General features: G+C 41.5%; 64 protein-coding genes (2 of these 64 only partly in view). 12 read left to right on the top strand and 52 right to left on the bottom strand.

Annotated elements, in window-relative coordinates; genetic code table 11:
• The 4 genes from U3A58_RS14440 to U3A58_RS14425 form a co-directional block, all read right to left on the bottom strand.
• On the bottom strand, positions 1 to 311 hold the beginning of the coding sequence (locus U3A58_RS14440) for a polysaccharide deacetylase family protein (protein WP_323824446.1). Its footprint begins 316 nt before the window's first position; only the first 311 of its 627 coding nucleotides appear in the window; the start codon lies at positions 309 to 311; its stop codon lies off the left edge, out of view.
• A 1-nt stretch (position 312) separates the two neighbouring features.
• Positions 313 to 1,524 carry a PP2C family protein-serine/threonine phosphatase gene (locus tag U3A58_RS14435; RefSeq protein WP_323824444.1) on the bottom strand — a complete coding sequence of 404 codons (1,212 nt, stop codon included), beginning with the start codon at positions 1,522 to 1,524 and terminating at the stop codon, positions 313 to 315.
• A gap of 2 nt (positions 1,525 to 1,526) precedes the next feature.
• Positions 1,527 to 1,778, bottom strand: a complete 252-nt coding sequence (locus U3A58_RS14430) for a hypothetical protein (protein WP_323824442.1) — start codon at positions 1,776 to 1,778, stop codon at positions 1,527 to 1,529.
• A gap of 193 nt (positions 1,779 to 1,971) precedes the next feature.
• Positions 1,972 to 3,072 (bottom strand): glycosyltransferase, encoded by a 1,101-nt coding sequence (locus U3A58_RS14425; protein ID WP_323824440.1) that lies wholly within the window; start codon positions 3,070 to 3,072, stop codon positions 1,972 to 1,974.
• Positions 3,073 to 3,093: 21 nt separating this feature from the next.
• Between U3A58_RS14425 and ruvC the strand changes: the two genes are divergently transcribed.
• Positions 3,094 to 3,669 carry a crossover junction endodeoxyribonuclease RuvC gene (gene ruvC / locus U3A58_RS14420; RefSeq protein ID WP_323824438.1) on the top strand — a complete coding sequence of 192 codons (576 nt, stop codon included), beginning with the start codon at positions 3,094 to 3,096 and terminating at the stop codon, positions 3,667 to 3,669.
• 50 nt (positions 3,670 to 3,719) lie between these two features.
• Here the strand turns inward: ruvC and U3A58_RS14415 are convergent, their stop codons facing one another.
• A complete protein-coding gene (locus U3A58_RS14415; protein ID WP_323824436.1) occupies positions 3,720 to 4,265 on the bottom strand; it encodes a porin family protein in 546 nt (181 codons plus the stop codon).
• Between the two features lie 177 nt (positions 4,266 to 4,442).
• On the opposite strand from U3A58_RS14415, the gene U3A58_RS14410 reads away from it, so the two are divergent.
• Positions 4,443 to 5,006 carry a Crp/Fnr family transcriptional regulator gene (locus U3A58_RS14410; protein ID WP_323824434.1) on the top strand — a complete coding sequence of 188 codons (564 nt, stop codon included), beginning with the start codon at positions 4,443 to 4,445 and terminating at the stop codon, positions 5,004 to 5,006.
• An 11-nt stretch (positions 5,007 to 5,017) separates the two neighbouring features.
• On the opposite strand, the gene U3A58_RS14405 is transcribed toward U3A58_RS14410, so the two are convergent.
• The 3 genes from U3A58_RS14405 to U3A58_RS14395 form a co-directional block, all read right to left on the bottom strand.
• Positions 5,018 to 5,557, bottom strand: a complete 540-nt coding sequence (locus U3A58_RS14405) for a hypothetical protein (RefSeq protein ID WP_323824432.1) — start codon at positions 5,555 to 5,557, stop codon at positions 5,018 to 5,020.
• 243 nt (positions 5,558 to 5,800) lie between these two features.
• Positions 5,801 to 6,964: a PepSY-associated TM helix domain-containing protein gene (locus tag U3A58_RS14400; protein ID WP_323824431.1), complete on the bottom strand. Its 1,164-nt coding sequence runs from the start codon at positions 6,962 to 6,964 to the stop codon at positions 5,801 to 5,803.
• A complete protein-coding gene (locus tag U3A58_RS14395) occupies positions 6,964 to 9,342 on the bottom strand; it encodes a TonB-dependent receptor (RefSeq protein WP_323824429.1) in 2,379 nt (792 codons plus the stop codon). The genes U3A58_RS14400 and U3A58_RS14395 overlap by 1 nt, the downstream gene beginning before the upstream one ends.
• 346 nt (positions 9,343 to 9,688) lie before the next feature.
• Between U3A58_RS14395 and U3A58_RS14390 the strand changes: the two genes are divergently transcribed.
• On the top strand, positions 9,689 to 10,306 hold the full coding sequence (locus U3A58_RS14390; RefSeq protein ID WP_323824427.1) for a hypothetical protein: 618 nt from the start codon (positions 9,689 to 9,691) through the stop codon (positions 10,304 to 10,306).
• A 39-nt stretch (positions 10,307 to 10,345) separates the two neighbouring features.
• Here U3A58_RS14390 and U3A58_RS14385 read toward each other — a convergent pair whose 3' ends face one another.
• Positions 10,346 to 10,636, bottom strand: coding sequence for an STAS-like domain-containing protein (locus U3A58_RS14385; RefSeq protein WP_323824425.1), 291 nt, complete (start codon positions 10,634 to 10,636; stop codon positions 10,346 to 10,348).
• A 611-nt stretch (positions 10,637 to 11,247) separates the two neighbouring features.
• Here U3A58_RS14385 and U3A58_RS14380 point away from each other — a divergent pair.
• The 9 genes from U3A58_RS14380 (at position 11,248) to U3A58_RS14340 (ending at position 24,919) form a co-directional block, all read left to right on the top strand.
• A complete protein-coding gene (locus U3A58_RS14380) occupies positions 11,248 to 12,615 on the top strand; it encodes a purple acid phosphatase family protein (protein ID WP_323824423.1) in 1,368 nt (455 codons plus the stop codon).
• 219 nt (positions 12,616 to 12,834) lie between these two features.
• Positions 12,835 to 17,811, top strand: a complete 4,977-nt coding sequence (locus tag U3A58_RS14375) for a translocation/assembly module TamB domain-containing protein (protein WP_323824421.1) — start codon at positions 12,835 to 12,837, stop codon at positions 17,809 to 17,811.
• Positions 17,801 to 20,095 carry a translocation and assembly module lipoprotein TamL gene (gene tamL / locus U3A58_RS14370; protein ID WP_323824419.1) on the top strand — a complete coding sequence of 765 codons (2,295 nt, stop codon included), beginning with the start codon at positions 17,801 to 17,803 and terminating at the stop codon, positions 20,093 to 20,095. Before U3A58_RS14375 ends, tamL begins: the two co-directional genes overlap by 11 nt.
• Positions 20,096 to 20,249: 154 nt before the next feature.
• Positions 20,250 to 21,152 carry a J domain-containing protein gene (locus U3A58_RS14365; protein ID WP_323824417.1) on the top strand — a complete coding sequence of 301 codons (903 nt, stop codon included), beginning with the start codon at positions 20,250 to 20,252 and terminating at the stop codon, positions 21,150 to 21,152.
• A 1-nt stretch (position 21,153) separates the two neighbouring features.
• Complete coding sequence (locus tag U3A58_RS14360) at positions 21,154 to 21,456, top strand: chaperone modulator CbpM (RefSeq protein WP_323824415.1); 303 nt, start codon at positions 21,154 to 21,156, stop codon at positions 21,454 to 21,456.
• A gap of 21 nt (positions 21,457 to 21,477) precedes the next feature.
• Complete coding sequence (locus tag U3A58_RS14355; protein ID WP_323824413.1) at positions 21,478 to 21,936, top strand: DinB family protein; 459 nt, start codon at positions 21,478 to 21,480, stop codon at positions 21,934 to 21,936.
• A 17-nt stretch (positions 21,937 to 21,953) separates the two neighbouring features.
• A complete protein-coding gene (locus U3A58_RS14350; protein WP_323824411.1) occupies positions 21,954 to 22,445 on the top strand; it encodes a VOC family protein in 492 nt (163 codons plus the stop codon).
• A 50-nt stretch (positions 22,446 to 22,495) separates the two neighbouring features.
• Positions 22,496 to 23,695 (top strand): class I SAM-dependent methyltransferase, encoded by a 1,200-nt coding sequence (locus U3A58_RS14345; protein WP_323824409.1) that lies wholly within the window; start codon positions 22,496 to 22,498, stop codon positions 23,693 to 23,695.
• A gap of 117 nt (positions 23,696 to 23,812) precedes the next feature.
• Complete coding sequence (locus U3A58_RS14340; protein WP_323824407.1) at positions 23,813 to 24,919, top strand: acyltransferase family protein; 1,107 nt, start codon at positions 23,813 to 23,815, stop codon at positions 24,917 to 24,919.
• Between the two features lie 69 nt (positions 24,920 to 24,988).
• On the opposite strand, the gene U3A58_RS14335 is transcribed toward U3A58_RS14340, so the two are convergent.
• From U3A58_RS14335 to rpoB, 43 genes are all read right to left on the bottom strand, one after another.
• Positions 24,989 to 25,525 (bottom strand): pyridoxamine 5'-phosphate oxidase family protein, encoded by a 537-nt coding sequence (locus U3A58_RS14335; protein ID WP_323824405.1) that lies wholly within the window; start codon positions 25,523 to 25,525, stop codon positions 24,989 to 24,991.
• Between the two features lie 279 nt (positions 25,526 to 25,804).
• Positions 25,805 to 26,680, bottom strand: coding sequence for a cysteine synthase CysM (cysM, locus tag U3A58_RS14330; protein ID WP_323824403.1), 876 nt, complete (start codon positions 26,678 to 26,680; stop codon positions 25,805 to 25,807).
• Positions 26,667 to 27,512 carry a serine O-acetyltransferase gene (locus U3A58_RS14325; protein WP_323824401.1) on the bottom strand — a complete coding sequence of 282 codons (846 nt, stop codon included), beginning with the start codon at positions 27,510 to 27,512 and terminating at the stop codon, positions 26,667 to 26,669. The genes cysM and U3A58_RS14325 overlap by 14 nt, the downstream gene beginning before the upstream one ends.
• A gap of 19 nt (positions 27,513 to 27,531) precedes the next feature.
• Positions 27,532 to 28,080 (bottom strand): hypothetical protein, encoded by a 549-nt coding sequence (locus U3A58_RS14320; RefSeq protein ID WP_323824399.1) that lies wholly within the window; start codon positions 28,078 to 28,080, stop codon positions 27,532 to 27,534.
• Complete coding sequence (locus tag U3A58_RS14315; RefSeq protein WP_323824397.1) at positions 28,061 to 28,348, bottom strand: FtsB family cell division protein; 288 nt, start codon at positions 28,346 to 28,348, stop codon at positions 28,061 to 28,063. Before U3A58_RS14315 ends, U3A58_RS14320 begins: the two co-directional genes overlap by 20 nt.
• A 103-nt stretch (positions 28,349 to 28,451) precedes the next feature.
• A complete protein-coding gene (gene eno, locus U3A58_RS14310) occupies positions 28,452 to 29,732 on the bottom strand; it encodes a phosphopyruvate hydratase (protein WP_323824395.1) in 1,281 nt (426 codons plus the stop codon).
• A gap of 22 nt (positions 29,733 to 29,754) precedes the next feature.
• Positions 29,755 to 30,852: a glutamine-hydrolyzing carbamoyl-phosphate synthase small subunit gene (gene carA / locus U3A58_RS14305; RefSeq protein ID WP_323824393.1), complete on the bottom strand. Its 1,098-nt coding sequence runs from the start codon at positions 30,850 to 30,852 to the stop codon at positions 29,755 to 29,757.
• A 119-nt stretch (positions 30,853 to 30,971) separates the two neighbouring features.
• Positions 30,972 to 31,520 carry a 50S ribosomal protein L17 gene (rplQ, locus tag U3A58_RS14300; protein ID WP_323824391.1) on the bottom strand — a complete coding sequence of 183 codons (549 nt, stop codon included), beginning with the start codon at positions 31,518 to 31,520 and terminating at the stop codon, positions 30,972 to 30,974.
• A gap of 6 nt (positions 31,521 to 31,526) precedes the next feature.
• Entirely contained in the window at positions 31,527 to 32,516 is a 990-nt protein-coding gene (locus tag U3A58_RS14295) for a DNA-directed RNA polymerase subunit alpha (RefSeq protein WP_323824390.1), read from the bottom strand.
• Positions 32,517 to 32,554: 38 nt separating this feature from the next.
• Positions 32,555 to 33,160 carry a 30S ribosomal protein S4 gene (gene rpsD / locus U3A58_RS14290; protein WP_323824388.1) on the bottom strand — a complete coding sequence of 202 codons (606 nt, stop codon included), beginning with the start codon at positions 33,158 to 33,160 and terminating at the stop codon, positions 32,555 to 32,557.
• 18 nt (positions 33,161 to 33,178) lie between these two features.
• Positions 33,179 to 33,577 (bottom strand): 30S ribosomal protein S11, encoded by a 399-nt coding sequence (rpsK, locus tag U3A58_RS14285; protein WP_057939435.1) that lies wholly within the window; start codon positions 33,575 to 33,577, stop codon positions 33,179 to 33,181.
• Between the two features lie 15 nt (positions 33,578 to 33,592).
• Positions 33,593 to 33,970 (bottom strand): 30S ribosomal protein S13, encoded by a 378-nt coding sequence (rpsM, locus tag U3A58_RS14280; protein WP_323824386.1) that lies wholly within the window; start codon positions 33,968 to 33,970, stop codon positions 33,593 to 33,595.
• 3 nt (positions 33,971 to 33,973) lie between these two features.
• Positions 33,974 to 34,090 carry a 50S ribosomal protein L36 gene (gene rpmJ, locus U3A58_RS14275; protein ID WP_075349342.1) on the bottom strand — a complete coding sequence of 39 codons (117 nt, stop codon included), beginning with the start codon at positions 34,088 to 34,090 and terminating at the stop codon, positions 33,974 to 33,976.
• 7 nt (positions 34,091 to 34,097) lie between these two features.
• A complete protein-coding gene (infA, locus tag U3A58_RS14270) occupies positions 34,098 to 34,316 on the bottom strand; it encodes a translation initiation factor IF-1 (protein ID WP_057939437.1) in 219 nt (72 codons plus the stop codon).
• A 1-nt stretch (position 34,317) separates the two neighbouring features.
• Positions 34,318 to 35,091: a type I methionyl aminopeptidase gene (gene map, locus U3A58_RS14265; protein ID WP_323824384.1), complete on the bottom strand. Its 774-nt coding sequence runs from the start codon at positions 35,089 to 35,091 to the stop codon at positions 34,318 to 34,320.
• A gap of 1 nt (position 35,092) precedes the next feature.
• Positions 35,093 to 36,412, bottom strand: a complete 1,320-nt coding sequence (gene secY, locus U3A58_RS14260; RefSeq protein ID WP_323824382.1) for a preprotein translocase subunit SecY — start codon at positions 36,410 to 36,412, stop codon at positions 35,093 to 35,095.
• Between the two features lie 4 nt (positions 36,413 to 36,416).
• Entirely contained in the window at positions 36,417 to 36,863 is a 447-nt protein-coding gene (gene rplO, locus U3A58_RS14255; protein ID WP_323824380.1) for a 50S ribosomal protein L15, read from the bottom strand.
• Positions 36,864 to 36,865: 2 nt separating this feature from the next.
• Positions 36,866 to 37,045, bottom strand: a complete 180-nt coding sequence (rpmD, locus tag U3A58_RS14250) for a 50S ribosomal protein L30 (protein ID WP_057939441.1) — start codon at positions 37,043 to 37,045, stop codon at positions 36,866 to 36,868.
• A 5-nt stretch (positions 37,046 to 37,050) separates the two neighbouring features.
• Positions 37,051 to 37,569, bottom strand: a complete 519-nt coding sequence (gene rpsE, locus U3A58_RS14245) for a 30S ribosomal protein S5 (protein ID WP_323824378.1) — start codon at positions 37,567 to 37,569, stop codon at positions 37,051 to 37,053.
• A 6-nt stretch (positions 37,570 to 37,575) separates the two neighbouring features.
• Positions 37,576 to 37,926: a 50S ribosomal protein L18 gene (gene rplR, locus U3A58_RS14240; protein WP_323824376.1), complete on the bottom strand. Its 351-nt coding sequence runs from the start codon at positions 37,924 to 37,926 to the stop codon at positions 37,576 to 37,578.
• Positions 37,927 to 37,932: 6 nt separating this feature from the next.
• Positions 37,933 to 38,490: a 50S ribosomal protein L6 gene (gene rplF, locus U3A58_RS14235; protein ID WP_323824374.1), complete on the bottom strand. Its 558-nt coding sequence runs from the start codon at positions 38,488 to 38,490 to the stop codon at positions 37,933 to 37,935.
• Positions 38,491 to 38,499: 9 nt separating this feature from the next.
• On the bottom strand, positions 38,500 to 38,895 hold the full coding sequence (rpsH, locus tag U3A58_RS14230) for a 30S ribosomal protein S8 (protein ID WP_057939445.1): 396 nt from the start codon (positions 38,893 to 38,895) through the stop codon (positions 38,500 to 38,502).
• 82 nt (positions 38,896 to 38,977) lie between these two features.
• Positions 38,978 to 39,247: a 30S ribosomal protein S14 gene (gene rpsN, locus U3A58_RS14225; RefSeq protein ID WP_086539683.1), complete on the bottom strand. Its 270-nt coding sequence runs from the start codon at positions 39,245 to 39,247 to the stop codon at positions 38,978 to 38,980.
• Between the two features lie 2 nt (positions 39,248 to 39,249).
• On the bottom strand, positions 39,250 to 39,810 hold the full coding sequence (rplE, locus tag U3A58_RS14220; RefSeq protein WP_323824372.1) for a 50S ribosomal protein L5: 561 nt from the start codon (positions 39,808 to 39,810) through the stop codon (positions 39,250 to 39,252).
• Positions 39,803 to 40,147, bottom strand: coding sequence for a 50S ribosomal protein L24 (rplX, locus tag U3A58_RS14215; protein WP_323824370.1), 345 nt, complete (start codon positions 40,145 to 40,147; stop codon positions 39,803 to 39,805). Before rplX ends, rplE begins: the two co-directional genes overlap by 8 nt.
• A 2-nt stretch (positions 40,148 to 40,149) precedes the next feature.
• A complete protein-coding gene (rplN, locus tag U3A58_RS14210; protein ID WP_323824368.1) occupies positions 40,150 to 40,518 on the bottom strand; it encodes a 50S ribosomal protein L14 in 369 nt (122 codons plus the stop codon).
• A gap of 2 nt (positions 40,519 to 40,520) precedes the next feature.
• Positions 40,521 to 40,784 carry a 30S ribosomal protein S17 gene (gene rpsQ, locus U3A58_RS14205; RefSeq protein WP_323824366.1) on the bottom strand — a complete coding sequence of 88 codons (264 nt, stop codon included), beginning with the start codon at positions 40,782 to 40,784 and terminating at the stop codon, positions 40,521 to 40,523.
• A gap of 18 nt (positions 40,785 to 40,802) precedes the next feature.
• Positions 40,803 to 40,985 carry a 50S ribosomal protein L29 gene (gene rpmC / locus U3A58_RS14200; RefSeq protein ID WP_086500279.1) on the bottom strand — a complete coding sequence of 61 codons (183 nt, stop codon included), beginning with the start codon at positions 40,983 to 40,985 and terminating at the stop codon, positions 40,803 to 40,805.
• Positions 40,986 to 40,990: 5 nt separating this feature from the next.
• A complete protein-coding gene (rplP, locus tag U3A58_RS14195; RefSeq protein WP_320899472.1) occupies positions 40,991 to 41,413 on the bottom strand; it encodes a 50S ribosomal protein L16 in 423 nt (140 codons plus the stop codon).
• Positions 41,414 to 41,436: 23 nt separating this feature from the next.
• A complete protein-coding gene (rpsC, locus tag U3A58_RS14190) occupies positions 41,437 to 42,168 on the bottom strand; it encodes a 30S ribosomal protein S3 (RefSeq protein WP_086500275.1) in 732 nt (243 codons plus the stop codon).
• Positions 42,169 to 42,177: 9 nt separating this feature from the next.
• The gene (gene rplV, locus U3A58_RS14185) at positions 42,178 to 42,570 is read right to left on the bottom strand and encodes a 50S ribosomal protein L22 (RefSeq protein WP_323824364.1); all 393 of its coding nucleotides are present in this window, start codon (positions 42,568 to 42,570) and stop codon (positions 42,178 to 42,180) included.
• Positions 42,571 to 42,572: 2 nt separating this feature from the next.
• Entirely contained in the window at positions 42,573 to 42,851 is a 279-nt protein-coding gene (rpsS, locus tag U3A58_RS14180; RefSeq protein ID WP_057939455.1) for a 30S ribosomal protein S19, read from the bottom strand.
• A 2-nt stretch (positions 42,852 to 42,853) separates the two neighbouring features.
• Entirely contained in the window at positions 42,854 to 43,678 is an 825-nt protein-coding gene (gene rplB, locus U3A58_RS14175) for a 50S ribosomal protein L2 (RefSeq protein WP_323824362.1), read from the bottom strand.
• A gap of 13 nt (positions 43,679 to 43,691) precedes the next feature.
• Positions 43,692 to 43,979 carry a 50S ribosomal protein L23 gene (gene rplW / locus U3A58_RS14170; protein ID WP_111611451.1) on the bottom strand — a complete coding sequence of 96 codons (288 nt, stop codon included), beginning with the start codon at positions 43,977 to 43,979 and terminating at the stop codon, positions 43,692 to 43,694.
• Between the two features lie 4 nt (positions 43,980 to 43,983).
• Positions 43,984 to 44,613, bottom strand: a complete 630-nt coding sequence (gene rplD, locus U3A58_RS14165; protein WP_323824360.1) for a 50S ribosomal protein L4 — start codon at positions 44,611 to 44,613, stop codon at positions 43,984 to 43,986.
• A gap of 3 nt (positions 44,614 to 44,616) precedes the next feature.
• Entirely contained in the window at positions 44,617 to 45,249 is a 633-nt protein-coding gene (rplC, locus tag U3A58_RS14160; protein WP_323824358.1) for a 50S ribosomal protein L3, read from the bottom strand.
• Between the two features lie 237 nt (positions 45,250 to 45,486).
• Positions 45,487 to 45,792 (bottom strand): 30S ribosomal protein S10, encoded by a 306-nt coding sequence (gene rpsJ / locus U3A58_RS14155; protein WP_008203035.1) that lies wholly within the window; start codon positions 45,790 to 45,792, stop codon positions 45,487 to 45,489.
• A 12-nt stretch (positions 45,793 to 45,804) separates the two neighbouring features.
• A complete protein-coding gene (fusA, locus tag U3A58_RS14150) occupies positions 45,805 to 47,928 on the bottom strand; it encodes an elongation factor G (protein WP_323824356.1) in 2,124 nt (707 codons plus the stop codon).
• Between the two features lie 5 nt (positions 47,929 to 47,933).
• Positions 47,934 to 48,401 carry a 30S ribosomal protein S7 gene (gene rpsG, locus U3A58_RS14145; protein WP_323824354.1) on the bottom strand — a complete coding sequence of 156 codons (468 nt, stop codon included), beginning with the start codon at positions 48,399 to 48,401 and terminating at the stop codon, positions 47,934 to 47,936.
• An 18-nt stretch (positions 48,402 to 48,419) separates the two neighbouring features.
• Positions 48,420 to 48,827, bottom strand: coding sequence for a 30S ribosomal protein S12 (gene rpsL, locus U3A58_RS14140; protein WP_092894640.1), 408 nt, complete (start codon positions 48,825 to 48,827; stop codon positions 48,420 to 48,422).
• 98 nt (positions 48,828 to 48,925) lie between these two features.
• Entirely contained in the window at positions 48,926 to 49,243 is a 318-nt protein-coding gene (locus tag U3A58_RS14135) for a DUF3467 domain-containing protein (protein WP_323824351.1), read from the bottom strand.
• A gap of 64 nt (positions 49,244 to 49,307) precedes the next feature.
• Positions 49,308 to 53,618, bottom strand: a complete 4,311-nt coding sequence (gene rpoC / locus U3A58_RS14130; RefSeq protein ID WP_323824349.1) for a DNA-directed RNA polymerase subunit beta' — start codon at positions 53,616 to 53,618, stop codon at positions 49,308 to 49,310.
• Positions 53,619 to 53,666: 48 nt separating this feature from the next.
• On the bottom strand, positions 53,667 to 56,491 hold the 3' portion of the coding sequence (rpoB, locus tag U3A58_RS14125) for a DNA-directed RNA polymerase subunit beta (RefSeq protein WP_323824347.1). 1,051 nt of this gene lie beyond the right edge of the window; the window shows 2,825 of its 3,876 coding nt (coding positions 1,052-3,876); the start codon falls outside the window, past its right edge; it ends in the stop codon at positions 53,667 to 53,669.

Raw genomic sequence — 56,491 nt, 5'->3', positions numbered from 1 at the left:
TCAATGTTATCTAGATAGATAGACTTTTCTGTTTTCCACCCATTCAAGTGATTAAACGTGTGGTTACCTACCTTGTGGCCCAAGCTGACAAGTTGCCGGGCTAGCCTTGGATATTTGCGTACATTATCTCCTACCACAAAAAAAGTGGCTTTCTGATTTCTTTTGGCCAATTCCTGCAAAACATAATCCGTAACTCCAGGTACCGGGCCATCGTCAAAAGTCAAGTAAACTGTATTCTCAGCAGCACTTTTTCCCCAAATCCTGTTTGGATAAAGCTGTTGAACAAGCTTCGGGACTGTATGCCAAATCATATCATTGGAACCTTAAACTCAGCAAAGTCAAATCATCCCGGAGGGGTACATTCTTCGAAAACTCCTTGATTTTCTTCAAGAACTTCCTGTGAAAATCATCTGGATCCAGCTTTAGATTCTTGGATACAAATTTCTCCAAACGCTCCTCACCGTACTCTTCCTCAGATGGATTCATCGCTTCTGTCAATCCATCAGTGTATAGATGCAGCGAAAAGTCTTTTAGGTCATCTCGTCTACCTATTTCCAGAAATGGCAACTCATCAAAAGCCCCCAAAATTGTGGTTCCTGCATGTAGACTCTCACATTTGCCTGTTTCTTCTCTGCACAGCAATGGGGGATTATGACCTGCATTCACGTAAGTGAGCTCACGGGTTTTGAAATTGAAGTACCCGAGAAAAAAAGTAATGAAGCGCTCTCCATGTGTGTTTTCATACAAGGTATAGTTCAGCTGCTTCACGACCATTTCCAGGTTTGCATCGCTTCGCAAAAGTGTACGTAAAGCCGCCTGGAAATTTGACATCAAGAGCGCTGCAGAAATCCCTTTGCCGGATACATCAGCAATACAGAAGTAAACCTCATCTTTGGATTTGCGGATAAGATCGTAATAATCACCACCTACCATACTATGAGGCAAGTAGGTTACTTTCGCTTTCAGCTCTTTATCTAAAGGAAGCTCGGCAGGAAAAAGCATCTGCTGCACCTGAGAGGCTATAGCCACCTCCCTATTTAAGATCTCCTGCTCCAGCTGTTTTCTGGCAAATCGCTTATTTTCCAGAGCCACCACTAGAATGTTGGTCAGTGCTTGTGTGAAATTAAGATCCAAATCCAATCTCTGATCCTTCCTTTTCAAAAAAAGAATCGCAAGCATCTTGTCCTTATGGTAAACTGGCAAATAGGTTTCCAACTCCTCAAATGAATATTCCTTCTCCAGCTCCAGCCGCAATTCACCGGTGGATTTCTCATCCAGCACCTGATTAGTAGCTATGAGCACAGGTACATTCCCTTTCACCCCATGTGAGATTTTATTTTCAAAAGCCCCTTCCTTGGCCACATAGAGTATGAGTGCTTTGATATTCAGGTGCACAAGGCAGGTGAACTTGAAAATATTAAGCAAAACTGCCTCAGACTGGTTTTCATTTATAGCCTGAGTGATCTCCAGCAGAGATTTCAGTTGCAGTTCCTTGCGTTGATATTTGTGTGTTTCTGTGGTCAATTTTATCGTGTATTATGTGCCATCAGGCCTTTTTTAGACGCCAAAAAATATAAATCCTTTCCTTCCTTACTAATATCCACCGCTCCGAATCTTTCTGTATCCGGATCATCCAGACATTTGATATATCCTTGAGAAAAAAGGCGCTGCAAAGTCGTTAACAGCACTTCCTCCTCCCAATCCAATGTTTCCAATAGATATCCGTAGGATTGGACGAAATAAAGCTCGTCCATCAAGTCAAATTCCTCGTCGTTCATGTTCTGATTTTCAGATTCAAAATTAAGTGTATCCTCCTTTCTGCCAGTAAAGAAACTAAAGTATCATAGAATTTAGTAATCATTAGAATTTAGCCCACTTCGGTCTGCTGTCTTCGGTCTTCCTGCCCGATAAGCAAAGAAATTTTGGGGACTGGCATTATTGAGGATAATCATATTCAAAATTAACACTTCTCTAGTTCCCCCTGCCTTTCCATGTGAATTTTCCGCTCAAAGCTCGAATCCCAACTCTAAATACATAGAATGGATGCACAAAGGATGTCTGAAGGATCATTCGATTACTTGGTTGGCTGTTCAGACTTTTCAAAACTTTACCCAAACTAATTTTCTCTGCAAATATTTTCATAAGCCAACCTAAGGCAAAAGCCAGTATTCCTTTGGCTCCCAAGAAAACCAAAGAAAAACTTCCAATCCATACCAACTGAACAAAAAATGCTCCAGCGGCAGACATAGCATGCGAGATGGAGGAATGTGCCTTCCACTTACTCGCCCAGCGAACACGCTGACTGATTAATGACTCCCAAGTAGGCTCTGCCTTTGTTTTGACTAAAGATTCCAAAGTTGTCAAATAATGACAAGCACCTTTGCCATAGCATAGATGGATTTTCTTCAAGAGAAACTCATCATCCCCTGAAGAAAATTCGCGATTCCCCTCGTATCCATTTACTTGAGCGAAAGCTTCTTTTCTGTAAGCCAGATTTGCCCCACTACACATCAAGGGACATTTTTTGGCAAAAGAGAAATTCGTCATCAACAGAATACTTGCCCAGTCCAGGGATTGAAATACCTCCAACAACTTGCTTTCTGCCTCTACCATCACCGCTCCTGCTACTAATTGAATCTTTTGATTCTGAAATGGCGCAATCATATTCTCAACCCAAAATTCATGAAAATCACAATCTGCATCGGTGCATAGGATAATTTCTCCTGTTGCCATTTTTACACCAAATTCCAGCGCACACTTCTTTCCCTTTTTCTGACTTCGAAGGACTTGGATGCTTGGATTTTCTTCAAAGTACTTTTCCAAAAGCTGAAAAGAGCCATCCTCAGAATGATCATCTAGTAGCAAAATGCTAAGATTTGGATACCTGAGCTTTTTTAGATGTGCACTCAAACTTGGGATATTCCTTACTTCATTTCGAAAAGGAATGATAAGTGTCACTTCTGGAGTAAATGAATGATCTATAGCCTTACCTTCATTTATTTCCCAAAATCTGCTTATCCACCAAAGCAATGTGAAGTAACTCAGAGACCAGATGAGGTAAAAACTTAGCATGTTTTGGGCTAACTTGCGCCAGTGAGCAAAGAACAAGAAAAAGCACCAAAGGAAAAAATCATTTTAGGCATAGATCCCGGCACAAACGTCATGGGTTACGGGGTGATTTTGACAGAAGGAAAAAAGTATAAACTCCTCCAATATGGCGTAATTCATCTAAAAAAGTATGAGACGCATGAGTTGAAACTCAAGAAAATTTTTGAACGGATCACGAGTATTTTAGAAGAATTTATGCCGGATAGCGTGGCTTTGGAAGCTCCATTTTTCGGCGTAAATGTGCAATCCATGCTCAAGCTCGGCCGAGCTCAAGGTGTAGCAATGGCAGCGGCACTGGCAAGAGATATTCCTATTACTGAGTATTCGCCCAAAAAAGTAAAGCAGTCAGTCACCGGAAATGGCAATGCCTCCAAAGAGCAAGTTGCCGCTATGCTTCTGACACTTTTCTCCTTGACAGAGCTCCCCAAAATGCTGGATGCAACTGATGCTTTGGCGGTAGCATTATGCCATCACTTCCATGAAGGAAGAATCCAGACTAAAGGCAGAAATGCTGGTTGGAAATCTTTCATAGAAGAAAATCCAGATAGGCTGAAAAAATGAAAACCCGGCTATCACCGAGCTTTCGAATGCTATTTGATGCTGAAGATCAGTTAGAAATCTATCCCAACAGATAATTTCAATACGTTGTTTTTCACATCTTGATTGAAGTAGTTCAAACTTTGAATACCAAAATCATAGCTTACCTGAGCATTCAAATTCAACGGCAGTTTCACTCCCACACCTACTATGCCTGCAATATCATAAGCCTTGATAGCTTCTGTGCTGGTTTCAGTGTTTCCCCCTGCTTCATATTTTCTTGAAACCAACAAAGACCCCTGTGGACCGACAAAAACGTTGAGAATAGGTAAGAAATTAACCCGGAGGAGTAAAGGCAAATCTACATAATTCAGACGTTCCTTGGTTTCTCCGGCTGTAGTTTGATCTATCCTATATCCTTTTTGTGAATATTGAATTCCTGGTTCTATGGAAATAAAGCCCAACTCTTTTCGATAATAGACGCCTGCATGAATCCCGCCAGTAGCATCAGATTCAAAATTGGAGAAATTAGCCAAACTATAACCAGCTTGAACGCCAAATTGCGCATTGGCCGTACTGAAGAGTCCTAAGGCAAAGCATAAAATCAAAAGCTTTTTCATAAAATATTGATTAGTTTATAAAGTATAAGTGTAGTATTTAATGGATTCAAGGCTAAAATTTGAGATATTTTCAATAAAAAACGCGTGTTGATGTGCTTCTTTTTAAATTAACTGAATCAAACCTAGGGAAAATCTAAACTATACCCTTTGCCATCATCACTTTTTAGTAACTAACCTATGGAAAATTTCTCAACCCTATTTAGCAAATTTCCTACCACAAGTGACGAAGCAAAAGCAGCTTTTGCGAGCCACCTGGAAGAATTTGAGGTTGAAAAAGGCTTCTTATTAGAAAAAGAAGGGCAAGTCAGCAAGTACCTCTATTTTGTGGCGGAAGGATCTGCTCGAAGTTATTACTTTCGAGAGAACCGAGACATTACAGTTTCATTTACGCTAGACGAGGAATTTGTCACCGCTATGCATTCCTTTATCACTCGGAAACCCTCCTACGAAAACATCGAAACGATGGAGAAAAGTAGGGTTTTCAAAATCTCCTATGAAAACCTGCAAACATGCTTTCTCGAATTTCCAGAATTGGAGCACGCCTATAGGTTGATTTTGGAGCAGTATTATATAGTGCTGGAGGAGCAACAGATCTTCACCAAATTCAAAACAGCTAGGGAAAGATACCTCGAACTGATGCAATACCGACCAAAAGTGATTCAAAAGGCATCTGTAGGTCAAATCGCCTCTTTTCTAGATATGACCATTGAGACGCTCAGTAGGATAAGAGCCAGAATCTGACCCAACTCCTTTTAAGACCCACTTCCCTTAAACTGATCTTCCTTGTAAGCATAAAGCACGTTGAAAGTAGTCAATGAACCGTATGCTCTGGTGATATACTGCTGCAACCCAACTCGATCTTCGTCGTCCAACTTTGGATGATTGTTGATGTTTTGCTCCAAAACCCGAAGCTTTTCACGCACCATCACAATCTTATGAAAAAAGGTCGCCATCGGAATCTCCTTGCTTTGCAGTGCCGAATCATTGGGCTCAAACACTACATTCCCTCCCATCCACTTTCCCCCTAATGTAACAATCGGAGCTCTCTCCGAAGTCTGGATTAGTGCTTCTCGAATCGCCCTTTCCACATCCTTCATCGTGAGCATAGGGAAATCAGCCACCTTGGCTTCCTCCACAGTGAAGCCATCATAATCTCGGGCAAGTGTCTTTACCTCCTCGGTATTATAAAAGTAAATCTTGTAATAGGTATCATCCAGAGACAGTATCATTCCTGTTCCGAATTTTGGGTGAGATAGTTTGCTTCCCGGTGCTAGTTCACTTGCTGATGCCATTGTAAATAAGGTTTAGGCATCCAAAATAAGGAATTTTGACAAATTCATACCCGGTAAAAATATAACAGAAGCAGTATTTATGATATCTCACCAATTGCAAAACTTCATGCACTATTGTGATGCTATTTCAGGATGAGATAGTCCGATACAACTCCGGTTGCCGCAATAACTTCTGGATTAAAATGAAGAAAGGCTTCAAAACCTTATAACCTTTCCACCTTTAACCTTTAACCTTTAAAGAGTTTACGCCTTAGTCAGCTCCCTCTTTTCCTTGATCTGATTAACTGACTTCTTCTCCTTATTTCTTCTCCCCCACCAGATCAAAAATCCGGTAATTGGCAATGACGCAATAATTGCACTTAGGCAAAAAGCCAAAATCTTACCCGGTAAGCCGGCGATCGCTCCCACGTGAACATCGTAATTCATCCGCATGATTTTCTGGGCTACAGTAGCTTCCTCAAATCGGTTATAAAAATGCTCCACAGGGAGTTCTTCCAGTGTATTCTGATCAAAATAGCGATAGTCAGCTTTCCAATAAGTCGATGCATCGGGATTCGCATTGGCCGCAATAGCAGCTCCTTCGAAGTCGGGGGTATGAACTTCTATCCAATCAGCATTGGGATATTCCGCATTCATTTTCATCCAGACTGCATCCAATGCAGAGATTTCCCCATGGTAAGTTTGTGTAGAATCTGAAACTGGGTTGTAGTACTCTACAAATTTATCACCTCCCGAAGCTACAAAATACACTCCATCTCTAAACCACAAAAAGCCCCAAACCAAGCCGGTCACTGCGAAAACCAAGGCAAAAGTCATCACATAAAACCCTAGCACCTGGTGTAGGTCATAGTTCTTTCTTCTCCATCTCGAAGACCATTTGATCTTCAGACTCTGATTTAGATTCTTCTTTTTCTTTGGCCACCAAAGGATCATACCAGAGATCACCATAAAAAGGAAAACCAAGGTAAATGAAGCTACCACAGGCTGACCAATCTCAGGAGGAAGCCAGAGATAAAAATGTCCGTCCAAAACGATTCGGAAAAAATCCGCGTATTCATCCTTGAGCTGGAGTAATTCCCCACTGTAGGGATTAATATAGGCGATTTGGTAGTGATCATTTCCTTCGCCATAGCTGAAAAATATGGCTTGGGCGGATTTCTCTCTGGTGGGATAAAGTATCGCATGAAGATGCCCTTCCGGAAAAGCTTCTTGGGCAATTTTACTGATTTTGCTCGGAGCCAAAACAGCCCTTTCCTGCGGCTCAACAGATAAGAAAGGATAGGTCAACTCTTTGATTTCTGCCTGAAACGCATAGATACAACCTGTGACAGCCACTATAAGCACCACTAGCCCGGACGAAAGTCCAAGCCAGAGGTGAATTTTTCCAATCGATTTTCTTAAACTCATCAGAATCTATAATTGAGACTTAAAGAAGCGTTTCTTAAATTCTGAGGTGTCACGGTGGACCACCCAGAGTAATACTTTTGATCCGTCAGGTTGTTTACTTTTAGAGCCAAGAAATACTTCGAGCCGGTGTAAGTAAGTGAAGCATTAAACACCTGATAAGCAGGAAGTGCAAATGCCCCAATATTTGCTCTATTCATAGTTAAATATTCGCTTGCAGTATTGCCGCCAAACCCTAGCCCGAGGCCTTTCAAACCACCTGCTGAGAAGGAATAACTTGCCCAGAAATTAAACAAGTTCTCTGGTCCCGCTTCCTCAGGGCGAAGGCCTAGGTAGCCACTTTCAGGGTAATCTTCAGTCACTTCAGCGTCATTTTTACTAAAGCCCGCCACTAAATTCAATCCTACAATCGGCTCGGCGATCAGGCTGAATTCAAACCCTTTACTCACTACTTCACCACCTTGGATGGAGTGGTTGATATTAGTTGGATCAGTCATCAAACGATTAGACACGGTGATAGTATAGTAGCTGGCCGTTGCCGATATTTTGTCTTTATACAGGTTGGTCTTCACACCGAACTCATATTGGTTAGCTTTCTCTGGATCAAAAGTTTTTAATCTAGTATTAGTCCCATCAGCATCACTTACATTGGCTGGAGCGATATTCACAAAGCCATTCATATAGTTACCGAAGATGGAAACTTTGTCTTTTACGGGCTGATAAACGAGCCCGAATTTCGGCGATACAGCTGTTTGTGTATTTGCTTCAGAGTCCGATCCCCAGGCTTCATTCTTGAAATTATCAATTCTCACACTTGCCATAGCAGAAAGCTTCGGTAGCAATTCGATCACATCAGACACATAAGCACTCACGATTCGCGTATTCCCTGTAGTATTTCCTTCAAAAGTACCTTTCAACAGCTCATCTACTCCAGCCTGAGTCAATATACCCGTGTCAGCGCCATCAGAGAGCGTCACTACTCCATTCCCGACCCAGCCAGAGCTGCTATTCAACATATCTGCATCATAATAATCCAATCCCACGATCATCTTGTTTCGCATGGAACCCAACTTGAAGTCACCGATGAAGTTTTGCTGAATATCAGTGGTCAAGGTCTGCGCGTTGCGATCTGAAATATATCGGTAGAATGAGTCTCCGTCACTGCCATCAAATAGGTAGTGGTAATATCCGTCAGATTTAGTGGAACTTCTGGATACAACTGTCTGGGATGTCCAGCTATTCGAAAGCTTGTAGAAAGCCTGCGCCTGAAGTGCATAAGAAGTATTATTGATACTCAACTCACTTCCTGTAAATGATTTCTCATAGTTTTGCTCAAAAAGATCAATAGATGAGAAAGTCAGCGGATTGTTTCTATTCAAGAAAATCATCGGTGCATTTACAGAATTTGAATTCAAAAATTCCGTATTGATCAAAAAGGTCAGGCGCTCACTTGCTTCAAATTTAAAAGATGGGGCGATGAAAAAGGAATTTCTCCCACCAGCATCTTGGAACGTATTGTTTGACTGATAAGCAGTATTGACACGCATAGAAGCAGTTTCATTCAATGGGACATTTACATCTGCTGTCAGGCGGTTTAGGCCGTAGCTACCTGTAATGAATCCGACTTCACCTTTAAAAATATCACTTGGGCGCTTGGTAGTGATATTGATCAGACCTCCATAAGAAATCACAGAGCTACCATATAGTGTCCCTGAAGGCCCTTTGATCACGTCCACACTTTCCACATTTGCAGGATCAAGACCGCCGTTATTCAGGCTTGGCATGCCGTTTACCATGGTTGGTTGCACCGCAAAACCCCGCATAGAATAATATTCTGCCCCGTCGCCTCCACGTCCGGTCGATTCCCAACGTCGTGTGACACCAGTCGCATTTTTAAGAGCGTCATTCATAGTGGTCACAACTTGCTCTTTTAGCAGTTTCTGCGAAATAGAATTGTAAACCTGGGGATTCTGTAGGTCCGTAAGTGGCAGTTTAGCTATTGTGAAATTGCTGTCTGAATAAAATCTGTTTGCAGCCTGATCTGTTACGATGACTTCCGACAGATCCGTGGAGCTTTCTGCCAAAATAAAGTTTACAGAAAGCGTCTCGCCAGCATTGAGCTGTATGTTCTTTTCCTGCTTTTCGATTCCTACAAAAGATGCATACACTGTATAGTAGCCCGGTGTGACATTTTTGATTTCAAAGAAGCCATTTCTATCGGTCGCATTTCCTTTAGCGAGGCCTTTGATTCCGACATGAACAAACTCCATCGGCTGCTCATCCGAGGTAGTTACAAATCCTTTGATGCTGGCAGACTGTGCAAAAGCTGCAAAAATACAAAGGCAAAATAGGGAGGTTAGGAGTAAAATTCTACGATTCATCTTGGTTTGGTTTTCAAATATTTCTCAAACCTATTAATTAGATTAATTCTAAACAAGCCTTATTTAGAATTAATCTAATATTAAAGTAAAAAAATATATTCAGCTTAATTCTACGTTCTGCTAAGCTGCCAGTAAGCCTCACTTCCTAACACAATTCCGCCAGATTTGCTGTGGCAATGGGAGAATGTAACCGAAGAAATGAATAAATTTAAACGCTATAGAAATCACATGAAATCGAGCATGACTCAAGCGTCACACACTGGGATGATTATCTACCATGCGAGATTCCATCCCGTTTCCTTCGTCACGGGACAGGTTATGGCCGTTAAAAGGCAATTATAATCATATGAAAAACCTGTCTCGCTATTTCCTACTAGCTATTTCTGTCTTTTTAGGATTTACCTTTTGGGGTTCAGGTATGGCCAAATTGTTCTTTGAACATAGATTCTTTGGATGGATTGGTCCGGTTTGGCTGATCGAAAGACTGGAACCTTATGGGCTGGGGCTCTATGGGAAATTCATCGCCTTCAGTCAAATCACCATTGGATACCTGCTGCTGACCCTGCGCTACAAACTTATAGGCAGCATTATGATGCTTCCCCTGATTGGGAATATTCTGATGGTGACCATTTCTTTGCAATGGCAAGGAACACCTTATGTTTTGGCATTTCTGCTTCTCTTGGATCTGATTATACTTTGGCAGTACCGGGACTTTTTCAGGCCACTGATCGACGAGGGGAAAAGCTGTTATACTATCAAACCGCGCAATATCCGCACTAGGAATGGACACCTTGTGTGGCTCTCAGGTCTCGGGCTACAGTTCTTTTCCATTCAGGTTTCGTATTGGAATTGGATGACAGCCTGTGTGATAGTGGTGATTGGCCTAGTACTTTCTGGGTTAAGTTTTAATCTGGAAAAAAATGTGATCAAAAAGACCTGGAAAAATCAAAAAAATCCCCATTAGTACATTACCTTTTTTTACAAGTCTGAAAAACAAATTACCCTAAGCTTTGGCTCCTGAGCGAAAGCCCTGAATATAATGCTTAAGCATACTTGCCTGTGTATGTGTAACCTCAGCAGGTTTAACTAGAGAAAGAAAATCATCCAAACCCATTTCATCAATCAGAGAACCAAATGAAGAATTTAGAAAGGATGTGGAAGGAGGAGACGCGCCAAGAAATGACAACTGAATTACCTCTCCATCTTTCAACTTATTCTTGAGCACCAAATAAAGGGAGTACCCAGCTGCATTAGAATAGGTGTCTGAGACTATGTCTGTTAGGAGAATTTTCATGGGATGCAAAATTAGATTATTTGATTACCAATCCAAAAAATCTACGGTTTCAATGTGACTTAAGTTATCAACTTTGATGGAGATCTCTATCACTGTTCCCACAAAATTTTGAATAGGATTAATGAAAAATTGATTGCCAGAAACCCCACTTTGCATTTTGACTTCTCCTTAGAATAATTTCCATTGTCCTTTGTTTGCAGTAACAAAGGATGAAATAGTATCCAGTCCCTTACCTGCATTGTAGGGTTTGGATTGAGTGGTCTTATTAATTTTTAGAGCCCATTCCACAGCGTCAATTTGTGAAAGCTTACTTAGACAATGATCTGTCAAATACTTATTGACTGTAAAAGGAATACCAAAGCCTAAATCAGCTACAACTAGTATAATGATTCTATGACGAGGATAATACTGACAAAAAACATAAGCATCAATAGAAGATTTGGCCTAAAAAAGAATTTTCAAAAACCTTATTTAAGCAGAAAATAAGACATTTAACAGTATTTATTGCTAACTATACTCAGGATTATTTAAAGATTCCTTAATAGAATAATTCAAAAAAATGAGCTTTTAACGACTACATTACTGGTACATTTCCACAAAACTTCCATAGGATGAACACTGCATTTAAAATAACTTTTGCCACGCTATTTTTACTTTCACTTACCGCCAATCTCTTTGCCCAAAAATTCCTTCCAACGGAATTCCCTGACCGGGTCGTGCTTACTTGGTCGGATGATCCTATGACTACCCAAACTGTGACCTGGAGAACTTCCGCTGACGTGAAGGATTCAAAGGCACAGTTTATCCTAGCTCCTAATACACCAATTTATCTCGACAGCGTAAAGACTTTTGAAGCTAAAACAGAGTTTCTGGATGTGGACAGTGTGCAGGCAAATTATCATTCGGTGACTTTCCCTAATCTGCTGTCAGCTACCACTTATGCCTATAGAGTGGGCAATGAAGGGACTTGGTCAGAATGGTTTCAGTTTACCACTGCTCCTGAAAAAGGCACTCCCTTTTCTTTTATCTATTTTGGTGATGCGCAGAACAACCTCAAGTCTCAGTGGTCTAGAATTATCAGACAGGCCTATTCCAATTTGCCAAAAGCTGCATTCATGCTACATGCAGGTGATTTGATCAACAGTACCCAATCCGATTCAGAATGGGGAGAATGGAATTATGCTGGTTCATTTATTAATGCAATGATCCCGAGTATCGCCACTCCTGGCAACCATGAATATGATAGCGAAGAAGATGGTGCTTTAGTGCTGGATTACCACTGGCAGAAACAATTTACGCTTCCTGAAAATGGCCCTGAGGAATTCTCAGAGACAGTCTATTACATAGATTACTCAGATGTAAGAATAATTTCGCTGAACTCGCAAGAGATAGTTGTGAATGAAAACGCCATGGCTACCCAAAAAACATGGCTGGAAAAAGTACTTTCAGAAAACCCCCAAAAGTGGACTATCATTACTTTTCATCATCCAATTTATTCTACGGGAACTGGACGTGACAACAAGGAATTTCGAGAAGCTTTCAAGCCTATTTTTGACAAATATAAAGTTGATCTTGTGCTTCAAGGACACGATCATTCTTATGGTAGAGGAAGGAATCTACCTTCTGGAGTAGCCAATCAAGACCCATCCGCCCAAGGACCAGTATATGTCGTCTCGGTGAGCGGGCCAAAAATGTACAATCTCACTTTTGACAAATGGATGGATCGGGCAGCCTCCAACACCCAACTATATCAATTAATCAGCATAGAAGGCAATCGACTCAGCTATGGCTCCTATACCGCCAAGGGTGATTTATACGATGGTTTTGACCTTATCAAAGCAGAAGGCAAGCCAAAGGTATTCATCGATAGAGCTGACAAAGCCATTCAAGAAGCTATTGAATTGACACCGGGATCTGACCAAAAAATGACCCCTGAAGAAATGGCTGATTACATGCGCACTTACAAAAAAGGCCAATGATCTGCGGCCGTCCAAACACATTACTTTAACAAAATACAGCGTTTCAAGTTTAAAGAGTAAACACGTAAATTGTAAACTGGCTGATTTATTGCTGAATAATTAGTTTACAGATAAGTACCTTTACTGCCAGTACACTAAACGCTCATATTCATTAAACACTTTTTTGCCAAATCTCTAAAGATTCTGGGTATTGCGATCACCATAATTTTGGTGATTGCTGTGGCTCTGATTCTATTCATACGTAGCCCTTGGGGTCAGGGGATCATTGTGAACAAAGCCACCAGCTATGTTTCTAGCAAAACAAAAACAGAAGTATCAATAAAGCGTCTTTTTATTACTTTTTCAGGCAATATTTACCTGGAAGATTTATACTTGGAAGACACAAATGGGGATACCTTAGTTTATTCTAAAAACCTCGAAGCCGGAGTGGCTTTTGCCCCACTGCTCACCACTGGGAATATCAATATAACTAAGATAGATTGGGAAGGTGTGGTGGCTCGCGTGAGTCGGAGTGCTTCCACCGAGAAATTCAACTTTGAGTTTTTGATTGAGGCATTTACTTCCCAACCTGCGGATTCTACGCAAGTTGCAATGGATACCACAACTTCAGACCCGATAACGATACATCTTTCACCAATTTCCCTTCGAGATGTTGACATCACTTACCTCGATGAGGTGATGGGGATTGATGCCTCTATCATTCTTGGAGAGTTGGACATGACGATACCAGGTTTGGGCTTGGAAAAGTATGCTTTTGATGTCAAAAAAGTAGTCCTACAAAATACTCAAATCAAGTATCGCCAAACCAAGCCCTTTCCTCCTGCTGAAGAATCTAAAGAGGAAACCCCACTTCCATTCCTGAATGTGGATGAGCTCAGGCTTTCCAATGTCTCAGCCGATTACATCAGTATTCCAGACGGTCAGGAAGCTCGTCTTCGTATAGGGAATTTACTGGTAGAACTCCCTAAAGCAGATCTGCAATCACAGACAATACTCCTCACCACTCTCTCATTAGACAAGTCATCAATTCTATTCCATGACTTCTCCACTACTCCTTCAAGTGAGTCTACCAGCACAGGCGCTGATACCCCATTCGAATGGCCAGCTTGGGACATAAAGGTTCACAAAATATCCATTGACTCCACCGATATCGAGTATAAGTCCGCAAATATTCCAATCAAGAAAGGGAGCTTTAATCCAGAGGCAATTGCCATCTCAAACTTGACTTTTGATGCCGAAGATTTATTTCTAAAAGATGAAAAAGCCGGAGCAAATCTACGGGAGTTTCATTTCCTAGAGGGTAGTGGTTTTGAGCTGAAAGAATTCCAATTCAACTTTGAAGCAGGAGACAACTCTGCCAGTTTGGAGAATCTTTTACTTGCTACTAATCGAAGCAAATTGGATGCGGCCATTGCTGTTCAATATCCTTCCATCCAAGCACTCATCGACGATTACGCAAGCCTCAAGTTTGATTTGACGGTGAACGAATCCAAATTGGACATTCGCGACAGCTATTTCTTTGACCCTACAATAGCTCAGGACACACTCTTCCGAGAGCTGGCAAAAGACCCGATTTTACTGGATTTAGTAGCAGGAGGAGATCTGAAATCAATGAATATTTCCAGTCTGAATCTTCACTGGGGTAAAAGCATTCTCAATGCTAATGGAAAGGTTCAAAACCCCCTGGATGTGGATCTGCTTGCATTTGATTTCCCGGATATGAATCTCCAGACAAATAGAGAAACGCTTGAGAAATTTGTTAAGGAAGGAGATTACGGAGTACATTTTCCAGAACAAATCAACCTAAAAGCAAGTGCGAGCGGGATGATCGATGATCTTGTGGCCAATCTGAAGCTTGATACGGATATGGGTAACATCGTTCTGGACGGGGCTTACCAAAATAACGGAAAGCTTGCCTTTGACGCAGACCTCAAAGTAATTCAACTACAGCTGGGAAATCTGCTGAAGCAACCGGAACTGGATACACTGTCCTTTCAAATCGCAGCCAAAGCTTCTGGTTCCAGTATCAATGATTTGAATGCTGAACTTTCCTCCACCTTTGAGCGACTCAGGCTTTACGGTTCAGACTATTCTGGATTGAAGCTTGAAGGCAAATTAGTCGATGGATCAGGGAATCTACAAGCAGGCTTAAACTCAGAGTTTTTGGATTTTAAGTTGCTTACCAAAGTGGATCTGGATTCAATTAATTCACAAATAGACGTCAACCTGGATCTGCAAGGGGCTGATTTTTATGCACTTGGTCTGACCGCAAAAAACTCTCGGGCGAGGCTCAAACTAGACGCACAATTCAAAGGAAATCCAGATGAGTTTGACCTCAAAGCACTGTTGCAAGATGGTATTTTATTGTATGACGAAAGAAACTACCCCATCGGTGAACTGGCAATGGATGCGAGTGTACGCGAGGATTCCACCAGCGTGGATCTTACCAGTAAAATAGTGAACGGCTATGTCCGAACTAATACCAATCCTGTTGATTTGGCGACAGCCATTTCTAGGCATTTCCGCCAATACATAGCCAAAGCTGATTCCGTTTATCCGACTGCTGAGCGAAACATAGTAATGAATATGGACTTAAAAATTTCTGACGATCCATTGCTGAGTGAGGTGTTTTTGCAAGGCTTGGAACAATTAGATTCGGCAAGAATTCGGGCAGATTATTTTCAGGAAATAGACTCACTGACAGCCGACATTGACTTCCCATACATCAATTACACAGGAACAGAAGTGGATAGTTTGGGACTAAGAATTCGCTCAAACAAAGAGGAACTGAGGATGTATGTAGGTTTTCAGGAGTTAACTTCTGGCCCCTTAGCCATCGGCAAAACATTCATGACGGGGCAACTGGCTGACTCCAGACTGTATTTTGATTTTCACTCATTCGAAGAGGAGAAGCGCACCTATCATGTCTCTTCAGATATCGGCTTGGTTGGAGATACAATTAGCTATCATGTCTCATCCATTGACCTTTTGCTCAAAGGAGAGGAATGGACGGTTCCTGAGAAAAACATGGTAAATTATTCTGGCGAAAGCCTAGAATTCAAGGATTTCAAATTCACCAAAGGCAATCAGGAAATCTCCATTGTCAATAATGTAGAAGGATTTACAGATGAAAATATAGCGCTCCTATTTAGAGACTTCAGACTATCCACGATTACTAGCTTATTAAATCCTGAGGAGATCCTAGCTGGCGGAAGGATGGATGGCCGCTTGGTGGTAGAAAATCCTTTTGGAGCGACCGGACTTATGGGGGAGCTTAAAGTGGACAGTCTGAAAATAGTGAATGTGCCACTCGGAAATCTGAATCTCCAGGCTACAGCAAAGAGTCTCGGAAATTATATTTTTACACTCGGATTAAAAGAGGGTGGATTTGATTTGGATCTTAATGGAGATTTTGTTGCGAACGATGCTGGAGGAGATTTTGACTTAAAGCTCGATCTGAATAAGATCGAAATGGAAAAAATTGCCGCACTTTCTCAAGATCAAATCCTTGATGCATCAGGATATCTCTCTGGTACAATAACTGCCAATGGCACTACAGCCAAACCTGTATACACTGGTGAACTACAGTTTCATGAAACTTCATTCGTCCCTTCCCAGCTCAATACAAAATATCTACTCTCCGATGAAACAATCAAGGTGGATAATGCTGGGGTGTATTTCGACCAATTTACCATCAGAGATGTAGCTAATAATACTTTTACCATAGATGGAATTGTAGGTACAGAAAGCTATCTCAACCCAACATTTGATTTGAACCTTACTGCCAAAAACTTCATGGCAGTGAACTCCACAGATAAAGAGAATGATTTGATTTTTGGAAAAGCGAGTATTGATGCCGATGTCTCTATCCAGGGGGATCTGGTACTTCCAGTGATCAACGCAAAACTAAGTATCAAAGACAATACAGACCTGACTGTGATAGTGCCAGAATCAGAACTTGACCTAGTGGAAAGACAAGGAGTGGTATTATTCGTGAACAAAGAAAACCCTGACGACATCCTGACCCGTCAGTCCGAAGAAACCACCTCTGCTTTTTCAGGATTTGATATTCAAGCACGGCTACAAGCAGACCCAAAGGCACTTTTCACCATCGTGATAGATCCATCCACAGGCGACAACCTTCAGATAGGAGGTAATGCAGATCTTCAGATGGATATCAACCCAAATGGTAGGATTACTTTGAGCGGGAATTATGAGATCTCAAATGGGCATTATGAAATGTCTCTTTACAATCTTGTCAGCAGGAAATTTGACATTAACCCTGGCAGTAGAATAACCTGGAATGGCGACCCAATGGATGCAAACTTGGACATTCGTGCCATCTATAAAGTCGAAACCGCCGCCTCAGAACTGATGTCGGCACAACTTACAGGGAGCAATAATGACACGCAAACCCAATATAAGCAGCAGCTTCCTTTCTTAGTTTATTTGAATGTATCAGGGGAATTGCTCAGACCGGAAATCTCTTTTACGCTGGATATGCCTGAGAATCAGCGTGGTGCTTTTGGAGGCAATGTATATTCTCGGGTGCTACAGATCAATGAACAGGAAGATGAACTGAACAAGCAAGTATTTTCCCTGCTTGTGCTCAATAGATTTTTCCCTTCTTCAGGAAGTGATGGTTCCAACGGCGGTGCCGAAGCAATCGCTAGGAACTCAGTGAGCCAGGTGCTTACTGATCAAATGAATGCCTTGTCTAGCAGACTATTTGGCGATAGCGGGTTTCAGGTGGGATTTGATGTGGATAGTTACCAGGACTACCAATCCGGAAGTGCACAAAACCGCACTGACTTAAACATCAATGCCCAAAAGACTCTTTTCAATGACCGTTTGGTAGTGCAAGTGGGTAGCCAAGTTGACTTGGAAGGCAGTACTCAAGATTCCGAGCAGGCTAATTCCATTTTGGCAAATATCAGTTTTGAATACCTGCTCACTGAGGATGGTCGATGGAGAATCAGAGCCTTCCGAAAGAATCAATTTGAAAGTATCATCGATGGACAGCTAGTCATCACTGGAGGAGGATTGATTTTCAATCGAGAGTTCAATGATTTTTCGGAATTATGGAATGGGCCTATGGCACCGGAAGATCAACAAAAGACCAATCCAACTGATGACTCAGATAATCAGGACAAAAAGAAAAAAAGCGTCAAAGAATCAGATGAAAATGAGGATTAAAGGATTCATATCAATTATTTATTTATTTCTACTTGCAGTGACACTAGGCTGCAATGTGAAAAAGTACATTCCGGAAAATGAATTTTTGTACAAAGGAGCTAAGCTGAACATCCAAACTGAAGCTGAAATCCAGGGGCTTGATCTTGCAAAGGAAGAGCTGGAAGGACTACTCCGACCAGAACCCAACTCCAAAATATTAGGAATGTACATTGGGCTTTGGGCGCATTACAAGGGCACCAAGGAGAAGCCAGGATTTATCAATCGCTTTTTGAATAAAAAAATTGGAGAACAACCCGTTTATTTTAGTCAAGTAACTCCGAACCGTACCGAAGACCTAATTTTAAACAGACTGGAAAATAGGGGATTCTTCTATAGTACGATCCACTCTGAAGTTACGCGTGGGGGGAAGTTTGCCGAGGTAGCTTATACTGCTGTGATTTCCGAACCCTACAAACTCGCCGGGATAGAGGTGGAGCGGGATAGCCTGGAAATTGACAAAGAGATCATCGCACTGATGAAAGAAACAGCCCTTGATTCAGGAAGTCGCTTTGACTTAAACAGGTTGAATTATGAAAGGGAGAGAATTGATTCTGCCCTTAAAGAAAAAGGTTATTATAATTTCAACAGTGATTACCTCATCTTCGAAGCAGACACCAATATCTCAGATAGTGCCCGCCTCTTCAAGCTTTATTTACGGCTAAAAACCAACGTACCGAAAAATGGGATCATTCCTTATACTGTGGACTCCATTAATGTATTTCCTAACTATTCTATCACTGAGAATGCCGAGAAAATCGATACGGTGTACCTAGACGGTAAGCAATACATTCAGAGCGGTGAGGTGTTCAAACCAACACTCTTAAATGAGTATATATTGATCGAAAAAGATAAGCTATACAATCCGAAATTGTCCCGCCTATCCAGTAATCGCCTCAGCTCGATTGGAAATTACAAGTTTGTCAATTTACGGTATGAAGAATTACCTTCTTCTGATTCTCTCGGTCATCTTAAGGCGGAATTCTACCTATCGCCCATGACCAAAAGGTCAGTAAGAGCAGAATTGCTGGCCGTGTCCAAATCCAACAACTTTGCTGGGCCCGCTTTGAATTTGCTTTATAGAAATCGAAACTTATTCCAAGGAGGAGAAACGTTGAATTTGACAGGAAGGGTGGGTTACGAATTCCAGGTTGCGGGCGGGGAAGCTAGAAAAGGGCTTCGATCTTTGGAGCTTGGATTAGGTGCTGATTTGATTTTTCCACGGGTAATCTTCTTTGTCCCAATCAAAGATAAATTCAGTTATTCAGTTCCGAAAACTAAAATGGGGATAAGTGCAGAATACTTGAGTCGAGGTGGTCTTTACCGCCTTAATTCACTTTCTGGCAAGTATGGGTACTTCTGGAACGCCAATCGGTTTGCCTACCACGAGATCAATCCAATCAACCTCAGTGTCGTAAATCTCAGCAAAACTTCTCCCGAATTTGACCAGATTTTGGATGACAACCCATTCCTCAAACGAAGCTTCGAACAGAATTTCATCGCCGGCATTAATTACACCTTCAATTATAATAAGCTGAATGACAGATTCCGCACCCATGGGTATTTCCTTGGCTTGGGTCTTGATTTCGCTGGGAATACACTCCACCTCCTAGACAAATTATCAGCAAAGGATGATGGTCAATTTTTAGGATTAGAATATGCCCAATATGGCAAAATGGATCTGGATCTGCGGTATCATTGGAACATAGACAAAAACCAAGCAATCGCTACGCGTTTATTTGCTGGTTTTGGGTTTCCTTTTGGCAATTCTTCCTCTCTTCCCTACATCAAGCAGTACTTTTCCGGTGGACCTAATAGTGTGAGAGCCTTCCGAATCCGATCGATAGGCCCAGGTACATATCGGCCAGCAGATTTTGATATCAACTCATACTTTGACCAATCTGGTGATGTCCGAATCGAGGGAAATATTGAATACAGGTTCCCGATTGTATCCTTACTGAAAGGAGCCTTGTTTATGGATGCAGGCAATGTCTGGCTGATGAATGAAAATGAAGCTTTGCCTGGAGGCAAATTCACCTCCTCCTGGTGGCATGAATTAGCAGTGGGTACAGGTGCAGGCTTGAGGGTAGATATTCAGTTTTTTGTGATTCGTTTTGATGTAGCCACGCCATTGCGTATTCCTTATTTGCCGGAAGAGGAGCGCTGGGGTAATAGCTTTGATATAGGTAGCAAAACCTGGAGAAAGGAAAATCTGATCTTCAATTTTGCAATCGGATATCCTTTCTAGCTTTGAGGATGAGGTGAAGGATTTGACGCTTGAGTTTGCTGAAATGACCAAATTCGTCAGGGTATCTTTTACATTCTCAGTATATTGATGGCAAGAAAAACAAATACGAATTTCTACCACTATTTTTCTACTAAAAATAATTCCACTACGGATTATGGCATTTATAGATTATTACAGCGTACTAGGCGTAGACAAGAATGCTACTGAAGCAGATATCAAAAAAGCATATCGAAAGCAAGCTAGAAAGTACCACCCTGATGTAAATCCTGACGACAAGAATGCTGCGCTAAAATTCACAGAAGTAAGTGAAGCGAATGAAGTGCTCAGCGATCCAGAAAAACGCAAAAAATACGATAAGTACGGCAAAGATTGGAAGCATGCAGATCAATTCGAGCAAGCAGGAGCGGGAAGACAACAACGAAGCCAAGGCAATCCTAATCCGGGATATAGTGGAGAAGGTTTTGGAGGAGCGGATTACTCAGACTTTTTTGAATCCATGTTTGGCGGTACAAGCGGTGGATTTCGACAAGGAGGCCGTAACTCCAAATTTAAGGGCCAGGACTTCAATGCCCAGCTAGAGCTAGACATACGCGATGCATACAAAACACACAAACAGGTGCTCACTGTCAATGGTGAACATATCCGCCTAACCATCGCATCGGGTATTGAAGATGGACAGACAATCAAAATCAAAGGCAAGGGCGCACCGGGAATGAACGGCGGGCCAAACGGTGATTTGTACATCAAGTTTGTGATCAAAAACACGACTAAATTTCAGAGGGAAGGCGATAACCTCTATTCTTCAGTAGAACTGGATCTCTATACTGCAATGCTCGGTGGAGAGGTAGTAGCGGACACTTTTGACGGAAAAGTCAAACTCAAAGTCGCTCCAGAAACTCAAAACGGAACTAAGGTAAAACTCAAAGGAAAAGGATTCCCAGTCTATAAAAAAGAAGGCGAGTTCGGGGACTTGGTTATCACCTATTCAATCAAAAACCCTGCGAGGCTGACTACAGAAGAGAAAAAGTTATTTGCAGAACTCCAAAAACTACGATAAGATGGCACAGCAAGAATTGATATTAATTGAGACGCTATGTACACATTATGAAATAGAAGTGTCATTTGTGGATTCCCTTTCCAGTTTGGGGTTGATCGAGATACAGACCATAGAGCAGACGAGGTTTATACCTGAAGCAAAAATCTCTGATTTGGAGAAAATGATCAGAATCCATCAGGATCTTGAAGTCAACCCAGAAGGCATAGACGTGATATTCAATTTGCTTCGCAAAGTAGATGACTTAACAAGTGAATTAGCAGCCACCAAAAACCGGCTGAAGCGATACGAGCTTGAACATAAATAAACAAACTACAAAAGGAAACCTATGAAAACTAACTTCCATATCTGGAAAAACAACCGCGCCATTTACTACAAGTTCCTAGAGCATAATTCGTTAGATCGACTGAATAAAATCCCTACAGGATTTAACAATAACCTGATTTGGAATATTGGACATGTCATTGTAGTACAGCAGCGCTTGGTGTATGGGCTTTCAAGTCTCTCCCTCAATCTGCCCGATGAGCTTTTTGAGAAATATAAACCCGGGACCAGGCCGGAGTCAAATGAACCTCAGGAGACAGTGGCATTATTCAAAGAGCTTTTGATATCCCCAATTGACCAAACTATCAGGGATTTTGAATCTGGGAAATTCGCCACGTACAACGAACTCACCACCTCTAAAGGCTTCCGGCTTACTAGTGCAGCAGATGCGATCACCTTCAATAATTATCATGAAGCACTGCATTTAGGCTGCATGGTAAGTCTTTTAAAATTTCTCAACTAACTTCAACCATTGCTATCATGAATCGGCTAACACTTTCCGCAGCAGCACTTTTCATGTCCTTTAGTCTGGGGTTTTCCTTAAATTCTTACATCAATTCGAAACCTACCAAGGCAAAGGCCGACATAAACCTCAGGGATATGAAATTAGGGGCATTCTCTATCAGCCTCAGTGTCAAAGATCTTGATACCTCTAAGAAATTCTATAAAAACCTCGGATTCACTCAATTTGGAGGGGCTATGGAAAGCAATTACTTAATCATGAAAAATGAAAATGCACTCATTGGATTGTTTCAAGGTATGTTTGAAGACAATATGCTGACTTTCAACCCTGGCTGGGATGAGAATGCAAATGAAATTGAAGGATTTCAGGATGTGAGAAAAATCCAGCAGCATCTCAAATCCGCTGAAATAGAAATCATCAACGCGGCGGATGAGAACAGCACTGGGCCAGCTAGCTTTTTAGTCAAAGATCCAGATGGAAATATGCTTCTTTTTGATCAACATTTATAAGCAATATTTCCCGCACAATTCATCACATTTATTCCACACCAAATACGCCTATGAATAAGTCAAGTATCGCAGAAATCCGCGAAAGATTCGATAACGATGTAGAACGATTTTCAAACCTTGATACCGGTCAAGTAGCTACCATCGACGCCAGCATCTCTTTAGAGCTTCTTACTGAAGCAGCAAAACGCCTAGTGCCTACTGCCGAGTCACTCTTGGACGTTGGCTGTGGAGCCGGGAATTATTCGCTGATGATGCTTTCCAAATTGCCAGCGCTCAACTGCTCATTGGTAGATCTGAGTGGTAAAATGCTCGAAAAAGCGATGGAACGCGTCTCTGCAGATACCACTGGGAAAGTAGCAGCATTCCAAGGTGATATTAGAGATGTTTGGCTTCCTGAGGCAAGTTTCGACATTATCTTAGCAGGAGCAGTTTTGCACCATTTACGTGAGGATGAAGATTGGGAAAGGACTTTCGAAAAGCTCTATAAGCTTCTCAAACCTGGAGGATGTCTCATGATTTCCGATTTGATTACCCAAGACACCGACTTGCTCAATGAATATACTTGGGAACGATATGGTGATTATCTAGAAGATATAGGTGGAAAAGAATACCGCGAAAAAGTCCTCGCCTATGTAGCAAAGGAAGATTCTCCAAGATCCATGAACTTCCAATTGGATCTGATGAAAAAAGTAGGCTTTTGCAAAGTGGAAATTTTACACAAAAATATGTGCTTCGGAGCTTTTGGAGGAATCAAAGAGAAAGCTGGCCAGGATATCCCGGAAGAAGATGCCGAAAACATGAAGATTATCCTTGATTTCCTACAAGAAATTGGCCTCCCAACTAAATTACAACACCTCGAAAACACCTTCCTCCCTGGTGTGAAAATCGATCAGGGAGTGCTGCTATATGATCCTGAAAAGTTATTATACCCAGGAGACTTACTTCATGAAGCTGGACACATTGCCCTGATGACTGAAGAAGAACGAAAAACTATAGTCGGAAACGTCAAAGAATATAGAGCTCCAGCCCAAGACGATGAATTGGCAGTGATGCTCTGGACCTATGCTGCATTGAAGCATTTGAACCTAAAGCCTGAAGTCGTATTTCATCCTGATGGATATAAAGGAGACTCCGAAATGCTGATTACTAGTTATGAAAATGGTGAATACAAGGGATTGCCACTTTTGGTATGGATGCATTTATGTGAGTCTTCAGAATTCCCACAAATGAAAAAATGGATTAGAGGGTAATGAAATTCATAATCGACAAACTAGCCTGACAACGTATAGTATAATTCCTGTCAACAGAGTATTTTACATTCTCATTTTTTCTACCTTAGAAAAACCACTGACTTTAAACCCAAACCAATGAGTGAGCTGAAGCTCTCTGGCCAAAACAGGCTAGTTTCCCTAGATGTATTCCGTGGATTGACAATGTTTTTACTGGTAGCAGAAGCTGCGTCGGTTTACCACACCTTACTTGAGGCTAATCCTGAGGGAACATTCCTTAATGATTTTTTTATTCAATTCACACATCATCCTTGGAATGGACTCAGGTTCTGGGACTTGATTCAGCCCTTTTTTATGTTTATAGTAGGAGTTGCCATGCCTTTTTCATTGAATAAAAGAATGTCCATCGTCGGTGATCGAGGTAAAGTAACCCGTCACATTCTGAAGCGATGTCTACTGCTTTTTCTCTTTGGCACTGGACTTCATTGTGTGTATGCGGGAGAATTGGTCTTTGAGCTTTGGAATGTCTTGACTCAATTATCTTTCACCATTTTGGTTACCTATTTCTTACTGAATAGATCGTGGAAAGTCCAATTAGGGGTTTCGGTAGGTTTGCTTGCATTGACAGAAATCATGTATAGACTCTACAACCCTGAAGTTCCTTACGAGCATGGGACTAACTTTGGGAATTATGTAGATCAGATTCTGATGGGGAAAATCAATAATGGAGGATGGGTAGCAATCAACTGTATTCCTACCGCGGCCCATACGATCTGGGGAGCAATCTGTGGGAATATACTTTTATCCTCCAAGTCTGAAAAAGAAAAGATCAAGATCTTGGTACTAGCAGGTTTAGTTGCCTTAGCCATTGGCTATGGGCTTGATCTAGCAGGGATCACTCCTATTGTCAAACGAATCAGCACAACTGCATTTGCATTTGCATCTGGAAGCTGGGCAATTCTGGCCTTGGCTTTTTCCTTCTGGCTAGTGGATGTCAAAAAGAAAAATTCATGGGTTTTCCCTTTTGTGATTGTGGGGATGAATTCCATATTCATTTATCTCTTTGCTGAGGCTCTAGGACATCGCTGGTTATATGGATTTATTGAGATTTTTAGCGGGGGAATATTACACGCTATTGGCATAGGAGAGCTCGCAGTTGCAATCATTACCTCGTTCTTGACTTTGGGAGCCATGTGGTATTTATGTTATTTCCTTTACAAGCAAAAAATCTTCTTCAGGATTTGAGAAAATAGTGAGCTAAAAAAAATGTGACCCAGTTTCCTGGATCACATAATGAACTTCAAAGTGCCCCAACTACACTTTTAAAGTTCCTTCAATGGAATCATCCATTGCTTTGCCTGATATTGCACTGATCAATACCTTAATTCCTGCGACAGTATTGCCATGTTTATTGTCCCAATAATATCCACTATCAGGAATAAACTGAATCACAGAGATCCTTGGATCATCTTTTCCCTCAGGAAACCAAGCTTTGACAGTTGGATCCCAGAGTTCCTCTATTTTTGCCTGGTCATCCGTACTGATCGCATGACCGTTCAACTCAAGGAAGTCTGAGTTGGACGAGCCTTGGAAATACAAGGTCACATCAGTATCAGCCGCGATTTCCATATTCTTCAAGCTATCCTTTGCACTTAGAAACCAGATATTGCCAGCTTCATCTGTCTTCTGCACAGACATTGGTCGTGATTTATGAGAATTGTTTAAGCTGGTGGAAGTCACAAAAAAGCAAGACCCTGACTTGTCAATCAATTCACGGATTTTCTTAACCGCTTTCTGACCTGAAAGATTTTCTCTAGTATGCTCATCTTGATTTTCAATAATCGAGTTCATAGAATAGTTGGTTTAAAATTTCACAATGAATTCCTTAAAACTGGATTCTTATGAAATGATGCAAATGGATTGCCGAAGGAGAAATAGAAGTTGAAAAATCCATTTCAGCCAAATAAAATAGTCTTAAACAGCTTGGCGGGGATATTATACGATTATATCCTTTTTGCCCAAAAAATCAATCCCCTCCTAAAGTAAGACACTTTTACCAGAATCGGGGAAATAGATTCCTAAAAATTCCAATCGAAAAATTTAGAACACAGACTTAGAAATGAGCTGGTATCAACCAAATAGGTCTGAGCTGAGGTACCTATCTCCACGGTCGCAAGTAATGCAAACAATTGTGCCGTTTTCTAAGGAGTTAGAAAGTTCTATAGCAGCATGCAATGCTCCACCACTACTCATACCCGCAAGAATACCCTCTTCTCTAGCCATTCTTCGGGTCATCTCTGTAGCCTGCTGCTCACTTACATCTATCACTTGATCTACTCTACTTGGATCAAAAATCTTAGGCAAAAATTCAGGAGACCATCTTCTGATTCCCGGAATACTGGATCCGTCGGTAGGTTGTGTACCCACAATTTGAATATCGGGGTTTCGTTCCTTCAAGTATTTAGAAACGCCCATGATCGTACCTGTCGTGCCCATAGCAGACACAAAATGTGAAATCTCACCATCTGTATCTTCCCATATTTCCGGGCCAGTGGTCTTATAATGGGCTAGGTAATTATCTGGATTGCCAAACTGATCAAGCATGAAGTAACCTTCTTTGCTCATCTGCTCAGCCAGCGTTCTCGAATATTCTATGGTCTTCGCGGCTGGAGTTAATATCACTTCTGCACCGTATGCCTCCATAGAGATCACCCGCTCTTTGGTGGAATTATCGGGCATAATTAAGGTCATTTCGAATCCGAGAACTTTAGCTACCATCGCTAAGGCAATTCCGGTGTTTCCACTTGTTGCTTCTACCAGCTTATCCCCTGATTTTATTTCACCACGATCCATGGCACTTCTTAGCATGTTATATGCTGCCCGATCTTTTACACTTCCTCCTGGGTTTTGACCTTCCAGTTTACAGAAAATCTTAACTTTTGGGTTTATCGGAATATGATCTAATTGTATCAGTGGTGTGTTTCCTATTAGTTCAAATAGCTTCATCTTGATCATTTTTGAAAACGTACATGTCTGTCACAGCAGAATCTGAGTGGTACATTTGAGTTTGGTAATAGACTTTACTTCTTGCTGCTACACTTTTAGTAAGCCACACATTTCCTCCTATTACACTGCCTTTTCCAATAACAGTGCTACCTCCCAAAATAGTGGCTCCGGAGTAAATCACCACCTCATCTTCAATAGTAGGATGCCTTTTATTATCTGCATCAGCTTTATCCACACTCAAGGCACCAAGAGTTACTCCCTGATAAATCTTCACATGATTACCTATAATGGTGGTCTCGCCGATTACTACTCCAGTGCCGTGATCTATGCAGAAATACTGGCCAATGACAGCTCCAGGATGAATGTCAATTCCTGTACGACTATGAGCAAACTCAGTGATCATTCGAGGAATCAACCTCACCCCTTGCCTATGTAAAGAATGTGCTATTCTGTAGGCTGCTATCGCGTAAAATCCGGGGTAACTTCTGAGGATCTCCGTTCTAGATTTAGCCGCTGGATCCCCTTCAAACATCGCATCAACATCTTGATGTATCCAATCAAAGACGTGCTCAAGATTAAGAAAAAAGGCATCTGCTATTTTAGAGCCCACCCCACTATGCAAGTGAGGATTGCGCTCCAGAATAGAAGACAGGTTATCCTTCAATTTTATGAGGGCAAATTCTATCTGTGATTTATCCCGTATTTTCTCAACTGTATATTCAGGAAATAGCAAGCCGAGCACATCCTCAAAAAACTGCTGAATCACTTTAGGTGAAGGACATTCTGAGCAATCTTGGTGTGCTTTGTATATTTTTGAAACAAAAGATTCCATGAATAGGTGTTAGATGTATTTATAGCACAAAACCAACACGGATCACGTATGGTTCACCATAGGGAGAACGAAGATTATCGTGCAACACATTGTAAAGAAAGGTAAAATTAACTCCGCCTCGTGAACCAAATGGAGCAAAATAACCGCCTCCTAAGAACATGGCATTTGACCAAATCCTTTTGAACTCATTAGTACCATAAATGTTGCTATCAAAATTTATGGATTCGTATTCTGCGTGGGCAAATATATTAGGAAGGATATTGTAGCGCGAAAAAATTCTACCGCCATAAGAGGTGGATTCTGCGCCATAGTAATACCTAGACTTGAAATACTGATAAGTTACTCCTACTCCTGATGAAAATTTAGGAGTAATCATCACTCCGATGATGGGCGAAATCTCAATTAAGGTAGTGGAGCCGAATTGCATCCCGAAATTGCCTCCGTAATACAATCGATCTTTTAATGCAGCTGAGTCAGAATAGATTTCCCGCTGAGCAAACGAGCGAGTTTGGAATAAAGCAAATGCTAGAAAAAATAGGAGTAAGTATTTACTTTTTAACAATGACATAGAGGTCTTCAGTATTTTTCTTCATCAAGTACTTTTCACGGGCAAACTTCTCTAAGAGTTCAGGGTTACTCATCAATTCCTCTCGTTCGGCTTTGATTTTCTCTCTTCGCTCAAGATAATAGTCCTTTTGATCTTCGAGCTGTCCAAGTTTATAACTCAATTTAATTTGGTTAACCACATTATTTGAATCAATAAAAACCATCCATGCTATAAAAAAAACAAGCCCCAGAAAATAAAAACTTTTGGTGTATTTAAGGTATTTAGTCATATGACGCAAGTGATATTGACGCTCAAGTTACAAAAATGATGCAAAAAAAGACAGCTCGTAATACCGAGCTGTCTCCTTACCTATAATTATTAGAAAGCTCCTGTTAGAACTTGCCATTGAATACTGCTGCATCTCCCAATTGCTCCTCAATTCTAAGCAACTGATTGTATTTAGCCATACGGTCAGATCTAGAAGCAGAACCTGTTTTGATCTGTCCACAATTCAATGCTACCGCCAGATCAGCGATAGTAGAATCTTCAGTTTCGCCGGATCTATGTGACATTACTGCTGTGAAGCCTGCTTTGTGAGCAAGATTAACTGCGTTGATGGTTTCTGTCAATGTTCCGATCTGGTTTACTTTGATCAAGATAGAATTCGCAGATTTCTCTTCGATTCCTCGTTGAAGGAACTTCACATTCGTCACGAAAAGGTCATCTCCTACTAATTGGATTTTATCACCGATTTTGGCTGTCAACATAGCCCAACCTTCCCAATCTTCCTCTGCACATCCGTCTTCGATAGAATCGATAGGGTATTTCTCAGTAAGTTCTGCCAAGTAAGCTACTTGCTCTGCTCTGCTTCTAGCTACTCCAGTAGAACCTTCAAATCTAGTGTAGTCGTATTTGCCATCTACAAAGAACTCAGACGCTGCGCAATCCAAAGCGATAGTTACATCATCTCCAGCTTTGTATCCAGCCTTCTTAATAGCATCCAAAATACATTCTAATGCCTCTTCAGTTCCTCCAGAGAAATTAGGTGCAAATCCACCCTCATCACCTACGGCAGTACTAAGCCCTTTGTCATGAAGGATCTTCTTAAGGTTGTGGAATATCTCAGTTCCCATTCTCATTGCTTCCGAGAAAGTAGGTGCACCTACTGGACGGATCATAAACTCTTGGAATGCGATAGGCGCATCAGAGTGCGAACCACCATTGATGATGTTCATCATCGGAACAGGAAGCGTGTTGGCATTTACTCCGCCTACATAGCGGTAAAGTGGTTGATTTGATTCCATTGCCGCAGCTTTAGCTACTGCCAAAGAAACACCCAGGATAGCATTTGCACCCAGATTGCCTTTGTTTGGAGTACCGTCAAGATCAATCATGATCTGATCAATCATGTTTTGTTCAAATACATCGAAACCAACTAGCTCAGAAGCAATAATATCGTTGACATTGGCCACTGCTTTGGTTACTCCTTTGCCCATATAGGCATCTTTGTCTCCGTCACGAAGCTCTACTGCCTCATTTATACCTGTAGAGGCACCGCTTGGTACAGCAGCACGTCCAAAAGCTCCATTTTCTGTGTAAACATCTACTTCAATAGTAGGATTTCCTCTAGAATCGAGAATTTGTCTTGCATGAATTGATTGAATCAACGTCATAGTTTTAAAAGGTTTAAGGGTATTAATTTTTATTGATTAAAGAAATAAAATCATCAAACAGGTAACGGGAATCATGGGGGCCCGGCGATGATTCAGGGTGGTATTGAACTGAAAAAGCAGGCTTGTTCTTGAGTCGGATTCCAGCGACAGTATTATCATTCAAATGCACATGAGTGATTTCAACGTCTGCATTTTGCTCTGTATCCTCTCGTGTGATGTTGAATCCATGATTTTGGGAAGTAATTTCACTTTTACCGGTCATCAGATTCTTAATCGGATGATTTAGGCCTCGGTGTCCATGATGCATTTTGTAAGTTGAAATACCACATGACTCGGCAAGTAGTTGATGCCCTAGACAGATTCCAAATACAGGCTTACCGGTTTCTAAGATATCCCGGGTAGTTTTCACTGCATATTCCATTACTGCAGGATCACCAGGTCCGTTGGATAGGAAATAGGCATTTGGAGCCCATTCTTCCATTTCAGCTAGGGAGGCTTTGGCAGGAAATACCTTACAGTATACACCACGATCAGCTAAACTTCTAAGGATATTTTTCTTAATACCAAAGTCCATGCAAGCCACTTTGATGGATGCGTTTTCATCTCCGAAGAAATAGGGTTCTTGCGTACAGACGGTAGAAGAGAGCTCAAGTCCATCCATGTCAGGCACTTTTTCCAGTTCAGCTCTCAGACCATCCAGATCATTCTCATATTCAGAGCTAATAATTGCATTCATAGCCCCTTTGGATCTAAGATGCCTTACCAATTGCCTGGTATCAATATCTGCTATCCCAGTGATACTATTCTTCACAAGGTAATCTTGTAGAGATCCTGAAGCATCAAGTCTGGAATACACGTCAGAGAATGTATTGACTACAATGCCGCCGATGGTAGGATGATCGGATTCTACTTCTTCATCGATGACACCGTAGTTGCCGATATGTGAAGTAGTAGTTACAATGATTTGTCCAGTGTAGGATGGATCTGTGTAGATTTCCTGATATCCTGTCATTCCGGTGTTGAAGCAAATCTCACCACCATTTGTACCTGGATTACCGATTAGAGAACCGTGAAAGACCGTTCCATCGGCCAAGAGTAAAGTTGCTTTTTGTTTGATCATTTTGCTAAGTAGTTGCCCAAAGTTAAATATTTATTGGGAAGGAAGATAAATGAAAAGGGTATAAAAAAAGGATTGAACAAATGTCCAATCCTTTCAATATCGTGAAGTCACTGATCAACTTATTTGTTATCAGTTTCTTCTTCTGCAGAATCTGCAGATGCATCAGGAGCCTTAGGCTCTTCAGTTGCTTCTTCTTTAGCTGGAGGGACTTCTGCTTTTGCAGTATCGTCAGAACTTGCTACTTTACCAGTACCTCTACGTGATCTTCTTGTAGTTTTCTTAGCTGGTGTAGTGTCTTTCAACATCAATTCGTTGAAGTCAACCAGTTCGATGATACACATTTCAGCATTATCACCTAATCTGAATCCAGTTTTGATAATCCTGGTATATCCACCTGGGCGGGTAGCTACTTTTTCGATCACTTCACCAAATAGTTCTATGATAGCTTCCTTATTTTTCAAATAAGCGAAAGCCATACGTCTATTGTGCGTAGTATCTTCTTTAGCTCTTGTCACTAGTGGTTCCAAGTACTTCTTCAATTCTTTTGCCTTGGCAAGCGTGGTTGAGATACGCTTGTGAAGGATCAGTGAAGTAGCCATATTAGAAAGCATTGCTTTTCTATGAGCGGCCTTCCTTCCAAGGTGGTTAAATTTCTTACCGTGTCTCATTATTATTTATTCTTCATCAAGTTTATACTTAGAAATATCCATCCCGAAGGTTAGACTTTTTTCTTGGATAAGTTGCTCTAGTTCCGCTAGGGACTTCTTACCGAAGTTTCTGAACTTCATCATATCAGAAATTTCGAGTTTAGCAAGGTCTCCTAAGGTCTTCACATCAGCAGCTTTCAGACAGTTGAATGCTCTTACCGACAGGTCAAGATCACTCAGCGAAGTCTTAAGGAGCTTTCTCATATGCAAGAATTCCTCGTCAATAGGCTCAGGCTCCGCTATTCCAGTTGAATCAAGAACCATAGTCTGGTCAGAGAACAACATAAAGTGTTGGATTAAGATTTTTGCAGATTCCTGAAGGGCTTTCTCCGGATGGATAGAACCGTCAGTAGAAACCTCCATGATCAACTTTTCGAAGTCAGTCTTCTGCTCTACACGAGTGTTTTCAACGCTGTACTTCACATTCTTAATTGGTGTAAAGATGGCATCAATTGCTATATGACCGAAAATCTGATCTTTTGGTTTGGATTCTTCAGCTGGTAGATACCCTCTTCCCTTTTCCATCGTCAATTCGATCTCAAAGTTCTTGGTTTCGTCGATGTGACAAATAACCAACTCTGGGTTCAAGATTTCGAAAGAAGAAGTGAACTTAGCTATGTCACCTGCAGTGAAAACAGATTGATTTTTAATCTCTACAGTGATTTTTCCGTCAAATGCCTCGTGGACCTTCTTGAATCTCACCTGCTTTAGGTTCAAAATAATATCTGTAACGTCTTCCACTACACCTTCGATGGTCGAAAACTCATGCACTACACCAGGAATCTTGATCGCAGTGATGGCATAACCTTCCAAGGAAGAAAGCAAAATTCTTCTCAGGGCGTTACCAATTGTAACTCCATAGCCTTTTTCGAGTGGTTTGAATGTGAATAAGCCATGAAAATCATCGGCTTTTTCCATTACCACTTTTTCGGGCATTTGAAATGCTAGTATGGACATATATTTCGTTCTTTTTAAAAGCTGAAAATATTAAAATATTACTTAGAGTAAAGTTCGACAATGAGTTGCTCCTTAATATTCTCAGGAATATCATCTCTGCCTGGAACACTGACGAATTTGCCGGTCAATGAAGTGCCATCCCACTCTAACCAGGAATATTTATTAGCACCTCTACCTGCTAAGCTATTCGTGATCGCTTCTAGAGACTTTGATCTTTCTCTCACAGAAACTACATCGCCTGGCTTAAGTGTAAACGAAGGGATATTTACTACCTCGCCGTTTACAAGCACATGCTTGTGAGAAACCAGTTGTCTGGCACCTCTTCTGGTAGGGGAGATTCCCATTCTGTATACCGTGTTGTCCAATCTAGCTTCTAGAAGCTGAAGAAGGTTCTCTCCGGTGATTCCATTTTTTCTGGAAGCAATATCAAACATTTTAGCAAACTGTCTTTCCAATACTCCGTAGATGTATTTTGCTTTTTGCTTCTCAGCAAGCTGGATTGCGTATTCAGACTGTTTTTTTCTTCTACCTCTTCCATGCATGCCGGGAGGGTAGTTTTTCTTTGCAAGTGCTTTGCTATGTCCTTCTATAGCTTCGCCAAATTTTCTGGCAATCTTTGCTTTAGGACCTGTATATCTAGCCATTGTATTACAATTATATGATTAAACTCTTCTACGCTTAGGAGGACGACAGCCATTGTGTGGCATTGGAGTCACATCGATGATCGTAGTCACATCCAATCCTACATTTTGCAATGTTCTGATCGCAGATTCCCGACCAGATCCCGGACCTTTTACAAACACTTCGATTTTTCTCAAACCTAAGTCATATGCCACCTGTCCACAGTTCTGTGCGGCCATCTGTGCTGCGTAAGGAGTATTTTTCTTAGAACCTCTGAATCCCATTTTACCGGCAGAGGCCCAAGATATTACTTGACCTGCATTGTTGGTAAGAGAGATAATGATGTTGTTGAAGGATGCTCTAATATGAGCTTGACCTACAGCTTCTACCTTTACTACTCTCTTTTTACCTTTTGCTTTATCGTTTCTTTTCTGAGCCATAATCTAAATCAGGTTTTATTTAGTCGCTTTTTTCTTGTTAGCAACTGTTTTTCTCTTACCCTTCCTTGTTCTGGCGTTGTTCTTGGTATGTTGACCACGAACTGGAAGTCCTTTTCTGTGTCTCAAACCTCTATAGCAACCAATATCTTGTAGTCGCTTGATGTTCAATTGGATCTCTGACTTTAATACACCTTCGGTTCTGAACTCTTCAGCAATAATGTTACGGATGGAGGTTGACTCATCGTCATCCCACTCACCTGCTTTTTTATCGTAAGAGATACCGGCCTTGGTCAGGATAGCTTTAGCTGCAGATCTACCTATTCCGAAGATATAGGTAAGTCCGATTACGCCTCGCTTATTGTCTGGTATGTCTACACCTGCAATTCTAGCCATAATTTAACCTTGTCTTTGTTTAAACTTAGGATTCTTCTTGTTGATGACATACAATACTCCTTTTCTACGGATTAGCTTGCAGTCAACACTTCTCTTTTTGATAGATGTTTTTACTTTCATCTCAGTCTTATTTATATCGATATACAATTCTGCCTTTACTCAAATCATAGGGAGACAGTTCCAATTTAACTCGATCACCAGGAAGGATCTTTATATAATTCATCCTCATCTTACCAGATATGTGGGCTATCAACTGATGCCCATTCTCTAGTTCCACTTTGAACATCGCATTAGACAATGCTTCCTTAATGGTACCGTCTTGCTCTATTGATGTTTGCTTGGCCATATTAGAATTTAAAATTCTCTTCTATGTATTTATGAGAGGTTAATACCTCTGTTCTGTCTTCAAATATCGCTACTGTGTGCTCATAATGTGCTGAAGGCTTTCTATCCGCAGTGCGAATAGTCCATCCATCGCGCTCTTGGACAATATTCCGTGTGCCAAGATTAATCATGGGCTCAATGGCGATCACCATTCCATCGTTCAGTAAAGGACCACTTCCTCTCTTTCCATAATTGGGAACTTCAGGTGCTTCATGTAGATTTTTGCCCACTCCATGTCCGACAAGCTCTCTTACTACAGTATAGCCTTTGGCTTCGACAAACTTCTGGATGGCGTTACCCACATCGCCAATTCTTTTCCCAAAGACAGCTTGCTCAATTCCAATGTAAAGAGAATCTTTAGTGGCTTTTAATAATGCTTTAACAGCAGGAGAGACCTCACCAATAGGGTATGTATAAGCGGAATCGCTATGAAAACCTTGGTGAAAGACTCCACAATCTACTGAGATTATATCGCCATCTTTCAATTCATATTCACTGGGAAAACCATGTACTACTACTTCATTCACAGAAATACATAGTGAAGCAGGAAATCCATTGTAGCCCTTAAAAGAAGGAACTCCATCGTGATCCCTGATAAACTCCTCAGCAATTTTGTCTAGAAAAGAGGTCTTTACCCCTTCCTTGATATGTTTTGCTACTTCCCCATGGGCTCTAGCTAGTATATCTGCACTTTCTTTTATTAACTTAACTTCATCGGAAGTCTTGTAATTGAACATCTTAGGCAACTTGGTAATTAGAAGGATTATTCTTCACATTACCACTCTTCATCATTCCCTCGTAATGTCTCATTAGTAAGTAACTTTCTATTTGTCTCAGGGTATCCATGATCACACCTACCATAATCAACAGGGAGGTACCACCATAAAACTGAGCAAACTCTCCACCCACTCCAGATATAATTGCAAGAGCTGGAAGTATAGCTACTGCAGCTAAGAGAATAGATCCCGGAAGTGTAATCTTGGAAATAATTCCGTCGATAAATTCCGAAGTAGGAGCACCTGGCTTAATACCTGGTACAAACCCCCCGTTTCTCTTCATATCTTCTGCAATTTGCTCAGGATTAACTGTGATAGCTGTGTAGAAGAATGTAAATAGAATGATCATGGCTGCAAATAACAAATTGTATTGCCAAGAGGTGAAATCACTGAACGTTGCTCCTATATAATTGGCAATGTCATTCTCAGATGCCCATATTTGAGCAATCAAAGCAGGGACAAACATCAGGGATTGAGCGAAAATAATGGGCATCACGCCTGACGCATTTACTTTGATCGGTATATACTGTCTCTGTCCACCATATACTTTACCGCCAACCACTTGCTTAGCGTATTGTACAGGAATTCTCCTAGTGGCTTCAGTCAAGGCAATCACCCCTACTACAATGAAGAACAACACTGCAGCTTCAATGATAAGAAGCAACATACCTGAAGTACCCTTCTCTAAACCTTCAGCGATTAACGCTCCAGGAAATCTCGATATGATACCGATCATAATTAGCATTGAAATACCATTACCTATTCCTTTCTCAGTGATTTTCTCGCCAAGCCACATGCAGAACATGGTACCTGCGGAAAGTAAAACCAGTGAACTGAACATAAACAAGGTAGAACTAATCATCACTGCTCCAGTAGGTATAATCGTAGCAGAAACATACCCAATACCTTGTGCAATAGTAATCAGGATAGTCAATACCCGAGTGATCTGATTGATTCTTTTCCTACCAGACTCACCCTCTTTTTGCATTTTCTGAAAATACGGTACTCCGACAGTCAATAACTGCAACACAATGGAAGCAGATATATATGGCATAATGCCCAGACCGAAGATAGATGCATTACTGAACGCTCCACCTAGGAAAGTATCGATCAATCCAAAGATTCCTTCTGGAGCTTCACCCAAAAGAGATGGGTCAACACCTGGAAGAACTATGAACGACCCCAATCTGAATATGATCAGATAACCGATCGTATTCATGATTCTTACTCTAAGGTCTTCGATAGAGAAAATGTTCTTAACTGTCGAAATAAACTTTTTCATTAAATTAAATTGTGTTTACCGTTCCACTCAATTTCTCGATAGCTGCTGCTGCAGTAGCCGAAAATTTATGAGCAGTTACGTCTAATTTGGCCTTCAATTCACCTCCACCGAGGATTTTGATTTTGTCATTCTTAGAAGCAATACCATGTGAAACCATAGTTTCCATGTTGATAACCTCAAGATTGTATTGCTCGGCAAGACCTTGCAATGTATCCAAATTTACTGGTTTGAACTCAACTCTGTTCAAGCTTTTGAAGCCAAATTTAGGAACTCTTCTCTGAAGAGGCATTTGGCCACCTTCAAAACCTAATTTAGACTTATAGCCTGATCTTGATTTAGCTCCTTTGTGACCTCTTGTAGAAGTTCCACCTCTACCTGAACCTGTACCTCTACCAATTCTCTTGCGATTTTTGGTAGATCCTTCAGCTGGTGTTAATGTATGCAGTTTCATAATTAAGCTTCTTCCACTTTTACAAGGTGATTAACTTTATTTACCATACCGGCAATCTGTGGCGTATTCTCTACGGTCACGGATTTGCTGATACGACCAAGACCTAGAGCAGTGATAGTTGCTTTTTGATCTTTTGGTCTATCGATGGTACTTTTGGTTTGCGTGATTTTGATCTTAGCCATGATGATTATCCGTTAAATACTTTAGACATTTTAACGCCTCTCTGTTGTGAAACAGCAATGGCATCTCTTAGCTGAGTCAAAGCTTCAATAGTAGCTTTTACCACGTTGTGCGGATTAGATGATCCTTTAGATTTAGCCAATACGTCTGTAACGCCAGCACTTTCCAAAACTGCACGCATTGCACCACCTGCGATAACGCCTGTACCTGGTGCTGCTGGTTTGATCAAAACAAATCCTCCACCGTATTTACCAATCTGCTCATGAGGGATAGTACCCTTCAAAATTGGCACTTTCACCAAGTTTTTCTTTGCGTCTTCGATGCCCTTTGTGATCGCATCTGTTACTTCGTTGGCTTTACCCAATCCGTAACCTACGACACCTTGGCCATCTCCCACCACCACTATTGCTGAAAAAGAGAACCTTCTACCACCTTTTACCACTTTGGCAACTCGGTTTATAGCTACTACTTTTTCCTTTAAATCTGTATCTGTTGCCCTGATAGGCTTTCTTCTTAGTTGAGACATAGCTTATTAAAATTTAAGGCCTCCTTCTCTGGCACCATCTGCCAAAGCTTTCACATTCCCATGATACAAGTAGCCATTTCTGTCAAATACTACGGAATCTACTCCGGTTGCAACAGCTCTTTCCGCAAGTTTTTTACCTACTTCTTTCGAAACTGATACATTAGCGTTAGCCTTGGCTCCCAATTCTTTGGAAGAAGCTTGTGCTACAGTCTGACCTTTAAGGTCATCGATAAGCTGAGCGTATATGCCAGTATTACTTTTGAAAACTGACAAACGAGGTCTGGAATCAGTACCAGAAATCTTTCTTCTGATACCCTGCTTGATTCTAAGTCTTCTGGAATTCTTATTAAATGCCATAACCTATTATTTTTTAGCGGCAGTTTTACCAGCCTTACGTCTAACTTGTTCACCAACGAAGCGCACACCTTTTCCTTTGTAAGGTTCCACCTTACGAAGAGATCTGATTTTTGCAGCTACTTGTCCAATCAATTCTTTATCTATCGATTCTAAGGTAATGATTGGGTTCTTACCTTTTGCAGTCTCAGCTTTAAGAGCCACCTCTTCAGGAAGCATCATAAAGATGTTGTGAGAGTAACCAAGATTCAGTTCAAGAATCTGACCTTGATTAGACGCTTTAAAACCTACACCCACAAGCTCCAAGTCTTTCTTATACCCTTCAGATACACCAATCACCATATTGTTGATTAGTGATCTGTAAAGACCATGAATAGACTTGTGCCTTTTGGAGTCGGTAGGTCTCGCAACAACGATTTCGTTGTCCTCTACTTTCACTGTAATATCAGGATTTACCTCCTGAATCAGTGTACCCTTTGGACCTTTAACAGTCACAGTTCCATGAGCTGTGACGTCTACAGTAACACCGCTGGGTATATTTATTGGTTTTTTACCTATTCTAGACATGATAGTAAATTAGTATACGTAGCAAAGAACTTCTCCACCTACACCCTCAGTACGGGCTTCTTTGTCTGTCATCACACCTTTGGAGGTGGATACGATTGCTATTCCGAGCCCATTGATTACTCTTGGAAGCTCCGTATGTTTCACATATTTTCTCAAACCTGGTGTACTAACTCTCTTGAGGCTTACAATCGCATTTTGCTTGGTGACAGGATTGAATTTCAGTGCAATTTTGATTGATCCCTGAGGACCGTTTTCTTCAAACTTGTAATTCTGAATATATCCTTTGTCGTGCAGTACTTTTGTAATCTCTTTCTTGATGTTAGAAGCAGGGATTTCTACGATTCGGTGAGATGCCTTGATGGCGTTTCTCAACCTAGTCAGATAATCAGCTATTGGATCAGTCATTGTATTTTATAGTCTAGCTACACCCGTTTTGGGCGTGCAAAGTTACGAATTGATTTTTAGAATAAAAACTACTGTCGTTATTTTACCAGCTGGACTTTGTCACTCCAGGGATCTTGCCTGCTGAGGCCATTTCTCTGAAGGTTACCCTGTTGATACCGAATTTTCTCATGTAGCCTTTTGGGCGACCAGTAAGCTTACATCTATTATGAAGTCTTACAGGAGATGCGTTCTTAGGCAATTTATCAAGAGCTTCATAATCACCGGCTGCTTTCAGCGCGGCTCTTTTGTCAGCATACTTGGCTACCAGACGCTCTCTTTTTCTCTCACGAGCTTTGATTGACTCTTTTGCCATGACTATTCTTCTTTAGTTTTTTTAACGAAAGGCATTCCGAAAGCCTTAAACAATTCTAAACTTTCTTCATCTGTTTTAGCAGAAGTCACAAAAGTGATATCCATGCCTGAGATTCTGTTGACTTTCTCTATGCTGATCTCCGGGAAGATAATTTGCTCTTGCACACCTAGTGTGTAATTGCCTCTTCCGTCAAACCCTTTATCCGAAATACCTTTGAAATCTCTTACACGTGGTAGTGCAATGGAGATCAACCGATCAAGGAATTCATACATTGTCTGACCTCTCAAAGTAACTTTAGCTCCGATAGGCATTCCTTCTCTCAACTTAAAGTTAGATACAGAAGTCTTTGCAATAGTCGAAACAGCTCTCTGGCCAGTGATCAAAGAAAGCTCTTCTACACCTTGGTCTACCAATTTCTTGTCTGCTACAGCTGCACCTATACCTTTATTGAGAACTATTTTCTCCAACTTAGGCACTTGCATCACTGATGCGTATTGAAATTTTTCTTTCAAAGCAGGGACGATTTCGTCCACATATTTTTGTTTGATTCTTGGATTAGCCATTGATCACCTCCCCAGTTTTCTTAGAGTATCTTACTAATTTACCATTTTCACCCGCTTTGCGACCTGTTCTAGTGGCTTCACCAGTTTTAGGATCTACCAGTTTTAGGTTACTAATGTGCATAGAAGCTTCTTTCTTATCGATGCCACCTTGTGGCTTAGCTGCAGTAGGTTTCACGTGCTTGGTGATCATGTTAAGACCCTCAACGATTGCTCTACTTTTTAGCCTATCTACGGAAAGCACCTTCCCTGTTTTGCCTTTATCATCCCCTGCGATCACTTTTACGGTGTCACCGGTTTTGATATGAAGCTTGGTTTGCTTGTTCATTTTTCTTTCCATGATTACAATACTTCAGGAGCCAAAGAAACGATTTTCATAAACTGCTTCTCTCTCAACTCACGAGCCACTGGGCCGAAAATACGCGTACCTCTTGGCTCGTCGTTGTTGGTCAATAACACAGCTGCGTTATCCTCAAAGCGAATATAAGAACCGTCTTTTCTTCTTATTTCTTTACGAGTACGCACGATAACCGCTCTTGACACGGTACCTTTTTTCATGCTGCTGGAAGAAAGAGCAGATTTTACTGTCACAACGACCTTATCGCCGATGGAAGCATATCGCTTTTTTGTTCCTCCCAATACGCGGATCACTAATACCTCTTTGGCACCAGAATTATCCGCTACGCTTAGTCTTGATTCTTGTTGGATCATAATTACTTAGCCCTTTCAATAATTTCAACTACTCTCCAACGCTTGTTTTTACTCAGCGGACGAGTTTCGCTTATTTTCACGAGGTCACCTGGGTTACACTCGTTGGTCTCGTCATGAGCCATAAATTTGGTTGTTTTGGCAACAAATTTACCGTAGATAGCGTGCTTTACGCGACGTTCTACCGCTACGGTGATGGACTTGTCCATCTTGTTACTTACCACCTTACCAACTCTTTCTTTTCGAAGATTTCTCTCTATCGTAGCCATATTCTTTTTGTTAGCTAGTTATTTGGCAGCCAATGCAGTCTTTAATCTTGCGATAAAGCGCTTGGTCTCGCGGATTCTGTTAGGATTCTCTATAGGAGATATCGAGTGCGCAAACCTAAGTTTGGTTAGATTCTCCTGCTCAGCGACTAGTCGCTCGGCGATTTCACTGTTTGAAAGTGAATTGATTTCAGTATTTTTCATAGTGCTTATAATTCAGCGTAATCTCTACGAACAACAAATCTGGTACTTACCGGCAGCTTCTGCTGGGCAAGTCTCAACGCCTCCCGTGCTGTCTCCAGGCTCACGCCTGTAGCTTCGAAAAGGATCGTTCCTGGCTTGATAACGGCCACCCAATACTCCGGAGCACCTTTACCTTTACCCATACGAACCTCTGCGGGCTTTTTCGTGATAGGCTTATCAGGGAAAATTCTGATCCATACCTGTCCTTCTCTTTTCATTGCTCTCGTCATTGCGATACGAGCTGCCTCGATCTGACGGGATGTGATCCATCCTGGCTCAAGGGATTTGATGCCAAAGTTGCCAAAAGAAAGCGTATGCCCTCTTTGTGCAATGCCTTTGACACGGCCCTTTTGCATTTTCCTATATTTAGTTCTTTTTGGCTGTAACATGAGTTCTCACTTATGGGTGAAAATTAGTTATTTCTTTTTCTTCGTCTTGGACCATCATTTCTCTTAGGGCCGGCATTACGAGCGCCTTTTGGCTCATTAGCAGCTCCCTGATTAGGAGATAGATCTCTTTTACCGTACACTTCACCTTTGAAGATCCAAACTTTGATGCCGATCAAACCATAAACCGTAAGGGCTTCGGAAAGTGCGTAATCAATATCTGCTCTCAAGGTGTGAAGAGGAATTCTTCCTTCTTTGTACATTTCAGAACGGGCCATTTCGGCTCCGCCTAGACGTCCAGAAAGTTTAACTTTGATTCCTTCCGCTCCCACTCTCATGGATGCTGCAATAGCTTGCTTCATTGCTCTTCTGAAAGAAATTCTTGCTTGAAGCTGTTGAGCGATTGATTCACCTACCAATTTCGCATCCAATTCAGGACGCTTGATCTCGAAGATATTAATCTGAATATCCTTGTTGGTGATATTCTTAAGTTCTTCTTTCAGCTTATCTACTTCGGCTCCACCTTTACCAATTACAACACCTGGACGGGCAGTATGTATCGTAAGAGTGATTCTCTTGAGCGTACGCTCGATAATCACTTTAGAAATACCCCCCTTAGGAATTCTGGCAAGGACGTACTTACGGATCTTTTGATCTTCGTATAGCTTTTCAGCGAAGTCTTTCCCACCATACCAGTTGGAATCCCAGCCTTTGACTACACCAAGTCTAAATCCTATTGGGTTGATCTTTTGTCCCATAGTCTGTTCTTAATTTGCCTTTTCGTTTGTTTCTACTACATCAGCGGTAACTGTCTGATCGTTGAATGAATCAACTACTAGGGTTACATGATTTGATCTCTTGCGTATTCTGTGACCTCTACCTTGAGGAGCTGGTCTTAATCTCTTAAGCATTCTTCCTTCATCCACCATGACAGTTTTGATGAATAGGTCAGCCTCTTCCAGTTTGGCATCAGGATTTTTCGCTTGCCAGTTGGCTACAGCGGAAAGCAACAACTTCTCAAGTCGAATTGCTCCATGGTTAGGAGTGAATTTCAATATGCTAAGTGCCAATCCTACTCTCTTGCCTCTGACAAGGTCAGCCACAAGACGCATCTTACGCGGAGATGTAGGGACATTATTTAATTTTGCTAATGCTTCCATGATTATCTCTTTCCTTTATCTTTTTTGGCAATGTGGCCTCTGAAATTTCTAGTAGGAGCAAATTCACCTAGCTTATGACCTACCATATTGTCTGTTACAAATACCGGAATGAATTTATTCCCATTATGCACAGCGAAGGTATGTCCTACGAAATCTGGAGAAATCATTGATTTTCTTGACCAAGTCTTGATTACCGATTTCTTGCCTGATTCGTTCTGAGCATCCACTTTCTTCACAAGATGGTGCTCGATATAAGGACCTTTTTTTAATGAACGTGCCATAATTATTTAGATCTTTTGCTTAAGATGAACTTGTTTGAATACTTCTTAGGAGATCTTGTTTTCTTGCCTTTAGACAATAGACCTTTTCTAGATCTTGGATGTCCTCCAGAAGAGCGACCTTCGCCACCACCCATGGGGTGATCGACTGGGTTCATCGCAACACCTCTTACGCGAGGTCTTGATCCAAGCCATCTTTTACGACCGGCTTTACCCAAAACTACGTTCATGTGGTCACCATTGGAAACAGTTCCTACGGTTGCCATACACGTATTTAGCACAAGTCTCATCTCATCAGACGGAAGTTTTACAGTCACGTACTTCCCATCACGGGCTACGATCTGCGCATAACCTCCAGCACTTCTTACCATTGCAGCACCTTTACCAGGCTTCAATTCCACACAGTGTACAATTGTACCCATTGGGATGTTGGCCACTGGCATTGCGTTACCCACTTCTGGAGCAACATGCTCTCCGGAAATCACTGTTTGTCCTACTGACAAACCTTCCGGGGCGATAATGTAGGCCTTAGCACCATCTGCATAATATAGTAGGGCAAGACGTGCGGTTCTGTTAGGATCGTACTCAATAGCTTTCACTACTGCTGGTACACCGAACTTGTTTCTTTTGAAGTCTACAATCCGTAATCTTCTCTTATGACCACCGCCAATATTGCGGACAGTCATTTTGCCTTCATTATTTCGTCCACCTGACTTCTTGATAGGAGCAAGAAGAGATTTTTCCGGCTTTGACTTGGTAATCTCGTCAAATGCAGGAGCTACTCTGAATCTTGTTCCTGGAGTGACAGGTTTCAACTTTTTAATTGCCATGATATAGATTCAATTAAATTTCTCCGTAAAAATCAATCACTTCACCATCGGCTACTTGCACGATTGCTTTTTTGAAAGCATTGGTAAAGCCTGAAACCACTTTAGCTTTGGTGTATCTAGATTTATGCTTTGCAGCATATCTGATGGTTCTGATAGAAACCACTTTCACACCAAACGTTTTCTCTACAGCAAGTTTGATTTCTGGTTTCTTCGCAGTTTTTTCTACGATAAATCCATAAACGCCTCTTTCGTTCATGGCAGAAATCTTTTCTGTAATTAAAGGCTGCTTTAGAATATCCATTGTCTTATTTCGATAAAATGGTTTCCAACTTACTGATAGAACCTTCACAAATCACTAAGTGATCCGCGTTGAGTACTTGGTAAGTATTTACATCATTTACAGTCACAACTTTTGCCTTAGGCAAGTTTCTGCTGGAAAGGAATACGTTAGTATTTTCCTCTGGAAGTACTAGTAAGGTTTTTTTATCTCCTAGTGACAAACCGTTCAGCAATGCCAGATAGCTTTTAGTTTTTGGAGAGTCAAATGAAATGCTTTCCAAAACGGACAGGCTGTTATCTTTCACTTTATAAGTAAGTGCAGATTTTCTGGCTAGTTGTTTTACCTTTTTATTCAATTTGAAAGAATAGTCTCTTGGCTGTGGGCCAAATACTCTTCCTCCTCCTCGGAATAGTGGCGACTTGATAGACCCAGCACGTGCACTACCAGTGCCTTTTTGCTTTTTGATCTTACGAGTAGAGCCAGCTATCTCATTTCTCTCTTTAGACTTGTGCGTACCTTGTCTTTGGTTAGCCAAGTACTGCTTGACATCTAGGTAGATCGCGTGATCGTTAGGTTCGATTGCGAAGATCTCATCAGACAAGCTGATTTTTCTACCTGTGTCTTCTCCTTTTTGATTAATTACTGCTAATTCCATGGCTTACTTCTCTAGAATAACGAAAGAATTTTTAGGACCAGGTACAGAGCCAGAAACCAATAGTAGGTTTTTGTCAGCATAGATTTTCAACACTTTAAGGTTGATAACCTTTACCCTGTCTCCGCCTGTTCTGCCAGCCATTCTCATTCCTTTGAATACTCTGGATGGCCAAGAACATGCACCAATTGAACCTGGGTGCCTGCCTCTGTTGTGCTGACCGTGAGTTTGTCCACCCACACCCGCAAAACCATGACGCTTTACCACACCCTGGAATCCTTTACCTTTTGAAGTTCCGATTGCATCTACGAAGTCTCCTTCTATAAATACTTCACCAGCCTTCACAGTAGCTCCTAGATTTACCTGGCCTTCAAACTCGACCCGGAACTCTCTGAACTCAACAACTTTGCGCTTTGGTGTTGTACCAGCCTTTTTAAAATGACCGATCAATGGCTTGGGCGTATTTTTCTCTTTACGCTCACCATATGCCAACTGCACGGCGTTGTACCCGTCTGTTTCAACGTTTTTTACTTGCGTAACTACACAAGGACCAGCTTCTATTAGCGTGCATGCGACGTTACGTCCATCGGCACTGAAAATGCTAGTCATTCCTACTTTTCTACCTATTATACCAGACATCTTTATAAGATAATATAATAACCCACAAGCATTTGTCTGCCGGGGCTCCTTTTAAAGGACTGCAAAGTTACTGAAATAAAATTCTGCAACAAATCCGAAATCCTAAATTTTAAATGTATTGTAAAATATTTCACTTGTGATTCAAGCATTTAAACCGCTAGAGTCACGAGTTGAACATGTTAAAGCAAAAAAGACCTGCTGTTTATAGCAGGCCTTTTGTATGTTAATCCCGTCTGATCAAACTTTGATCTCTACATCTACTCCACTTGGAAGCTCGATTTTCATCAAAGCGTCCACAGTTTTTGAAGAGTTAGAGTAGATATCAACCAATCTTTTGTATGTACAAAGCTGGTACTGATCTCTGGCTTTCTTACTTACGTGTGGAGATTTCAATACTGTGAATTTCTCCTTCTTAGTAGGCAATGGAATTGGCCCTACTACTACTGCGCCAGTGGCTTTCACTGCCTTTACAATCTTCTCTGATGACTTATCCACCAGGCTGTGATCGTATGATTTTAGTTTTATTCTGATTTTCTGATTCATCGCAAATATTATTTAGTCCTTCTGACCTTTTACTGTAGCAATTACACCTTCGGCAATGTTGTTAGGTACTGCCTCATAGTGAGAGAATGTTAATGAAGCGGTAGCTCTACCAGAGGTAATCGTTCTAAGGTCAGTAATGTAACCAAACAACTCAGACAACGGTACGGCAGCTCTAACTACGCTTGAGGTTCCTTTAGTATCCATTCCTCTCATTACACCTCTTCTTCTATTCAAATCACCAGTGATAGGGCCAGTGTATTCATCTGGAGCCACCACATCTACTGACATGATAGGCTCAAGCAATTTAGGCTGACATCTTTTAGCGGCATCTTTGAAACCAAGTCTTGCTGCCAATTCGAAAGAAAGGGCATCTGAATCGACATCGTGGAATGAACCATGGTACAATCTTACTTTCATCGACTCGATAGGATATCCAGCCAATGGTCCGTTTTTCATGGATTCAGCAAATCCTTTCTGAATAGAAGGGATGAATTCTTTAGGAATAACACCACCTACGATACCATTTACGAAATCAAGCCCTGGCTTAATTTCACCAGTTTCAGGATCTGGATCTCTAGCGCTCAGTTCGAATGAAATATCTGCAAATTTACCTTTACCACCTGTTTGCTTCTTGTAAACTTCCTTGTGCTCAACAGAACCAAATAAAGCCTCTTTGTAAGCAACCTGAGGAGCACCTTGATTGATCTCAACCTTGAACTCTCTCTTCATACGATCGATAATGATATCCAAGTGAAGCTCACCCATCCCTCTCAAGATAGTCTGACCAGTTTCGTGATCTGTATTCACAACCAATGTAGGATCTTCTTCTACCAGTTTGGCAATTGCCATACCTAGTTTGTCAACGTCAGCTTGAGTTCTAGGCTCTATAGCGTATCCGATTACAGGCTCAGGGAATACCATTGATTCCAATACTACCTTACGGCTTTCGTCGCAAAGGGTGTCACCAGTCTTGATATCTTTGAAGCCTACCACTGCACCAATATCTCCTGCTCTTAGGGAATCAATTTGGTTTTGCTTGTTAGCATGCATTTGGAATACTCTGGAGATACGCTCTTTATTTCCAGAACGGCTATTAAAAATATATGAACCAGAATTCAAAATTCCAGAATATGCTCTCACAAAACAAAGGCGTCCTACAAATGGATCAGTAGCAATTTTGAAAGCAAGACCTGTAAAAGGCTCTGATTCGTCGGGAGAGATTCTTACATCTACTTCCTCATCATCTATATCATGTGCAAAGATATCGTCCTTATCCATTGGAGAAGGGAGTAATTCCATGACTAGATCAAGCATAGTCTGAACTCCTTTGTTCTTGAATGATGATCCACATACCATTGGCACTATCTTCATGTCAATGGTAGCTTTTCTCAAAGCTGCAAGAATTTCCTGCTCTGTGATGGAATCGGAATCTTCGAAGAATTTCTCCATCAAAGACTCGTCATAATCGGCAACTGCCTCCAGCAAATATTCTCTGTATTCAGCTACTTCTTCAAGCATATCTTCAGGAATAGGAACCTCTTCGAAGGTCATCCCGAAATCATCCTCATTCCAAACAATCGCTCTGTTATTGATCAAATCAACAACTCCACGGAATCTATCTTCTGCACCGATAGGAAGCTGCAAAGGAACAGCATTGCTGCCTAGCATCTCCTTCACCTGCTTACAAACTTCTAAGAAGTTTGCACCGGCACGGTCCATTTTATTTACGAAGCCGATACGGGCAACTTTATAGTTATCCGCAAGTCTCCAGTTTGTCTCTGACTGTGGCTCCACACCATCTACAGCACTGAAAAGGAATACCAAGCCATCGAGAACACGAAGTGATCTGTTTACCTCTACAGTAAAATCAACGTGACCGGGAGTATCGATGATGTTGATCTGGTATTTTTTCTCTCTGTAATTCCAAAAAACGGTAGTTGCAGCGGAGGTAATGGTAATACCTCTCTCCTGCTCCTGAGCCATCCAGTCCATGGTAGCTGCGCCGTCGTGAACCTCACCAATTTTGTGAGATACGCCTGAATAAAAAAGTATTCGCTCTGTCGTAGTTGTTTTACCTGCATCAATATGTGCAGCAATACCAATATTTCTGGTAAGTGTTAAATCTCTTTTAGCCATATTGATTAAAATCTAAAGTGAGAGAATGCTTTGTTGGCTTCTGCCATTCTGTGCGTATCATCTTTCTTCTTCACTCCGGCACCTTCGCCTTTGGAAGCAGCGATAATTTCGCCGGCAAGTCTATCCATCATTGTTTTCTCTCCTCTTCTTCTGGCATAGCTGATCATCCATTTCATTCCTAAGGCAATCTTTCTGTCAGGTCTGACTTCCATTGGAACCTGGAATGTAGCACCACCAACTCTACGACTCTTCACCTCTACGGATGGAGAAATATTGTTTAGCGCTTTTTTCCAAATTTCAAGACCATTCTCACCTACTTTGGATTCTACCTTTTCTACTGCATCGTAGAAAATTCTGTAAGCAATACTCTTCTTCCCATCTACCATTAGATTGTTCACAAACCTAGTCACTAGGGCGTCATTGAACTTTGGATCAGGAAGAATATATCTCTTCTTTGGTTTCGCTTTTCTCATTTTTTCTGAATGTTATTATTATTTTTTCTTCGCCGGAGCTGCAGCACCTTTGCCTGCCTTCGGTCTTTTGGCACCATACTTAGAGCGACCTTGCTTACGGTCTTTAACTCCTGCGGTATCTAGTGCACCACGGATAATGTGATATCTCACACCTGGTAGATCTTTCACTCGACCACCTCTGATCAAGACGATCGAGTGCTCTTGTAGATTATGACCTTCTCCAGGAATGTAAGCATTCACTTCTTTTCCGTTTGTCAATCTCACCCTCGCCACTTTTCTCATTGCAGAGTTTGGCTTCTTTGGGGTTGTAGTGTATACTCTGGTACAAACTCCTCGTCGCTGTGGACATGCGTCCAGAGCTCTTGATTTAGATTTGGTCTCCAGTGTAGTTCTACCTTTTCGTACTAACTGTTGAATAGTAGGCATTAACTGATAAAATTTAGTTTTCCCGTAAACTGTTAAATTTTGGACTGCAAAGGTAAACAAAGTAATAAGAGTAACAAAGCTAAGCAGTTATATTTTTACTAGGCTTCTCCCGGTGTTCCGAAGCTAATCGGAAACTGAGGAGCTCCGCCCGATTGGTTGATTTTGCCGAAAGCTGCTTCGTATTTCTCTATGTTATCTTTCAATGCAGAGAGCAATCGCTTGGCATGATCCGGGGTGACGATAATCCTTGACTTCACTTTAGCCTTGGGAACTCCCGGCATCAAGCGGATAAAGTCAATCACAAATTCCGAATTGGAATGTGCGATCATCGCCAAATTAGAATATACACCTTCAGCCACTTCTTCCGAAAGCTCTACATTGATCTGCTGGTCTCCTTTTTTGTTGTCGTCTTGCATGATTTATCTAGATTAAAAAAAGGCCTGTTGCGAAACAGGCCTTTTGAATTAATTTATTAAAATATTACAGGATTGCTTCGCTTGATCTTTTAGACGTGCGCTCCATATTTTCTGAAAGCTTGTCATATTCCTCCTGAGAACCAACAATCATTGGTTGCAATCTCCGCTGACCGGTGCCGGCAGGAATCAAGTGACCTACGATTACGTTCTCTTTTAGACCTTTCAATTCATCTCGCTTACCTCTGATGGCTGCTTCTGAAAGCACCTTAGTAGTCTCCTGGAAGGAAGCTGCAGAGATAAATGATTCAGTACCCAGAGAGGCTGCTGTGATACCTTGTAGTGTTGGTTTAGAAACCGCTGTTTCGGCATCACGAACTTGTACCAACTTAAGGTCTTTACGTTTCAAGCTGGAATTCTCATCTCTCAATCTTCTTGATGAAAGAATCATTCCTGGCTTCAATGTAGAAGAATCACCTGCATCCATGACCACTTTACGGTCAAGAATATTGTCATTCTCTTCTCTGAAAGCCCACTTATCCACTACTTGGTTCTGAAGGAATCCAGTATCACCGGCATCCAGGATTTCTACTTTCTGCATCATCTGGCTTACGATCACCTCGATGTGCTTATCGTTGATTTTCACACCCTGAAGTCGATAAACTTCTTGGATTTCATTTACCAAGTACTCCTGAACAGCCGTTGGTCCTTTGATTGACAAGATGTCATTTGGAGTGATAGCTCCATCAGATAGTGGCTCGCCAGCTCTGATAAAGTCATTCTCCTGAACCAGGATATGCTTAGACAAGGATACCATATACTTTTTGATCACACCATCTTTTGATTCGATGATGATCTCTCTGTTACCTCGCTTGATACCCCCGTAAGATACCACCCCATCGATCTCAGAGACCACAGCCGGATTGGAAGGGTTTCTAGCTTCGAATAGCTCAGTAACTCGTGGAAGACCACCGGTAATATCTCTTGTCTTTCCTACAGATCTTGGGATTTTCACCAAAATTTGACCGGATCTTACTTTGTCACCTGTATCGATTGCCAAGTGAGCGCCTACGGGAATATTGTATGCCTTAGACTCCTCCCCATAGTTTACAATAATCGCCGGGTTCTTAGTCCTATCTTTAGTATCGATGATGACTTTCTCACGGAAACCAGTCTGATCATCAGATACTTCTTTGTAAGTAACTCCCTCTACTATTGCTTCAAATTCAATCTTACCATCAAATTCAGATAGAATTACAGCGTTGTATGGATCCCACTTACAAAGTGTCTGATTCTTAGTGATTTTCTCTCCATCCTTCACATTAATTATAGCTCCGTAAGGTGCGTGGTTAGACACGAGAGTCTTACCTGTCTTAGGATCATTGATCTTGATTTCACCAGATCTACCCATGACAACAGTTATATGCTCGCCATCCTTATTAGTAGTCTCTATCAATCGCAATTCCTCATCAAATTCTACCACACCGTCAAACTTAGCAATCACGCTAGCCTCAACAGCCATGTTAGATGCTGTACCACCCACGTGGAATGTTCTTAGTGTAAGCTGAGTACCTGGTTCTCCAATAGACTGCGCGGCGATAACCCCTACAGATTCACCTTCCTGTACCATATGGCCAGTAGTAAGGTTTCTTCCATAACATTTACCACAAACCCCTCTACGGGTCTCACACGTCAATACGGATCTGATCTCAACTTCATCAATTCCAGATTCATCGATCAACTTAGCTACCTCATCATTAATTTCAAGACCTGATTCCACAATCAACTCATCCGTAGCAGGATGGAAAATATCGTGAACAGAAACACGGCCAAGAACTCTTTCAGAAAGAGGTTCGACGATCTCATCGTTATCTCTTAACGGCTGTACTAGAAGTCCTCTTAAGCTACCACAATCATCTTCAGTAACAATCATATCCTGAGCCACATCTACTAGACGTCTGGTTAGGTAACCTGCATCAGCAGTCTTCAATGCAGTATCGGCAAGACCTTTACGTGCACCGTGTGTGGAGATAAAGTACTCCAATACATCCAGACCTTCTTTGAAGTTAGAAAGGATTGGGTTTTCGATGATTTCACCTACTGAACCTTGAAGGTTCTTCTGTGGCTTAGCCATCAAGCCTCTCATACCACCCAGCTGACGAATTTGCTCCCTAGAACCACGGGCTCCTGAGTGCATCATCATGTAGATGGCATTGAATCCTTGTTTATCCTCTTCCATCTGCTTCATAAGATTATTAGTCAAATGAGAATTGGTACGAGTCCAGATATCAATTACTTGATTGTATCGTTCGTTATCCGTGATTAGACCCATTAAGTAGTTGTTCCATACCTGGTCTACTTCTTCTTTGGCCTTATTAATCATCGGCTCTTTTTCTTCCGGGATGATTACATCATTCAATCCCATAGACAGACCGCCTTTGTAGGCCATCTGGAATCCTAGGTGCTTGATGTCATCCAAGAACTGGGCTGTACGTGCCATTCCACATACTTTAACCACCTTAGCGATAATCTGCTGAAGTTTTTTCTTGGTCAAAAGCTCATTTACATAACCTACTTCTTTTGGTACAAATTGGTTGAAGATCAAACGTCCGGCGACGGTCTCAATGATTTCATCCTTATAACCTCCATCTTCAGTCCTTAGCTGAACTTTACATTTGATATTCGCATGCTTGGAGATTTTCTCTTCGTTCATCGCGATGATCACTTCTTCTACACTGTAGAATGTCATCCCTTCACCAGCAACGATCTCTTCTGGAGTGGATTTCTTACCCTTAGTCACATAGTAGAGACCCAACACCATATCCTGAGAAGGAACAGTAATTGGGGCACCGTTAGCAGGGTTAAGAATGTTGTGAGAAGAAAGCATCAAAGTAGAAGCTTCCAAGATAGCCTCATGTCCAAGTGGAACGTGAACCGCCATCTGATCACCGTCAAAATCGGCGTTGAATGCAGTACACACCAATGGGTGAAGCTGGATCGCTTTACCTTCAATAAGTTTTGGCTGGAAAGCTTGAATACCTAGTCTGTGAAGTGTTGGAGCACGGTTAAGGAGCACAGGGTGTCCTTTCAGTACATTTTCCAAGATATCCCAAACCACTGGATCCTTACGATCCACAATTTTCTTAGCAGATTTTACTGTCTTTACAATACCTCTTTCGATCAGTTTTCTGATGATAAACGGCTTGAAAAGTTCAGCTGCCATATTTTTAGGAAGACCACACTCGTGAAGCTTCAATTCTGGACCTACTACGATCACTGATCGACCAGAGTAATCCACACGCTTACCGAGCAAGTTTTGACGGAAACGACCTTGCTTACCTTTCAGCATATCAGAAAGGGATTTCAAGGCACGATTGCCATCAGATCTTACCGCATTTACTTTTCTAGAGTTATCGAATAGAGAATCGACAGCTTCCTGAAGCATTCTCTTTTCGTTTCTCAAAATCACCTCTGGCGCTTTGATATCGATCAAACGCTTCAGACGGTTGTTTCTGATAATTACTCTTCTATATAGGTCATTTAGATCGGAGGTCGCAAAACGACCACCATCCAACGGAACCAAAGGACGCAATTCAGGTGGAATAACTGGAACCATGCGAACAACCATCCACTCAGGGCGGTTTTCGATTCTGGTTCTAGCGTCACGGAATGCTTCTACTACTTTCAGTCTTTTCAGTGCTTCTGCTTTTCTCTGCTGAGAAGTATCAGTAGCTGCCTGATGACGAAGAGAGTAAGAAAGATCATCCAAATCGATTCTTGCCAATAGCATCTCCAAGGCTTCTGCACCCATTTTGGCGATGAATTTATTTGGATCTTCATCGTCAAGCATGTGATTTTCCTTAGGAAGCTTGTCCATGATATCCAGGTATTCGTCTTCAGTCAAGAAGTCCAGGTATTGAACTCCCTCTTCTGCTTTGATACCTGCCTGAACTACCGCATAACGCTCGTAATAGACAATCTGGTCAAGCTTCTTAGTCGGAAGACCTAGAAGGTAACCGATTTTGTTAGGAAGAGATTTGAAATACCAAATGTGCGCAACTGGTACTACCAGTTCGATGTGCCCCATTCTCTCTCTTCTTACTTTCTTCTCTGTAACCTCCACACCGCAGCGGTCACAGATAATACCTTTATACCTGATGCGCTTGTACTTGCCACAATGACACTCCCAGTCTTTGACCGGACCAAAGATTCTCTCACAGAACAATCCGCCCATTTCAGGCTTGTAAGTTCTATAATTGATGGTCTCTGGCTGGGTCACTTCACCGTTTGAGCTATCCAGAATAGATTCTGGGGAGGCCAAACTGATGGTGACTCTGGAAAAATCATTGTTAAGTTTTTTATTTTTTCTGAACGCCATAGTTTTTTGAAAGATATGTAAAGGGCTCTTGCGAGCCCATTCGCTTTATTAATCTAGGGTAATTTCAAGAGCCAAACCTCTCAACTCATGAACCAATACATTGAATGATTCAGGAATATTAGGCTTAGGAAGGTTTTCACCTTTCACAATCGCTTCGTAAGCTTTTGCTCTTCCGATTACGTCATCAGACTTCACTGTCAGGATTTCCTGCAGTACGTGTGATGCACCGAATGCCTCTAGTGCCCAAACTTCCATTTCTCCGAAACGCTGACCACCAAACTGAGCTTTACCGCCCAATGGCTGCTGCGTAATCAATGAGTATGGACCGATTGAACGTGCGTGCATCTTATCGTCTACCAAGTGACCAAGTTTCAGCATGTATGAAATACCTACAGTAATTGGCTGATCGAACTTCACACCCGAAAGACCATCGTATAGATAAGTACGACCATAAGCTGGTAAGCCTGCCAATTCCAATTCATGGGCTACTTCTTCCATAGAGGCGCCGTCAAAGATTGGAGTTGCATATTTCTTATCCAGTTTCTGTCCAGCCCAAGCCAATACAGTTTCGAAAATCTGTCCGATGTTCATACGAGAAGGTACACCTAGTGGATTCAATACGATATCCATTGGGGTTCCATCCTCAAGGAATGGCATATCCTCGTCTCTCACGATTCTTGCTACGATTCCTTTGTTACCGTGACGCCCTGCCATCTTATCACCTACTTTAAGCTTTCGCTTTTTGGCAATGTACACTTTGGCAAGTTGAACGATACCAGCAGGAAGCTCATCACCTACTTCAAGAGTGAATCTTTCTCTCTTGAAAGTACCACTGATCTCGTTTCTTGAGTTAATGAAGTTTTTCACTAGATGAAGGATCAACTCATTTACATGAGCATCATTTGTCCAGTCATCAAGAACGATATCAGAGATAAGATTTGCTTCTTCAGGCACATTGTAGTTACTCTCATCCCTGTAAGGATTCTTAGCCGGGAATAGGTTGTTTTCAATGTTTTTCGCATTAAACTTCTGTCCTTTGGTGATGATTTCATCTCCAAATTTATGCTTAACGCCTTGAGAAGTTTTACCGTCTAGGATGGTCACCATCTTATTGATCATTCGGGCTCTGATAGCCAATAGATCTTTAGAGTACCTGCCTTTCAGTTTTTCAACCTCGGCTTTAGACTTTGCTCTTATGTCTTTGTCTTTCTTAGGTCTGGCAAACAGTTTTGTCTCAATTACTACCCCATTCAAAGATGGAGAAGCTTTTAACGACGCATCTTTCACATCACCGGCTTTATCACCAAAGATAGCTCTTAGTAATTTCTCTTCGGGAGTCGGATCAGTTTCGCCTTTAGGGGTGATCTTACCGATAATGATATCGCCTTCTTTTACTTCTGCTCCGATCGCAATGATACCATGTTCATCAAGATTTTTAACTGCCTCTTCAGAGACATTAGGAATTTCAGAAGTCAATTCTTCCTCGCCTCTCTTCGTATCACGAACTTCCAACTGGAATTCCTCAACGTGAATAGAAGTAAAGACATCTTCTCGTACTACTCTCTCGGAGATTACGATTGCATCCTCAAAGTTATATCCTTGCCAAGGCATGTATGCCACTTTCAAGTTTTTGCCTAGAGCCAGCTCACCGTTATTAGTAGAGTAGCCTTCCACTAACACCTGACCTTTTTTCACTTTTTGGCCTTTCAGCACCAAAGGAGTAAGGTTGATTGTAGTATCTTGGTTAGTTCTTCTAAACTTAATTAAATTATACGATTTGAATTCATCCGTGAAATTAACCATGAGCTCATCATCAGTCAGGTCGTATTTGATGACGATTTTCCTAGCATCTACATAATCAACAACACCATTTGATTCCGCAATGATCAGCGATCTAGAATCCACAGCTGCCTTTGCTTCCAACCCTGTACCTACAATAGGTGCTTCAGCTTTCAATAAAGGAACTGCTTGACGCTGCATGTTGGATCCCATCAATGCACGGTTCGCATCATCATGCTCCAAGAATGGAATCAAAGATGCCGCGACAGATACAATCTGATTGGGAGCAACGTCCATATAGCTGATTTCAGAAGGTGACAATACTGGGAAGTCCCCTTCGAATCTTGCTTTTACTTTTTCATTGATAAACTTCCCAGACTCGTCCAATGGAGCATTAGCCTGTGCAATGTTATGATTATCTTCTTCTTCAGCAGTCAGGAACAGAATATCCTCTGCTTTCATGCTTACTTTACCCTCTTTCACCTTTCGGTAAGGAGTTTCAAGGAAGCCCATTGAGTTCACTTTAGCATGAACACAAAGAGAAGAAATCAAACCAATGTTTGGACCTTCTGGTGTTTCGATAGTACAAAGACGACCGTAATGCGTATAGTGAACATCTCGAACCTCAAAACCTGCTCTTTCTCTAGAAAGACCTCCTGGACCCAAAGCTGAAAGTCTTCTCTTGTGAGTTAACTCCGCCAACGGATTTGTTTGATCCATAAACTGAGAAAGCTGGTTCGTTCCAAAGAAGGAATTGATCACTGAGGAAAGTGTACGTGCGTTGATCAAATCGACTGGTTTAAAGTCTTCATTGTCTCGAACGTTCATTCGCTCACGGATCGTTCTTGCCATTCTGGCCAAACCTACACCGAACTGGCTATAAAGCTGTTCGCCTACGGTTCTTACTCTTCTATTGCTTAAGTGATCAATATCATCGACCACAGCTTTAGAGTTGATAAGACCAATCAGGTATTTTACGATGTTGATAATATCTTCCTTAGTAAGGACTATTTTCTCAGAATCGATGTCAAGACCCAGTTTTTTATTGATTCTATAGCGACCAACTTCACCTAGATCATAACGCTTGTCAGAGA

It is taken from the genome of Algoriphagus persicinus, assembly GCF_035156415.1.
Taxonomy (GTDB): Bacteria; Bacteroidota; Bacteroidia; order Cytophagales; family Cyclobacteriaceae; genus Algoriphagus; species Algoriphagus persicinus.
This window is presented reverse-complemented; position numbering and strand designations above follow the sequence as displayed.

Excerpts from the sequence above, each read along its gene's own strand:
- rpsK (WP_057939435.1), bottom strand. The coding sequence starts at position 33,577 with ATGGCTCAGAAAAGAAACGATAAAGCAAAAGGTAAAAAGAGAGTAGTA.
- U3A58_RS14335 (WP_323824405.1), bottom strand. The coding sequence starts at position 25,525 with ATGAACTCGATTATTGAAAATCAAGATGAGCATACTAGAGAAAATCTT.
- U3A58_RS14135 (WP_323824351.1), bottom strand. The coding sequence starts at position 49,243 with ATGCAAGACGACAACAAAAAAGGAGACCAGCAGATCAATGTAGAGCTT.
- U3A58_RS14380 (WP_323824423.1), top strand. The coding sequence starts at position 11,248 with ATGAACACTGCATTTAAAATAACTTTTGCCACGCTATTTTTACTTTCA.
- tamL (WP_323824419.1), top strand. The coding sequence starts at position 17,801 with ATGAGGATTAAAGGATTCATATCAATTATTTATTTATTTCTACTTGCA.
- cysM (WP_323824403.1), bottom strand. The coding sequence starts at position 26,680 with ATGAAGCTATTTGAACTAATAGGAAACACACCACTGATACAATTAGAT.
- U3A58_RS14400 (WP_323824431.1), bottom strand. The coding sequence starts at position 6,964 with ATGAGTTTAAGAAAATCGATTGGAAAAATTCACCTCTGGCTTGGACTT.
- rpsS (WP_057939455.1), bottom strand. The coding sequence starts at position 42,851 with ATGGCACGTTCATTAAAAAAAGGTCCTTATATCGAGCACCATCTTGTG.
- U3A58_RS14325 (WP_323824401.1), bottom strand. The coding sequence starts at position 27,512 with ATGGAATCTTTTGTTTCAAAAATATACAAAGCACACCAAGATTGCTCA.
- rpmD (WP_057939441.1), bottom strand. The coding sequence starts at position 37,045 with ATGGCTAAGATCAAAATCACGCAAACCAAAAGTACCATCGATAGACCA.
- carA (WP_323824393.1), bottom strand. The coding sequence starts at position 30,852 with ATGATCAAACAAAAAGCAACTTTACTCTTGGCCGATGGAACGGTCTTT.
- U3A58_RS14390 (WP_323824427.1), top strand. The coding sequence starts at position 9,689 with ATGAAAAACCTGTCTCGCTATTTCCTACTAGCTATTTCTGTCTTTTTA.
- U3A58_RS14405 (WP_323824432.1), bottom strand. The coding sequence starts at position 5,557 with ATGGCATCAGCAAGTGAACTAGCACCGGGAAGCAAACTATCTCACCCA.
- U3A58_RS14395 (WP_323824429.1), bottom strand. The coding sequence starts at position 9,342 with ATGAATCGTAGAATTTTACTCCTAACCTCCCTATTTTGCCTTTGTATT.
- rpsN (WP_086539683.1), bottom strand. The coding sequence starts at position 39,247 with ATGGCAAAAGAGTCAATCAAAGCTCGTGAGAGAAAAAGAGAGCGTCTG.
- U3A58_RS14425 (WP_323824440.1), bottom strand. The coding sequence starts at position 3,072 with ATGCTAAGTTTTTACCTCATCTGGTCTCTGAGTTACTTCACATTGCTT.
- rplV (WP_323824364.1), bottom strand. The coding sequence starts at position 42,570 with ATGGAAGCATTAGCAAAATTAAATAATGTCCCTACATCTCCGCGTAAG.
- eno (WP_323824395.1), bottom strand. The coding sequence starts at position 29,732 with ATGACGTTGATTCAATCAATTCATGCAAGACAAATTCTCGATTCTAGA.
- U3A58_RS14430 (WP_323824442.1), bottom strand. The coding sequence starts at position 1,778 with ATGAACGACGAGGAATTTGACTTGATGGACGAGCTTTATTTCGTCCAA.
- rpmJ (WP_075349342.1), bottom strand. The coding sequence starts at position 34,090 with ATGAAAGTAAAAACATCTATCAAAAAGAGAAGTGTTGACTGCAAGCTA.
- secY (WP_323824382.1), bottom strand. The coding sequence starts at position 36,412 with ATGAAAAAGTTTATTTCGACAGTTAAGAACATTTTCTCTATCGAAGAC.
- rplB (WP_323824362.1), bottom strand. The coding sequence starts at position 43,678 with ATGGCAATTAAAAAGTTGAAACCTGTCACTCCAGGAACAAGATTCAGA.
- U3A58_RS14360 (WP_323824415.1), top strand. The coding sequence starts at position 21,154 with ATGGCACAGCAAGAATTGATATTAATTGAGACGCTATGTACACATTAT.
- U3A58_RS14340 (WP_323824407.1), top strand. The coding sequence starts at position 23,813 with ATGAGTGAGCTGAAGCTCTCTGGCCAAAACAGGCTAGTTTCCCTAGAT.
- rplD (WP_323824360.1), bottom strand. The coding sequence starts at position 44,613 with ATGGAATTAGCAGTAATTAATCAAAAAGGAGAAGACACAGGTAGAAAA.
- rplQ (WP_323824391.1), bottom strand. The coding sequence starts at position 31,520 with ATGAGACACGGTAAGAAATTTAACCACCTTGGAAGGAAGGCCGCTCAT.
- rplN (WP_323824368.1), bottom strand. The coding sequence starts at position 40,518 with ATGATCCAACAAGAATCAAGACTAAGCGTAGCGGATAATTCTGGTGCC.
- infA (WP_057939437.1), bottom strand. The coding sequence starts at position 34,316 with ATGGCCAAGCAAACATCAATAGAGCAAGACGGTACCATTAAGGAAGCA.
- rpsM (WP_323824386.1), bottom strand. The coding sequence starts at position 33,970 with ATGGCTAGAATTGCAGGTGTAGACATACCAGACAATAAGCGAGGCGTA.
- U3A58_RS14350 (WP_323824411.1), top strand. The coding sequence starts at position 21,954 with ATGAATCGGCTAACACTTTCCGCAGCAGCACTTTTCATGTCCTTTAGT.
- rplO (WP_323824380.1), bottom strand. The coding sequence starts at position 36,863 with ATGAAACTGCATACATTAACACCAGCTGAAGGATCTACCAAAAATCGC.
- U3A58_RS14365 (WP_323824417.1), top strand. The coding sequence starts at position 20,250 with ATGGCATTTATAGATTATTACAGCGTACTAGGCGTAGACAAGAATGCT.
- rpsL (WP_092894640.1), bottom strand. The coding sequence starts at position 48,827 with ATGCCTACTATTCAACAGTTAGTACGAAAAGGTAGAACTACACTGGAG.
- U3A58_RS14295 (WP_323824390.1), bottom strand. The coding sequence starts at position 32,516 with ATGTCCATACTAGCATTTCAAATGCCCGAAAAAGTGGTAATGGAAAAA.
- U3A58_RS14385 (WP_323824425.1), bottom strand. The coding sequence starts at position 10,636 with ATGAAAATTCTCCTAACAGACATAGTCTCAGACACCTATTCTAATGCA.
- rpmC (WP_086500279.1), bottom strand. The coding sequence starts at position 40,985 with ATGAAAAATACTGAAATCAATTCACTTTCAAACAGTGAAATCGCCGAG.
- rplP (WP_320899472.1), bottom strand. The coding sequence starts at position 41,413 with ATGTTACAGCCAAAAAGAACTAAATATAGGAAAATGCAAAAGGGCCGT.
- U3A58_RS14355 (WP_323824413.1), top strand. The coding sequence starts at position 21,478 with ATGAAAACTAACTTCCATATCTGGAAAAACAACCGCGCCATTTACTAC.
- rplX (WP_323824370.1), bottom strand. The coding sequence starts at position 40,147 with ATGGAAAGAAAAATGAACAAGCAAACCAAGCTTCATATCAAAACCGGT.
- U3A58_RS14345 (WP_323824409.1), top strand. The coding sequence starts at position 22,496 with ATGAATAAGTCAAGTATCGCAGAAATCCGCGAAAGATTCGATAACGAT.
- rplF (WP_323824374.1), bottom strand. The coding sequence starts at position 38,490 with ATGTCTAGAATAGGTAAAAAACCAATAAATATACCCAGCGGTGTTACT.
- rpoC (WP_323824349.1), bottom strand. The coding sequence starts at position 53,618 with ATGGCGTTCAGAAAAAATAAAAAACTTAACAATGATTTTTCCAGAGTC.
- rpsC (WP_086500275.1), bottom strand. The coding sequence starts at position 42,168 with ATGGGACAAAAGATCAACCCAATAGGATTTAGACTTGGTGTAGTCAAA.
- rpsH (WP_057939445.1), bottom strand. The coding sequence starts at position 38,895 with ATGACTGATCCAATAGCTGATTATCTGACTAGGTTGAGAAACGCCATC.
- rplC (WP_323824358.1), bottom strand. The coding sequence starts at position 45,249 with ATGTCTGGTATAATAGGTAGAAAAGTAGGAATGACTAGCATTTTCAGT.
- fusA (WP_323824356.1), bottom strand. The coding sequence starts at position 47,928 with ATGGCTAAAAGAGATTTAACACTTACCAGAAATATTGGTATTGCTGCA.
- U3A58_RS14410 (WP_323824434.1), top strand. The coding sequence starts at position 4,443 with ATGGAAAATTTCTCAACCCTATTTAGCAAATTTCCTACCACAAGTGAC.
- U3A58_RS14415 (WP_323824436.1), bottom strand. The coding sequence starts at position 4,265 with ATGAAAAAGCTTTTGATTTTATGCTTTGCCTTAGGACTCTTCAGTACG.
- rpsG (WP_323824354.1), bottom strand. The coding sequence starts at position 48,401 with ATGAGAAAAGCGAAACCAAAGAAGAGATATATTCTTCCTGATCCAAAG.
- U3A58_RS14315 (WP_323824397.1), bottom strand. The coding sequence starts at position 28,348 with ATGACTAAATACCTTAAATACACCAAAAGTTTTTATTTTCTGGGGCTT.
- rplW (WP_111611451.1), bottom strand. The coding sequence starts at position 43,979 with ATGGATATTCTAAAGCAGCCTTTAATTACAGAAAAGATTTCTGCCATG.
- rpsJ (WP_008203035.1), bottom strand. The coding sequence starts at position 45,792 with ATGAATCAGAAAATCAGAATAAAACTAAAATCATACGATCACAGCCTG.
- rpsD (WP_323824388.1), bottom strand. The coding sequence starts at position 33,160 with ATGGCTAGATATACAGGTCCTAAAGCAAAGATTGCCAGAAAATTTGGC.
- rpsQ (WP_323824366.1), bottom strand. The coding sequence starts at position 40,784 with ATGGCTACGATAGAGAGAAATCTTCGAAAAGAAAGAGTTGGTAAGGTG.
- map (WP_323824384.1), bottom strand. The coding sequence starts at position 35,091 with ATGTTCAATTACAAGACTTCCGATGAAGTTAAGTTAATAAAAGAAAGT.
- U3A58_RS14320 (WP_323824399.1), bottom strand. The coding sequence starts at position 28,080 with ATGTCATTGTTAAAAAGTAAATACTTACTCCTATTTTTTCTAGCATTT.
- rplE (WP_323824372.1), bottom strand. The coding sequence starts at position 39,810 with ATGGCTAATCCAAGAATCAAACAAAAATATGTGGACGAAATCGTCCCT.
- rplR (WP_323824376.1), bottom strand. The coding sequence starts at position 37,926 with ATGGCATTTAATAAGAATTCCAGAAGACTTAGAATCAAGCAGGGTATC.
- rpsE (WP_323824378.1), bottom strand. The coding sequence starts at position 37,569 with ATGTCTCAACTAAGAAGAAAGCCTATCAGGGCAACAGATACAGATTTA.